The following is a 54,208-nucleotide window of genomic DNA, read 5'->3' as shown; positions in this document are numbered from 1 at the left end:
GAGCGTTGCGCGAAGCTCTCCGACGACATGGGCTCCGGCTCGATGACGGGTCTGCCGATCATCGAGACCAAGGCCAACGACGTCTCGGCGTTCATCCCGACCAACGTCATCTCGATCACCGACGGTCAGATCTTCCTGCAGTCCGACCTGTTCGCGGCCAACCAGCGTCCGGCGATCGACGTCGGTGTCTCGGTGTCCCGCGTGGGTGGTGCCGCGATGACCAAGGCGATGAAGTCGGTCACCGGCTCGCTCAAGGTCGACCTGGCGCAGTTCCGCGCGATGGAGGCGTTCGCGATGTTCGCGTCCGACCTCGACGCGGCGTCCCGTCAGCAGCTCGACCGCGGCCAGCGGCTGATGGCGCTGCTCAAGCAGCCCCAGTACTCGCCGTACCCGGTCGAGGAGATGACGGTCTCGCTGTGGCTGGGCACCTCCGGCAAGCTGGACAAGGTACCGACCGACGACGTGCTCCGCTTCGAGCACGAGTTCATCGACTACCTCCGCCGCTCCCACGAAGGCATCCTCGCCGGCATCCGTGAGTCGCTGAAGTTCGAGGACTCCACCGAGTCCGAGCTGAACGCGGCCTACGACTCGTTCCTCGCGCAGTTCGAGACCTCGGAAGGCGCGTCGATCAAGGCCGGCACCGAGACGCACGAGGCGCTCGAGGACGAGGAAGTCGAGCAGGAGCAGATCGTCAAGCAGAAGCGGGCGTGAGTCATGGCTCTCTCGCTGCGTGAGTACCGGGCGCGGATCAAGTCGACGGAGTCGATGAAGAAGATCACGCGCGCCATGGAGCTCATTGCTGCGTCCCGCATCATCAAGGCGCAGCAGCGGGCGCAGGCGGCGGCGCCGTACGCCCGTGAGCTGACCCGAGCGGTGTCGGCGGTGGCGACGTACTCCAACGTCGACCACCCGCTGACCACCGAGCCCGACGAGACCAAGCGGGCCGCGATCCTGATCGTGACCAGCGACCGCGGCCTGGCCGGCGCCTACTCCTCCAGCGTGCTGAAGGAGGCCGAGCGTCTCGCGCAGAAGCTGCGCGAGGAGGGCAAGGAAGTTGACACCTACATCACCGGCCGCAAGGGCGAGGCGTACTACAAGTTCCGCCAGCGCCCGGTCGTGCAGACGTGGACCGGCTTCTCCGACCAGCCGACGTACGACGTGGCGCACGACATCGGCGAGACCCTGATCGCGGCGTTCCTCAACGACGACGAGACCGTCGCGTCCGAGGGCTCGCCGCAGGGTGTCGACGAGGTGCACGTGGTGTACACGCGGTTCGTGTCGATGCTCTCGCAGGAGCCGGTGGCGACCCGCCTGCTCCCGCTGGAGGTCGTCGAGGGCGACGTCGAGCTGCCCCCGCTCTACGAGTTCGAGCCGTCTCCGGCCGAGGTGCTCGATGCACTGCTGCCGAAGTACGTCCAGAGCCGGATCTACTTCGCCCTGCTGCAGGCGGCCGCCTCGGAGCTGGCCGCGCGGCAGAAGGCGATGAAGTCCGCGACCGACAACGCCGACGAGCTCATCAAGAAGTACAAGCGAATCGCCAACCAGGCCCGTCAGGCCGGCATTACCCAGGAAATCAGCGAAATTGTTGGTGGCGTGAACGCGCTGGCCGACGCGACCGCCGGGAGTGAGTGAGAGACATGACTGCCACTGTTGAAGAGGGCACCGAGACCAAGGGCGGCGGCATCGGCCGGATCGCCCGCGTCATCGGCCCGGTTGTGGACATCGAGTTCCCGCCGGACGCGATGCCGGAGATCTACAACGCCCTGCACGTGACCTTCGAGCTGGCCGGTGAGTCGCACACGATCACGCTCGAGGTCGCCCAGCACATCGGCGACGGCATGGTCCGCGCCATCTCGATGAAGCCGACCGACGGCCTGGTGCGCGGCGCCACCGTCAGCGACACCGGAGAGTCGATCTCGGTGCCCGTGGGCGACGTGACGCTCGGCAAGGTGTTCAACACCACCGGCGACTGCCTCAACCTCGAAGAGGACGAGAAGCTCGAGATCAACGAGCGCTGGGGCATCCACCGCAAGGCACCGGCGTTCGACCAGCTCGAGTCGAAGACCCAGATGTTCGAGACCGGCATCAAGGTCATCGACCTGCTGACGCCGTACGTCCAGGGCGGCAAGATCGGCCTGTTCGGCGGCGCCGGCGTGGGCAAGACCGTGCTCATCCAGGAGATGATCGCGCGCGTCGCCAAGGACCACGGCGGTGTGTCGGTGTTCGCCGGCGTCGGCGAGCGCACCCGCGAGGGCAACGACCTGATCGCCGAGATGACCGAGGCCGGCGTTATCGGCCAGACCGCACTGGTGTTCGGCCAGATGGACGAGCCGCCGGGCACCCGGCTGCGGGTCGCGCTGTCCGCGCTGACGATGGCGGAGTACTTCCGCGACGTCCAGAAGCAGGACGTGCTGCTGTTCATCGACAACATCTTCCGGTTCACCCAGGCGGGTTCCGAGGTGTCGACGCTGCTCGGCCGGATGCCGTCCGCGGTGGGCTACCAGCCGAACCTCGCCGACGAGATGGGTCAGCTCCAGGAGCGGATCACCTCGACGCGTGGTCACTCGATCACCTCGATGCAGGCGATCTACGTGCCCGCCGACGACTACACGGACCCGGCGCCGGCGACCACGTTCGCGCACCTCGACGCGACCACTGAGCTGTCGCGTGAGATCGCGTCGCTCGGTATCTACCCGGCCGTGGACCCGCTGACCTCGACGTCGCGGATCCTGGACGCTCAGTACATCGGCCAGGCGCACTACGACTGCGCGATCCGGATCAAGCAGATCCTGCAGCGCAACAAGGAGCTCCAGGACATCATCGCGATCCTCGGTGTCGACGAGCTCTCCGAAGAGGACAAGATCATCGTGTCCCGGGCCCGCCGGATCCAGCGGTTCCTGTCGCAGAACACCTACGTGGCCAAGCAGTTCACCGGCATCGAGGGCTCGACGGTTCCCGTGTCGGAGACGATCGAGGCGTTCAACAAGATCGCCGAGGGCGAGTACGACCACGTCGCCGAGCAGGCGTTCTTCATGTGCGGCGGTCTGGACGACGTCGAGCGCAAGTGGGACGAGATCCAGAAGAGCCTCTGAGTGCCTGTGCCCGGCGGTACGACGTACCGCCGGGCCGCACTCGGCCACCGATGACGAGAGGAAGTAGTCGCCATGAGTGACTTGCTGCAGGTCGAGCTGGTGGCAGCCGACCGGCTGGTGTGGTCCGGCGAGGCCACGATGGTGATCGCCCGGACCACCGAGGGCGATGTCGGCATCCTGCCCGGCCACGCCCCGGTGCTGTCGCTGCTGGTCGACGGTGTCGTAGACGTCCGCACGCCGGAGAACGAGACCTGGGTTGCCGCTGTCGACGCGGGCTTCCTGTCGGTCGCCGGTGACCGGGTTTCGATCCTGTCCGAGCACGCCGAGATGTCGCACGAGATCGACCTCGAGCGCGCTCGCCACGACCTCGAGCGGGCGAAGGCTGCCGGCGAGAACGACGACGAGGCGGCCGAGGCCGTACGTCGCGCCGAGGCCCGGATCCGGGCCGTGGAGAAGGCTTCCTAGGAGGCTGCTGGGCCAGGCCGTCGAAGCGTGCGGCGTGAGACGCGTGGGCTCGGAAGGCGGACGAGGGAGGCGGGCCGGTGACCCGTCGACCGAGGACAACGCAGCGAGCGTGCGCGTATCGCGCCGCGCAGCCGACGGGATGGTTCAGCAGTCTCCCAAGACTGCCGACGTGTCGGTGCACGCCGACGCAAGTGATTCGCCTCCCTCCGGTTAGGGTGTGCACACAACCGACGAGCGGATTGTGTCTGGAGGCGATAGATGCCGGTCTGGCAGTGGTTGCTCGATGCTGCCGGCGTCGCGCTCCTCCTGGTGCTTCTATGGGGCATCGGGCTCATCGTTCGCCGTCGCCTGTTGTCCCGGAACCTCGGCACCTTCGAGCTCAGCTATCGGGCCCGGACGACCAAGCCCGGACGCGGCTGGGTTCTCGGGCTGGGGCGCTACTCCGGTGACCGGCTCGAGTGGTTCCGGATCTTCTCGCTGTCGCCGCGCCCGCGGCTGACCTGGGAGCGGACCGACCTCGCTTACGTCGGTCGCCGTGACCGGGAAGGCGCCGAGCAGGTCTCCCTGTACGCCGACCATGTCGTGGTCCGCTGTACCACCCTCGACGGCGACATGGAGATCGCGATGAGCCAGTCGTCGCTGATGGGCTTCCAGTCCTGGCTCGAGGCCGCGCCGCCCGGCCAGAGACTCGGCCAGTAGCCGGTCAAGCCGGGCCGCGCGGCAGGCAACCTCCGCGCATGGACTGGTGGCTGGTCACGGGTGGGGCTGATCCCACAGACCCGGTGACGCTGGTTGGCACAGGCGCTTGCTCCAAGGGTTGGAGAAACTTGGAGCAAGCTTGGAGACGAGCGGACACGTTCGGGACCAGGTCGACCAGGAGTACGACGGACCCGGTCAGGCCGTGGGGCACGGTGCTGGTATCCGGATTTGTACGTACAGCCTCGTACGTACAAATCCGGAAACTCGAGGCAGTGTGGGGAGTCGGCGGCTCCGCGCCGACCGCCGACACCGCGCCGAGACTGGGCGGCCAGATGCGAAGCCTCCCTGCGCACGCCAAACGTCACGCTACTTCCCGCGCGAAGCTAGCGTTCGCCGCCGGGGACCCACAGGATGTCGCCGCGCTCGCGGTTGGCGTGGCGGGCGAGAATGAACAGCAGGTCCGAGAGCCGGTTGAGGTACTTGATCGCGAGCACGTTCATGGTCTCGCCGTGCTCGGCGTACGCCGCCCAGGCCGACCGCTCGGCCCGGCGGCTGACGGTGCGCGCGACGTGCAGGGCGGCGGCGGCCGGCGTACCACCGCTGAGGATGAACGACCGCAGCTTCTCCAGGTTCTCGTTGTACTCGTCGCACCAGCCCTCGAGCCGGTCGATGTAGTCCTGCTCGACGCGCAGCGGCGGGAACTCCGGGTTCTCGACCACCGGGGTGGAGAAGTCGGCGCCGACGTCGAACAGGTCGTTCTGAATCCGAGTCAGCACCGCGACCACGTCGTCCTCGAGCCCGGGCGTCGCCAGCGCGACACCGATCTGTGCGTTGGCCTCGTCGACATCGGCGTACGCATGCAGGCGGAGGTCGTTCTTCGACGTCTCGCTCATGTCGCCGAGCCGGGTGGTTCCGGCGTCGCCGGTGCGGGTGTAGATGCGGGTGAGGTTGACCATGATCGGCAGCGTAGGCCCTGTCGATCAGACGGTCGTCCTCAGTCACCTGGCGAGAGGTTGCGTGCAGCCAATTTCTGAGCGAACAATGTCGACCCTGTTTGTCCGAAATCTGGCTTCTGGTACGAACCTGCGCATAAAATCTGGCGAAAGGGCAACCGTTCAGGCTAGACAGACGTCTGTGATAGTGACGACATCGTGACGCTGCGGAATCGGGTCCGCTGCGGACGACGCCGGTGGCGACGCCGGAGAAGCGAGGCGGGACGGATGGACATCTTCACCGATGGTCCGCGACTAATGCTCGCGGGTGAGTTCGATGTACGAAGCACCTTCCAGGTTCGCCAAGCCGTCTACCAACACCTGCAAACCCATGACGGCGACGTCGTCATCGACATGACCGATGTGACCAGCATCGACCTCACCGCGCTCAAGGTGCTTGCCGTCGCCACCCGGTACGCCGAGCGCACCGGCCACCACCTGACCCTGCGCGGCTGCGGCCCCGCGGTCCGCCGGATGCTCCACAAGTCGCACCTGATCCGTCTCGTCGACGTCGAGCGGACCCCAGCGACTGCCTAACCCAGATCTCCACCGACCCAGCCCGTCGATACGGGCTGGGTCGGCGCGTTTCTAGGGCGCGTAAGCGATCGCGAGCACCAGGCCGCCGAGGAACAGTCCCAGCGTGGAGCCGACCAGGGCCGCGGCTGCGGCCTGCCACAGCGGCTCCCAGGTCCGGACCGTGCGGCTCGACCGAGCGCACACCAGCGTCGCCATGGCGACCATGACCACGCTGACGATGAGCACTGACAGCGCGATGCTGTTCTCGGCGAACCAGTCGAACGTCCAGCCAAAGGTGTTTGTGAATGCCTCTCCAACGGTGAAGTTGGGGTCTATCAGCGCGGCAAACAGCAGGATCGCGAGGAGGCCACCGAGCCAGACGACCGTCGGCAGCGCGACCAGGACCAGAAGCAGTCCGAACGTCCAACGGAGTGGAGACCCGAGGGCGACCTCGGGGCGCGGCGGCCGCGGTGGGTGCGGCGGCATCGGGCCGTACGGGGGGAACGGTGGCTGGTGGGTCACGAGTCGTTTCTATCCCGGCACCCGCGGCTGCGTCCCGAGCACGCGACACTAGACGACACTTGGGTCTGTGCTTGAGTACTGGGATTCCGACGATCCGGCCGGCTCGCGCGAGCGGTTCACGCTGGCGGCGGAGCAGGCGACCGACCCGGCCCGTCGCCAGGCGCTGCTGACCCAGGTGGCGCGTGCTCACGGCCTGGACGGCGCCTTCGACAGCGGCCATCAGGTTCTCGACGAGCTGGGTGAGCTGAACGGGCTGGACACCGAGCCACGGGTCAGGCTCGCCCTCGAGCGCGGTCGTCTCCTTCGCTCCGCCGGTGACCCGGCCGGCTGCGCGCCGTACTTCCGCGAGGCGTACGACGCCGCGCTCACCACGGGCATGGCCGGCCTCGCCGCCGACGCCGCACACATGCTGGCCCTGGTGCTGCCGGACGAGGAGGAGACCTGGACCGAACGCGGGCTCCGGGCCGCCGCCGGCAGCTCCGACCCACTCGCGCTCAGCATGACCGGCGGGCTGCTCAACAACCGCGGCTGGGCGCTGGCCGACGCGGGCTCCTGGGCGGACGCCTACGCGCTGTTCGACCGGGCGGTCGAGGCGCGGTCACGCGTCGAGGGCCCGTCGGCGGCGTCCGCGCTGCATGTCGCGCGCTGGGCCAGGGCCCGTGCCACGCGCGCACTGGGACGCCATGACGAGGCCCTGGCCGAGCTGCGGGAGCTGGCCGCCACCGAGCTCGGGGCGGCCGACTCCTACGTGACCGAGGAGATCGCGGCCAACGAGTCGCGCCGGCGTGACTAGATCAGCTGAAGGGCGAGCATGAGCGCCATCGAGCCGATCACGTAGGTGATGCCGGCCGCGGTGAGGCCCTGCAGGAACGGCGACCAGGTGCGCACCGACGTACTCAGCCGGAGCAGGAGCAGTGACGCGGTGCCGATCATCAGGGCCACGCCCACGATTACCGCGAACTCCGGGCCCCAGTCGGCGGTGGCGCGCAGCATGCCGCCGATCCAGTCGCCCTCGAAGATCTCGTCGACCGTCACCGAGTCGACCATGGCCGCGACGATCAGCAGGAACATCACGATGATCGCGAGCACCAAGGCGACCAGTGCCGCGACCAGCACGACCGCGCCCACCGCGCTCAGGCACAGCGTCCAGATCAGCGGCCGCCAGAGCGTGGTCGGCTGGCGCGGAGGACGTGGCGGGTACGGCATCGGGGGTACCGGCGCGGGGCCGTAGTGCGGCATCGGGGCCTGTGGCGGCTGGGTCATGCCGCTTTCCTACCCTTCCGGCGACCGGTGCTGACTGAGCACGCGAACCTAAGTCTGGATCCACGGATGGCCGCCTGCTGCGCGCCACCATGCGGGCGCGCTGTCTGTGTTGGCGAAGACTCGACGGGCCTCCGGCCCGCCTTCGCTCCGCCGCCTTGCCATCACACCCGCCTGGCGACGCTCGCGACGCCGCCCATCCGTGGATCCAGACTAAGATGAGCGCGCGGCGGGTGTCGGATTAGCCACACCCGAGACAGGTTACCGGCGGGTCTCCGACGGCATAGTCTCGTGCCATGACGGTTCAGAAGGATCGGCCGTGGGTGATGCGGACGTACGCCGGCCACTCGACGGCTGCCGCGTCCAACGAGCTCTACCGCAAGAACCTCGCCAAGGGCCAGACCGGGCTCTCGGTGGCCTTCGACCTGCCCACCCAGACCGGGTACGACCCGGACTCCCCGCTCTCGCGTGGAGAGGTCGGCAAGGTCGGCGTACCGATCCCGCACCTGGGCGAGATGCGCAAGCTGTTCGACCAGATCCCGCTCACCGAGATGAACACCTCGATGACGATCAACGCCACCGCGATGTGGCTGCTGGCGATGTACCAGGTGGCCGCCGAGGAGCAGAACCCCGGCGTCGACCCGGTCGAGGTGGCCGCCCAGCTGGCCGGCACCACCCAGAACGACATCATCAAGGAGTACCTCTCCCGCGGGACCTACGTGTTCCCGCCGGAGCACTCGCTGCGGCTGATCAGCGACATGATCGCCTACACGGTCCACCAGATCCCGAAGTGGAACCCGATCAACATCTGCAGCTACCACCTCCAGGAGGCCGGCGCGACGCCGACCCAGGAGCTGGCCTACGCGCTGTGTACGGCGATCGCGGTGCTCGACCAGGTGAAGAACTCGGGGCAGGTCTCCGAGGACGACTTCGAGAAGGTCGTCGGCCGGATCTCCTTCTTCGTCAACGCCGGTGTCCGGTTCATCGAGGAGACGTGCAAGATGCGCGCCTTCGTCGAGCTGTGGGACGAGATCACGCGGGAGCGGTACGGCGTTCAAGACGCCAAGATGCGCCGGTTCCGGTACGGCGTCCAGGTCAACTCGCTCGGGTTGACCGAGGCGCAGCCCGAGAACAACGTGCAGCGGATCGTGCTGGAGATGCTCGGCGTGACCCTGTCCAAGAAGGCCCGCGCCCGCGCCGTACAGCTGCCGGCGTGGAACGAGGCGCTCGGCCTGCCCCGGCCGTGGGACCAGCAGTGGTCGCTGCGGCTGCAGCAGGTGCTGGCCTTCGAGTCCGACCTGCTGGAGTACGACGACATCTTCGACGGCTCGCACGTGATCGAGGCCAAGGTCGCCGAGCTGGTCGAGGGCGCCAAGGCCGAGATGGACCGGGTGCAGGCGCTCGGCGGGGCGATCGCCGCCGTCGAGTCCGGCTACATGAAGTCCGCGCTGGTGTCCGCGCACGCCGCGCGACGCGGCCGGATCGAGTCCGGCGAGGAGATCATCGTCGGCGTCAACAAGTACGAGACGACCGAGCCGTCGCCGCTGACCGCCAACCTCGATGACGCGATCATGACCGCGGACCCGAAGGCCGAGCAGTCGGCGATCGCGTCGGTCGAGGCCTGGAAGGCCGAGCGGGACGAGGCAGCCGTGAGCGAGGCGCTGGCCAGGCTGGCCGCCGACGCGAAGTCGACCACGAACCTGATGGAGGCCACGCTGGCCGCCGCGCGCGCCGGTGCCACCACGGGGGAGTGGGCCGGCACCCTGCGCGAGGTGTTCGGTGAGTTCCGCGCCCCGACCGGGGTGTCGGGCGCGGTCGGCGTTGCTGAGGCAGGGGCCGAGCTGACCGCCGTACGGGACCGGGTGAAGGCGACCGGCGACGAGCTGGGCGGCCGGCTCCGGCTGCTGGTCGGCAAGCCGGGCCTGGACGGTCACTCCAACGGCGCCGAGCAGGTCGCGGTCCGCGCCCGCGACGCGGGCTTCGAGGTGATCTACCAGGGCATCCGGCTGACGCCCGAGCAGATCGTGGCCGCCGCAGTGGCCGAGGACGTGCACTGCGTCGGGCTCTCGATCCTGTCCGGCTCGCACATGGAGCTGGTGCCGGCGGTCCTCGACGGCCTGAAGGCGGCCGGCGCGGGCGACGTACCCGTCATTGTCGGCGGCATCATCCCGGTGTCCGACGGCAAGGCGCTGCTCGACCGGGGAGTGGCCGCGGTCTACACGCCGAAGGACTTCGGGCTCACCGACATCATGGGCGGCATCGTCGACGTGATCCGGAAGGCGAACGACCTCCGCTGAGCAGGGCCGCGACGTACTCTCGATAGAGAGGGCTGCCGCGAGTCGGCAGGAGGTCGCCATGGTCCTGATTGGCATCGTGATCGGTGTCGTGCTCACACTCGCGCTGATGTACGCCTGGGGAAGTGTCCGCGTGGTCCGCCAGATCGAGCGCGGCGTGGTGTTCCGGCTGGGTCGGGTGCAGGAGCTGCCGCGGAAGCCGGGCCTGACCACGTTGGTGCCGGTCGTGGACCGGATCAAGCGGGTCAACGTCCAGGTGGTCACCATGCCGGTTCCCGCCCAGGACGGCATCACCCGTGACAACGTCACCGTGCGGGTCGACGCCGTCGTGTACTTCCGGGTCGTGGACCCGGTCAGGGCCGTGGTCGAGGTGCAGGACTATCTGACCGCCGTGTCCCAGGTCGCCCAGACCTCGCTGCGCTCGATCATCGGCAAGAGTGACCTGGACGACCTGCTCAGCGATCGCGAGCGGCTCAACCAAGGCCTGGAGGTCATGCTCGACAGCCCTGCTGCTGGGTGGGGGATCGACATCGACCGCGTCGAGATCAAGGATGTCGCGCTTCCAGAGTCGATGAAGCGCTCCATCGCGCGTCAGGCCGAGGCCGAGCGAGAACGGCGATCCCGCATCATCACCGCGGACGGCGAGCTGGCTGCATCCGAGAAGCTGGCCGAAGCGGCCCGCGTCATGAGCGCGGCGCCGGCATCGCTGCAGCTTCGCTTGCTGCAGACCTTCGTCGAGATAGCGGCGGAGAAGAACTCGACACTCGTGTTGCCGTTCCCAGTCGAGCTGCTTCGCTTCCTCGAGGCCAACACCGACCGGACGCCAGACCCCGACGACCCGGACAGCTGACCCTCGGGGGCGGCGCGACGCGACTCCACAACTCGGACGAAGGTTAGGCAACCCTAAAGTGGTCGTGTTACGGTCCGCGCCGTGGGCAAGAAGGGCAAGGGCAGGAAGCCGAAGAGCAAGTGCTGCGTGTCGAAGGACCGCTGCACGCGCTGCCCCATTCGCATGCTCAAGGAAGGCACGCTGCCTCCCGGCTACACCGTGAAGAAGCGGAAGCTGGTCAAGCTCGACAAGAAGGCTGCCAAGAAGCTCGCCAAGGCCGCCTGAACCTTCTGCCCACAAGCGGCGTCCCATCGACGAGGGCCCAACGGGGACCCGTTCGTCAGAAGGACAAATCATGAGGAAGCTCACCACCACACTCGCCTTGCTTGTCGCCGCCGCACCACTCGCCGGCGCCGTTCCGTCGTACGCCGCTGAGCCTTGGCACACGGTCGCCCGCGCCGACGTCACGGGTGACGGCCGCGCCGACAAGATCCTGCTTCGGAGGGTCGACGACAGTCGCTGTCAGGTCCGGGTGGTCGGCGCCGGGGGTCACGTGATGACCAAGACGCTCACCAATGACTTCGTATCGTGCACCTGGCACGGCGCTGCGCCGCTCGACAGCCGGCCGGGATCTGAGCTCAGCGTGCTCACCACGACGGGGGCGCACACGCAGTTCCACTCGGTGCTGACGGTGCGGGGTGGCAAGCTGCTCGGACAGCGGATGCCTGCTGCGTCCGACGGCCTCTGGGTGGTCGATGGCGCCGCGCTGTCGACGGCAGGTGTGCAGAAACTGCGCAATGGCCACCTGATGAGCCGGGTGGCGTTCTCCGACGACGGCGACACGTGGCACGGCAAGCGGACCGAGCTGGCCTACTCCAAGGCGAAGAACCGGTGGGTCGTGGTCAAGCGATCGTCGTACACCACCGACTCGGCCGGCGCGCACAAGACCGCGGGCTGGCACGTCCCTGGGCTGCCGCGCTGGGCGGGCTGACCTGCCGCAGAGCCGGCCGGGTATACGGTGAGAAAGCGGCCCTTCCCAGGTCGCTTTCGACCCGAAGGAGTGACCCGTGCCCGCCGCGAAGTTCGCCGAGCAGCTCAATGTCCAGATCGGCAATGAGCTGGCCGCCCACAACCAGTACCTTGCCTGCGCCGTCTACTACGACGCGCTGACGATGCCGCAGATGTCGGCGTTCTTCTACGCGCAGGCGCTCGAGGAGCGCGGCCACGCGATGATGATGGTGCAGTACCTCCTCGACACCGGCGCCGACGTGGTGATCCCGGGCGTCGACGCGCCGGTGGCGCAGTTCGAGGACGTCGTCGCGCCGGTGTCGCTGGCGCTGGACCAGGAGAAGCGGGTCACCGAGCAGGTCTACGAGCTCACCCGGATCGCCCGCTCCGAGCACGACTACGCCTCCGAGCAGTTCATGGGCTGGTTCATCAAGGAGCAGGTGGAGGAGGTCGCGACGATGAGCGACCTGCTGGCCGTGGTCACCCGCAACAAGGACGAGCTCGAGGACATCGAGGAGTACGTCGCACGCGAGCAGGGCAGCAGCAGCGACGACCCGACGGCGCCGCGACAGGCAGGCGCCTGACCGACCCCTGACCGACCCCGCAGCATCACGGGCTTGGTCACGATCCGGACACGACTGCCGGGAGCTATAGGCCGCGGCCGACCGGCGCTCCGTCTTGTTTGGCATGGGGGAGCAGACAACTGATGCATTGACCGCGGCCAGGTGGGACTCGGTAACCGAGGACGGGGGCAGCCGCTGGTTCGAACCGGTGCTGATCGCCATCCTGGGCGTGATCGTGGTGACCAGTTTCCTGGTCCCGGGAGGTGGCGGGGCCAAGGAGCCGGCCGCCTCGCCACCGGGCGACACGCCGTACAACGTCGTGGTTGCGGTCCTCGACGACCTGGACGACATCGACTGTGCCGACATGGACCAGTTCCTGCCGCGCAGTTCGCGGTGGCTGGTGGACCAGGGCCGCTGCTTCGAGGATGCCACCGCGGCCAGCCCGGTGTGCTGCCCGGCGCGGGCGATGCTGGCCACCGGCCAGCTGCCGCACAATAACGGCGTACGGCGGCAGATCGACGGCCACCGGCTGCGAGCCGAGGACACCGTGCAGGCGGATCTCAGCGCCGCGGGCGTGGACACCTACGGCCTCGGCAAGTTCCTCAACGGCCTTCCGTCCGAGGAGGTACAGACCGGGCGGTTCGACACCGGCTTCGCGCGCACCGAGTTCTGGGACACCACGCACTACCGGAACTTCAAGCTGATCGACCGCAACGGCCGGCGGCGCTCACCGGGTCCGAACGCCCACGTCACCGAGGTGACCGGCCGCTACCTGCGCGACTACCTGAGCGAGCGGGCCGCCGACGACCGGCCCTTCTACGCGTACGCCGGGTTCTTCGGGCCGCACAACCAGTGGCGAGGCAAGGACCACCGGGGAAGCCGGTTGCCGGTACCGACGGCCGCCAACGCCGACCGGCCGGTCCCTCCGTTCCGTCTCCACACCGAGGGCGACGCGCGCGACAAGCTCTTCCCTTTCCGCAAGCTCGCCGGAGACAGCTCGCAGCTGAAGACGCTCTACGAGGCGCGGGTCCGGGCGACGTACGACATCGACGACCAGCTGGCCGAGATGTTCGAGCAGATGGAGGGGAATGGCCTGATCGACAACACCGCCGTGATCTTCGTGAGCGACAACGGTTTCGCGCTGGGTGAGAACAACTGGGAGGGCAAGGCGGTGCCGTACCCGGCCTCGGTCGACGTGCCGATGCTGATGTACCTGCCGCCGGGCCTGGGCGAGCGCGGCATCGACCAGCGGCCGGTCGACCTGCTCGACGTCGCGCCGACCATCTACGACATCGTCGACGTCAAGCCCGACCACCTGCTCGACGGACACTCGCTGCTGGGCCGGCACGAGCGCAAGGCGCGGTTCCTGGAGTTCACCAACGAGGCGTCGGAGCTGGTGCTGAAGGAGTCGGGAAGGGCGCCGGTCTATGTCCCGAGCTGGGCGATGCTGCGGGTCGAGACACGGGCCCTGATCGCGTTCGACCTCGGTCAGGGAGAGGTCCGGTGGGAGTACTACGCCGACCCGGGGATGGAGCGGAACCTGATGTGGGACCGAGTCCCTCGCAGCGACCGTCCGGCGCCGGCGGTCGTGGCGCAGATGACGGCCGATCTGGAACGGCTGCGCACCTGTGCCGGTACGACGGAGTCGGGCGCCGCGAACCCGTGCCCCTGAGCCAGCTGTGCCCGATGCGGCAGACTCGTCAGCATGTCCCGCGTGATCGTGGTCGGCGCCGGTGTGGTCGGGCTGACCTGTGCCGTGCGGCTGCTGGAGGCCGGCCACCGGGTCGACGTACTCGCCCGCGACCTGCCGCTGGAGACGACCAGTGCCGTCGCGGCCGCGATCTGGTACCCGTACCGGGCGCTCCCGCAGGACCGGGTCACCGCCTGGTCTGCGACGTCGTACGCCGCGTTCGCGGCGCTGGCCGCCACGTCGCCGGACGCGGGCGTGGCGATGGTCGAGGGGACCGAGGTGTTCAAGGAGCGGACGGCCGATCCCTGGTGGGTGGCGGCGGTGCCGAAGCTGGCCCGCGTGACGCGGCTGCCGGACGGCTTCGTCGACGGCTGGACGTTCGCGACACCGGTGATCGAGATGCCGGTCTACCTCGGCTGGCTGCGCGGCCGGCTCGACGAGCTCGGCGGCACCCTCACCCGGCTGAACCTCCGCGAGCTGCCTGACCTGTCCGACACCGGGGCCGACCTGGTCGTGAACGCCGCCGGGCTCGGCGCGCGGCTGCTGGCCAGCGACCCGAGCGTGGTGCCGGTGCGCGGCCAGGTGCTGTATGTCGAGCAGATCGGCCTGGACCGGTGGTGGCTGGAGCCGACGGGCCCGACGTACGTCATTCCGCGCTCGCGCGACATCGTGGTCGGCGGCACCAATGTCGAGGGCGAGTGGAGCCGGACGCCGTCACCTGAGGTCGCGGACGGGATCCTGGAGCGGGCGCGGCTCTTGGTGCCTTCGCTCGGCGAGGCGCGCGTGCTGCGGCACAAGGTGGGTCTCCGGCCGGTGCGCCCCGCCGTACGGCTGGAGCGTGCGGGCGATGTCGTGCACTGCTACGGCCACGGTGGCGCCGGGGTCACGCTGTCGTGGGGGTGCGCCGACGAGGTCGTGGCGCTGGCTCAGGAATCCGAGCGGGCGTCCTTGTAGCGCTGGTCGCGGCGCCGGGTCAGCACGAACGCCACCGCCCCGCCAGCTATTAGCACCGTCACCGTAACGACGGCCGCGAGCCCGTCACTGCCTGCCTGTTGCGTGACCATGCCGGCGGCTCCCGCGAGCACGACCACCGCCGTCCCCAGCGCCAACCGGAACATCATCTCCTCGAGGAACAGCCGCGACAGCGATGGCGTCGCCCCTGGCGCCGGCACCGCTGGTTGAGGAGGTTGCTGATTGTCGATCGGCAGTGCGTTGACCACCGCGTCGACCTCGATCACGCCGTAGATGTGCGGGAACGTCTCTTCGCCGCCCGGTACGGCGGGCTCCTCCACCACCGGCGCGTCCAGCCGCTCGGTGTCGATCACCAGCAGCACCAGCGGCTCCTCGACGTCGGCGTAGAAGTTCTTGCGCACCGTCTGCCACTGGTCGGCGCGGGAGGCGTGGATGAACCCCTCCTCGGCCAGCGTCCGCCCCAGGGTCGACACGGCGTACCGGCCGTCCTCCTGGGCCGCCTGCCAGTCCGACTCGAGCGCTATGTGGAAGATCCGCATCGCTTCATCCTCTCGCACTCGCCCGACAGGCTTCGGGCCGTTTCACTCGTACCCAGTCGCCGCCACCAGCATCTCGACAAAGTGACGCCAGTCGAGTGCTGGCACTGGCTGACCAGCGTTTGCGTAATGCTGCGGGATCGACTCGATCACCGCAGCGAGGGCTTCGAGGAACCTCGGAAGCGTCGGGTTTCCCATGCGTCGGGATTGGCCGCTAGATCGTCCAACATCTTCGATACGACCTGCGCAGCCTGCTCGCGGGTCGTGACGGCATCGAACTCAACATCCGCCGGACGGCCGGCCTCCCACGCCATGGATCAACTCCTTAGAAGAGTCGGGCCTCGGCGTCGTCGAGGCCGCGGAGGGCGTCGTAGTCGACGACGGCGCAGGCAATGCCGCGGTCGGTGGCCAGGACGCGGGCTTGGGGCTTGATCTCCTGGGCGGCGAAGATGCCGCGGACCGGGCCCTTGGCGGTGAGCAGGGGCTCGCGGTTGAGCAGCTCAAGGTAGCGGGTGAGCTGTTCGACCCCGTCGATCTCGCCGCGGCGCTTGATCTCAACGGCAACCGATGCGCCTTCGCCGTCGCGGCACATCAGGTCGACCGGGCCGATGGCGGTGGGGTACTCGCGGCGTACCAGGGTCAGGCCGGGGGACAGGGTGGCGGGGTGCTCGGCGAGCAGCTCCTGGAGGTGCTTCTCGACGCCGTCCTTCTGCAGGCCGGGGTCGATGCCGAGGTCGTGGGAGGAGTCGTGGTGGATCTCCTCGATCAGGATCCGCAGCGTGTCGTCGGTCTTGGACGTGACGGTCCACTCGGCGAGGCCGTCGTCGTTCTTGCCTTCGCGCACCGTGCACGGCGGCGACATCCAGTTGAGCGGCTTGTAGGAGCCGCCGTCGCTGTGGATCAGCACCGAGCCGTCGCCTTTGAGCATGATCACGCGGGTCGCCATCGGTAGGTGGGCGGAGAGCCGCCCGGCGTAGTCGACCTGGCAGCGGGCTACGACGAGTCTCACCCGGGCGAATCTACAGTGAGCCCCTGACGATCCTGCAGAACGACGTGCGCCCGGCCGAGCCTTCCGACCTGCCGCTGCTGGGTGGGGTCGAGGCGGCCGCCGACCAGCTCTTCATCGACCGCTTCCAGCCGGAGACCTGGGACCAGCCGGCCACGGGCGAGTGGCGGGCGGCGCAGCCGGGCTTCCTGCTGGTGGCCGGACGACCGCCGGTCGGCATCGCGAACGTGCTCGTCGAGGTCGGCTCGGCTCACCTCGAGATGCTGGCGGTGCACCCCGACCACGGCCGCCGCGGGATCGGTACGGCGCTGCTCGAGGCCTGCTGTGCCGCGGCGGCGGCCGGCGGTCACGAGGAGTTGACGCTGACCACGTTCGCGAACGTTCCCTGGAACGCGCCGTACTATCTGCGGCTCGGGTTCGCGGTCGTGGAGGAGCCGACCGGCGTCTTGGCCCGCCATCTCGAGCACGAACAACTCCTGGAGAGGTACGACGCCCGCGTGGGCATGGTGCGCCGGCTGGGGCGATAACCGGGAAACTCCGAACGCACGCCGGTCCGTCGTGCGATAGTTCGGCCGGTCCACACCCCCGAGCCCGAGGAGTTCCAGCATGCTTCGCTACCGTCCCCGCTTCGCCGACGTCGCAGCCACCCTGGCACTCGTCATCGCCACCGGGGGAACCTCGTACGCCGCACTCGTCGTGACCTCCGCGAACATCAAGGACGAGACGATCCAGTCGCGCGACGTGCGCAACGGCACCCTCCAGTTGGCCGACATCAACGACAGCGCCGAGGTGAAGCTGCAGGGCAAGGTCGGCCCGAGAGGACCGGCCGGCCCGCAGGGTCTGCCCGGTCAGCAGGGAGAGCCGGGTCAGCAGGGCGTGCCGGGTCAGCAGGGAGAGCCCGGCCAGCAGGGAGAGCCCGGCCAGCAGGGCGTCCCGGGTACGAACGGAATCAGTGGGCTGGAGTACAAGTCCGTTCAGGTCAGTGGCACGGCTGCGGGATCGCTGACGGCGGAGGCAGCGTGCCCGGCCGGGAAACGGGTCATCGGAGGAGGCTTCTCGACCAACTCCGGGTCGATGATCTCCGGAAGCCGCGACAGCCAGCCCATGGTCTATCCGCCCGATGTCTCCCCTGACTTCCCCAACGGCGCCGAGGTGTGGCATGTCTCGGCCGCGATCGCCAACCGCAACGGCAGCGATCTCTCGACGCCGTGGCATCTCACTGCGTGGGCGGCCTGCGCGTACGCGCTCTGAGGTACGACGCACGGGTCGGCATGGTCCGCCGGCTGGTCGCCGACCTCGGGTAGCGTCCCCGCCATGGTCGACGTACACGCATCGGCGGTCTGTGCCGCGTCGCGGGAGCAGGCGTTCGCGTACATCGCGGACTATCGCCACGTCGGGACCTGGCTGTACGGCGTGAAGAGGTTCGTGCCGGTCGGCGACCTCGACTACGGCCTGGACTCGGTGTTCGACGCCGCGCTGACGATCGGTGCGCCGATCAAGACTCGCGTCAAGGTGGTCGAGTTCACCGAGGGCGAGCAGTTCGCGTTCGACTCGATCAAGGGCTTCGTCTGCTCGTCGACGTGGCGGTTCGAGTCGGTCGACGCGACCAGCACCCGAGTGAGCGCCGACATCTCCTACACGCTGCCCGGCGGGATCGCCAGCAAGGCGCTCGGGAAGGCGATCGAGCCGTTCGTCGGGATAGCGGTCAAGCACTCCGTGGGCGCGCTGCAGCGCGAGATCGAGGCCACCGCCGGCCGCTGAGAGCGTGACTGGACCCACAGTCCGAGGCCGCCCGGATCATGGCATGATCCCGGGCATGACCAGCGAGCAGCGTGAATTCGGCACCATCGGCGTGATCGGCCTCGGCACCATGGGTGCCGGAATCGCCGAGGTCTTCGCCCGCAACGGCGTCACCGTCATCGGCGTAGAGCTGAACGACGAGGCCGTGGAGCGGGGCCGCCAGCACCTCGAGCACTCCACCGGCCGAGCGGTCGCGCGCGGCAAGCTGACCGAGGACGAGCAGAAGGCGCTGCTCGACCGGATCTCGTTCGCCACCGACCTGAAGGCGCTCGCCGACGCTGAGCTGGTCGTAGAGGCGGTCGTGGAGTCGCTGGAGACCAAGAAGGAGCTGTTCGCCCAGCTCGACGAGATCGTCTCGCCGGAGACGGTGCTCGCCACCAACACCTCCTCGCTGTCGGTCACCGAGATCTCGACCGCCAACTCGCGGCCTGGCCGCGTGGTCGGCGTCCACTTCTTCAACCCGGCGCCGGTGCAGAAGTTCGTCGAGATCATCCGCACCGTGGTCACCGAGCCCGAGGTCCTGGACACCACCAAGGCGCTGGTCGAGAAGATCGGCAAGAGCCCGGTGGTCTGCGGCGATAAGGCCGGCTTCATCGCCAACACGCTGCTGTTCGGCTACCTCAACCACGCGGTGGCGATGTACGAAGGCAAGTACGCCAGCCGCGAGGACATCGACGCGGCGATGCGGTTCGGCTGTGGCTACCCGATGGGCCCGCTGGCGCTGCTCGACCTGATCGGCCTGGACACGGCGTACGAGATCCTCGACACGATGTACAAGCAGGGTCGCGACCGGCTGCACGCGCCCGCCCCGATCCTCAAGCAGATGGTCACCGCGGGCCTGCTCGGCCGCAAGACCGGCGCCGGCTTCTATACCTACGAGGGCCCGGACACCTCCGCTGTCGTAGACGACGCCCACACCCCGTCGGCCGACGACGCCCCGCAGTTCAAGCACGACATCAAGCAGGTCGGCGTGGTCGGCACCGGCACCATGGCGTCCGGCATCGTCGAGGTCTTCGCCAAGGCCGGGTACGACGTGCTGTACGTCGGCCGCTCGCAGGACAAGGTCGACGGGGTCAAGGCGACGATCGAGCGCTCGCTGGACAAGGCGATCCAGCGCGGCAAGCTGGAGGAGTCGGCCAAGGCCGAGGTGCTCGGCCGGCTGACCGGCACCACCAAGCTCGACGACCTGAAGTCGGTCGACATCGTGGTCGAGGCGATCGCCGAGGACCTCGGGATCAAGACCACTCTGTTCGAGAACCTCGACGAGATCTGCAAGCCTGGCGCGATCCTGGCCACCACGACGTCGAGCTTGCCGATCATCTCCTGCGCCAAGGCGACCAGCCGGCCGCAGGACGTCATCGGCATGCACTTCTTCAACCCGGCGCCGGTGATGAAGCTGGTCGAGGTGGTGACCACGGTCAGCACCTCCGACGACGTGGCCGAGACCGTCCGCGCGCTGTGCGCCAAGGTCGGCAAGCACGCCGTGTCCTGTAGCGACCGGGCCGGGTTCATCGTCAACGCGCTGCTGTTCCCGTACCTCAACGACGCGGTCAAGATGCTGGAGGCGCACTACGCGACCGCCGACGACATCGACACCGCGATGAAGCTGGGCTGTGCGCTGCCGATGGGCCCGTTCGAGCTGCTCGACGTGGTCGGTAACGACGTCTCGCTGGCGATCCAGAAGGAGCTCTACCTGGAGTTCCGCGAGCCCGGCTTCGCTCCCGCCCCGCTGCTGGAGCACCTGGTCACCGCCGGCTACCTCGGCCGCAAGACCAAGCGCGGCTTCCGCGACTACTCCCACCGCTGACCCGGCCCGTCTTCACTCCTGGCACCGCCGCCAGCGGGGTCTGAACTGTCCGGTTATGACCTGCTGGTAGGCCTAGCGGTACGCCGCTGACAGGTGCAGGATCGGGTCCTATCCGCCCACGAAGCGGCAGGGAAGTCCCGGTGAGGGAGACAGGCCGGGCCTCAGGTAGGGAGAAAAATGAAGACGAGCAGACTCGCGCGCAACCGCCTGCGCGCCGCGGTCGCCGTACCAGCACTCGCTCTCGTCGCCGCCGGTCTGGCGTCGACGGGCGCGTCCGGGGGTACGACGGCGAAGCCGGACCCGGCCCCGGCCGACAAGGCAGCCAGCGCAGCCGGTGACGACTACTACATCAACTACGTCGCCCCGCGCGCCGAGAAGGCCTTCGACGTCGACGTCCGGCTGAGCAAGAACGGCGCGAAGAACAAGGCCATCCTCAAGGACGCCCTCGACGAGGCTGCGGCGTACGACGCCAAGCACGCCGCCGGCAACCCGAAGGCGGCGCGTCAGCTCGCCCGCACCGAGGCCAAGGCGATCCGGACCGGGCTCAGCCCGCAGGAGCTGAACAGCAAGGCCGCCGGTAAGAAGAAGGGCCCGCAGGTCGCCAAGCTGCTCACCATCCTGGTCGAGTTCAACGAGGCCGCCAACGACGACTTCTCCGGCACCCAGGTCCCGGAGTTCTGGGGCTCTGAGGGCTGCAAGCCCGGCGCGGCCAGCCTGAACGGGCCGTTGCACAACGAGCTCCCCGACCCGGCGGACTTCGACCAGAAGGACAACAACTCGATGTGGGTGCCGGACTTCTCTCCGCGCCACTTCGACAAGATGCTGTTCACCAAGAAGGGCATCACCGAGCGGGTCCGCAAGGACCTGCGCGGGCCCGACGGCAGGCGCGGCATCGACATCTCCGGCTACACGATGAAGAACATGTTCGAGGAGATGTCGAAGGGCGCCTACACCGTCTCCGGCAAGACCACGCCGTGGGTCGAGGTGCCGCACTCCGAGGCCTGGTACGGCGCGACCACCTGCTTCCAGGACGAGGAAGGCAACTGGACGTACGGCGCGGTCCAGGACATGCAGGGCCACCCGGACAACGATCTCGGCCCCGGCCAGCTGCCGATCGACGCCGTGGCCGCGCTCGCTGAGGCCGAGCCGGACTTCCCATGGGCCGACTACGACGTCGAGGACCAGGGCGACGTCGACGGTGACGGCAACCTGCTCGAACCGGACGGCGTGATCGACCACGTCGTACTCGTGCACGCCGGCGCGGACAAGTCCAGCGGCGGTGGTGCCGAGGGCACCTACTCGATCTGGGCCCACTCCTCGGCGGTAGCCGGGGGCGCTCCGATCCCGGGCACCGACCTGCGGCTGTCCAACTACATCGTGCAGCCGGAGGACTCCGGCGTCGGCGTCTTCGCCCACGAGTACGGCCACGACCTCGGCCTCCCGGACCTCTACGACACCTCCGGTGCCGGGGACTCCGACGTCGACTTCTGGGACCTGATGTCCTCGGGCTCGCACTCGGGACCGATCTTCCAGTCGATGCCGACCCACATGGGTCTGTGGGACAAGTGGGTGCTGGGCTGGGCCGACCCGCTGGAGATCGAGCCTGGCGACGACGTACAGACGGCTGTGGTGGGCCAGACCTCGCGGCCGCCCGCGGGCACCGAGGACGGGCTCAAGGTCAACCTGCCGGAGAAGGTGATCAGTCTCGCCGAGCCGCACAGCGGCGCGAACATGTGGTACTCCAGCGCCGACCAGGACTGGGCCGACGTCAAGCTCAGCCGGACCGTCGAGGTGCCTGACGCCGCCGACGCGAAGTTCTGGATGTGGAACAACTACGTCATCGAGGCGGACTGGGACTACGGGTTCGTCGAGGTCTCGACCGACGGCGGCACCACCTGGACCGAGCAGAAGGTGTACGACGAGACCGGCACGCTGGTCTCGACCGACGACGACTACCCCGACCCGAACGGGCGGCTGGCCGACTACGGCGGCAAGAAGTACGGCCTCACCGGCGACACCCACGGCTGGCGGCACGACTACGTCGACCTGAGCGGGTTCGCAGGCCAGACCATCCAGCTGCGGCTGCGGCAGGCGACCGACGCCGGGTTCTTGGAGCGGGGCTGGTTCGGCGACGACTTCTCGGTCACCGGCGGTGGCGCGACCACCTGGACCGACGACGTCGAAGGCGCCGACAACAACGGCTGGACACAGACCGGCGGCACCTGGACCAACACGTCCGGCGCCGGCTGGGTCAAGCACTCCGGTACCGAGGTCAAGCAGCAGTACTACCTGGTCGAATGGCGCAACTACAACGGCTTCGACAAGGGCCTGCAGTACGCCTACGACACGACGTACTCGGAGACCGGCGCGCCGGCGACCAACGGCGCCTGGAAGGTCGAGAAGATCAAGTACAACGCGCCGGGCATGCTCGTGTGGTACCGCGACACGACGTTCGGCAACGTCAACCACGTGGCCAACAACGCCCAGTCGACGGTGCTCCCGAGCGCCGGCGCCAAGGGCGGGCTGCTGATCGTGGACAGCCACTTCGACCCGCTGCGCCGCAGTGGGGCGAACGCCGCCCTCGACCCGACGACGCTGAAGAACCTGCCGTCGCGGCCGCAGTCGTCGAACGCGGCGTTCGGCTTGGTCGACACCAAGCGGTTCAAGGAGTGCCAGCCGAAGCCGGACTTCACCGAGGAGTGCAACACCTTCGATCCGCAGGCTCCGGTGAAGACGTTCCGCGACACCCGGACCTGGTACCCGGGCATCGAGATCCGGGGAACCAGCCTGTTCTTCCGTGACATCGACGCCTCCACAGTGGTGCCGTCGAGGGGGAACGAGCAGTACTCGACCCGGGTAGTCGACGCCGATGGCACCCCGCTGCCGGAGTTCTACGGGACCGACATCGGGATCGGCATCCTCGGCACCGGCAACCCGAGTGACGACGGCGTCGCCTTCAACACCGTGATCTGGGTGGTGAAGGCGCTGCAGGGCAACAAGGCGGCGCGGATCAGCGTCGTACCGCCGACCCCCTAGTCGCTGACCGGGCACATTTGGTTTGTCGTAACGCGTCGACCGGGCACTTGTGGCGAGATGACCTCGCCACAAGTGCCCGGTCGGCGCGATTTGTGAACCATTAGTGCCCGGTCAGCGTTAGGAGCGGCCATTAGCAGGTCTGGCTGGCGGCGATGTTGAAGCAGAACTTGGACTGCAGCGTGGTCCCGTTGCTGGCGTAGATCGACTCGGTGATCTTCGCGTAGCGGATGGCCAGCTGCTCGTGGGTGTCGCCGGCGTTGCCCGACTTGGCCGTGTTCGTGCTGGCGAAGGTGACCTCCTCGAGCTCCCACTGCTGGAACCTGGTCGTGGTGCCTGCGTGGTAGAGCACCACGGTCAGCTTCGGTACGTGGGCTCCGGTCGCAGTGGTGCGCAGGATCGCCGGCGAGACCGCGTGCGCGTCGAGCGCGACCTGCGCCTCCGCGAACGTCGCCTTGGCACCGCCTGCCGGCACGTGTGCGCCGATCGAGAAGGAGCGGATGGGCAGGATCACCGTGCTGAAGCCGGAGAGCCGGAGGCTGCCGGCCCGCTGGCTCGCCGGGATGGCGGCAGCTCCGGGGGCGCTGGGGGCGTCGGCGCTCCCGGCCGGCGTGGGCCGGAGCAGCCAGGCGGACAGGGCGAGTGCTGCGCAGAGGGTGAGGACCGCGGCCCGGTTCGGGCGGCGGAGGGTGGTGGGTGACATCGGTACTCCTAGGAGAGGGGGCGACCAGTCCGACCTGGTCAGCACCGAGTCTGGATCGCTCGGAGCCCGGTTCGTCGCCGTTTCGACCGATCCCGGGGCGTGGCCGAGAATAGGTGCATGTCGCAGAAGATCCGTGCCAACTCCGTCCTGCCCGCCCGCCGGGAGCCGCTGACGCTCGAGACCGCCGACGGCCTCAAGCTGGTCGCGGAGCTGGCGGTGCCCGCCGAGCAGGCGCCGGTGGCCACGCTGATCTGTCTGCACCCGCTGCCCACGCACGGCGGCATGATGGACAGCCACGTCTTCCGCAAGGCGGCGTTCCGGCTGCCGGCGCTCGCTGGGATCGCGGTGCTCCGCTACAACTCGCGCGGCACGTGGAGCGAGCAGGGCACCAGCGAGGGCGCGTTCGACAACGCCCGCGGGGAGCGGTTCGACGTGGCCGCCGCGATCGAGTACGCCGAGTTCCACGACCTGCCCAACATCTGGCTGGTCGGCTGGTCCTTCGGCACCGACGTCGCGCTGATGCACGGCCTGGACCCGGGCGTGCAGGGCGCGATCCTGCTGTCGCCGCCGCTGCGCTTCTCGGAGCCGTCGCATCTGGCCGCCTGGGCCGAGGCCGGCAAGCCGGTGACCGCGCTGGTGCCGGAGTTCGACGACTACCTGCGGCCGGCGGAGGCCGCCGAGCGGTTCGCGGCCGTTCCGCAGGCCGAGGTGGTGCCGATGGCCGGCTCCAAGCATCTGTGGGTCGGCGATGCCGAGCGGGTCCTGGACGAGGTGGTACGCCGGGTTGCCCCGTCGGTCGCCGTACCTCTGCCGCGGGAGTGGGACGGCCCGATGGAGACCGCCGACACCTCGGCGTACAACGCCCACAACCTGTCCGCCTACAAGGACGTCCCGGTCCCCAAGCCGATTCAGGAATAGTTGCGCCCGACTGCAACGCGATCGGGCTCGCCGACGTCAGTTCTGCATGGATGTGGCGGTGGGGGCGATGACGGCCGGTGAGCTGAGCTTCGACGAATGGGTGTCGGCGCGGGTGCCGGCGCTGATCCGGTTCGCGTACCTGGTGACCGGCAGCCAGCACGCCGCGGAGGACGCGGTGCAGACCGCGCTCACCTCGGCGTGCGAGCGCTGGTCGCGGATCCAGCGCGCCGACGACCCGGATGCCTACGTGCGCCGGATGGTCGTCAACGCCCACGTGTCGTGGTGGCGCCGGTTCGGCCGGCGCGAGTCGGCGGTGCCGGAGGTGCGAGTGCTGTCGGCGGCGGCCGACCCGGCCGTCCGGATCGCCGAGGACGACGCGGTGTGGCGGGTCTGTGCGGGACTCGGCAGGACTCAGCGGGCGGCGATCGTGCTGCGCTTCTTCGAGGACCTGGAGTACGCCGAGATCGCGCGGATCCTGGGCTGCGCGGAGGCGACCGCCCGCTCCCATGTGCATCGGGCGCTGGCCGCGATGCGCACCGAGCTTGAGGCAGAGGAGGCTGATCATGCGTGAGGAGAAGGTGGAGCAGATGGTTCGGGAGAGTCTGGAGCGGCACGCTCACGAGGCGGATGTCGATGTACCGGTGGCCGATCGGGCCCGAGCCGCCGCGGGGCGGACGCCCAGCGCCGGCCGGCTGCTGCTCGTGGCCGCCGCGGTGGCCGCGATCGCGGTCGGAGGGGTCGCGATCGCGCAGACGGGCGGCGGAGATGGTGGCGGGCCTGCCCAGCCGACGAAGTCGAACGCACCGGTCGCGGTCGACGTGCCCGCCGACTGGCGTACGGAGGCCTGGCGCGGCGTCGAGGTGAAGGTCCCGCCGACCTGGGGCTGGGGTGGAGCGCCGGTCGAGGACGGCACCCTGCTGGACTGTGGCATCGGCTCCGCTCGCGCCGCCAGTGACCTCGGCCGGCCGTCGGCGGCGTACGTCGGGCGGCCGGTGTACCTGACCGACGCCTGCACCACGATCGACGCTGCCAATCGGCCGGCGCCGGCAGCGCCGTACGTCTGGCTGGGCGCGCCGCTGGAGCCCGGCACGGTCAAGCTCAGCGGCTACACCGAGGAGACGGTCGAGGTGGGCGGCACAACCGTGACCGTCGCGACCGACGATGCCGAGCTCCGCGCCCAGATCCTGGGCAGTGCCCGGCCGATTCCGGCCGATGCCGCCTGTGCGCCCGAGTTGGACGCGCCGCCGACGGCCTCCGGCGTCGGCGACGAAGGCCTGGGTCCGCCGCTCGGGATGACGGTCTGCACCTATCGCGAGGACGATGGCCGGTTGCGGCTGGCAACGACAGCGGAGTTCGACGCCGAGGCCACCGAGCGGCTGCTCCGAGCGGTCCACCGGGCTCCGCACGCTCGCTGCACCGCACCGCGTGACTCGGGTGAGGTGGCGGTGATCGAGGCCCGGGGTGAGGACAAGTTCGGAGCCGCAGGCAGCGTGAACACCCAGCGGCTGGTCGTCCATCTCGGTGGTGAGTGCCCCCAGGTCAACCAGGGCGAGGGGTGGCCGGACAAGAAGCTGACCCGGGCGATCGTCCAGGAGTGGACGGTCGGCGCGGTGCCGGTGACGTTGCACGGCCCGGCGGACGAGACCGGCGAGTTCGCCGGCTTGTTCATCGGCATCCTCGGCTGAGGGCCGCGCCAGGCCCGGGAGTCAGGCTCGGGCCTGGCGCGCCCGGTAGGCGGCGACGGCGGCGCGGTTGCTGCACGTCGTACTGCAGAACATGCGCGAGCGGTTGCGAGACAGGTCGAGGACGACGCCGTCGCAGTCGTCGTCCGCGCAGATCCCGAACCGCGACATCTCGTCGGCGCGGATCACGTCGATCATCGCCATCGCGGTCTCGACCAGGATCCGGGTCGCGAACGGCTGATCCACCTCGACCGCATGGATGTGCCAGTCCCACTGGTCGTGACGCACCAGCTGGGGGACCGCGCGCGACTCGGCCAGCATCCGGTTGACCAGCTCCACCGCCCCGTCGCGGTCGGCGGTGAGCAGCGCGCGCAGCCGTGGCCGGAGCGCGCGCACGGCCTCGAGCTCGGCGGCGTCGCGGTCATGCCGGCCGGTGTACTGGAACTCGTCGAAGTACGAGTCCAGCTGCTCGACGGTCTCCAGGGTGTCCGGTTCGTCGAAGGAGTTCACCAGGGCGACAGCAGCCTGCAGCGAGGTCTCAGTGTCATTAGTGAAAAGCACATTGACAGATTACACACATCCAACTACCGTCATGTGTCATGGCGACGATGACAGATGACACGGTGAACCTCTCCCGCCAGCGCATCGGCGCTGGGCTGGCGTTCGCGCTGGCGTCTGCCATCTCGTTCGGGCTGTCCGGCTCGCTGGCCCGCGGCCTGATGGACGCCGGGTGGACGCCGGCCGCGGCCGTGACCATGAGAGTGCTGGTCGCCGCAGCGGTCCTGGCGATCCCGGCCGTCATCGCGCTGCGCGGCCGCTGGGGGCTGCTGCGCCAGAACGCGCGGATGGTGACGGTGTACGGCGTCGCCGCGGTGGCGGGCGCCCAGCTGTGCTACTTCAACGCGGTCGTGCACATGGAGGTCGGCATCGCCCTGCTGATCGAGTACACCGCGCCGGTCGCGGTGATCTGCTGGCTGTGGGCGCGACACGGCCAGCGTCCCGGGCGGCTGACGGTGCTGGGCGCGGTGATCGCGGCGGCCGGGCTGGTCCTCGTGCTCGACCTGATGTCCGGAGCCGCCCTCAACCCGGTCGGCGTGCTGTGGGCGCTCGGAGCGATGGTCGGCGCGGCGACGTACTTCATCCTGTCGGCCGACGAGTCCACCGGGCTGCCGCCGATCGTGCTCGCCGCTGGTGGGCTGGCGGTCGGCGCCGTCACGCTGCTGCTGGCCGGCTGGGTCGGCATCCTGCCGCTCGCCGCGTCCACCGCCGACGTGGAGTACGCCGTCGGCACCGTCCCGTGGTGGCTACCGGTGCTCGCCCTCGGCGTGGTGACCGCGGCCCTCGCCTACGTCACCGGCATCGAGGCCGGCCGCCGGCTGGGCTCCCGGCTGGCCTCCTTCGTGGCGCTGCTGGAGGTCGTGGCCGCACTCGTCGCAGCCTGGCTGCTGCTCGGCGAGCTGCCGCGGGTGGTGCAGCTGCTCGGCGGCGTGCTGATCCTGGTGGGCGTGGTCGCCGTCAAGCTCGGCGAGCCCCGTGAGGCCCCTCTCCCTGTCGTCACCGGCACCTGACCTGAGCAGAAGGGCTGATCGCATGAGCAAGGTCATCGTGGACGTGAGCCCGTCGCTGGACGGCTACCTTGCTGGCGAGGAGGTCAGCGTCGAGCGACCGTTCGGGACCGCCGGGCATCGCCTGCACCGCTGGCTGGGCTTCGAAGGGGCGACCCCGGCCGAGGCCGATCACGAGGCGGCCGCAGCGATGTTCGTGACTGCCGGCGCGGTGGTCCTCGGCCGCCGGATGTTCGAGGTCGGCATCGGAACGTGGGGCGCGGACGGCGCCTTCGGCAGGCCCTGCTTCGTGGCGACCCACCGGCCGCACGAGAACGTCGACCGCGGCCCGACGTCGTTCGAGTTCGTCACCGACGGTGTGCCGGAGACCGTGGCCAAGGCGCGGGCGGCGGCCGGCGGCAAGGACGTGATCGTGGTGGGCGGCGCGTCGGTCGTCCAGCAGTGCCTGGCCGCGGGCCTGGTCGATGAGATGCGGCTGCACGTCGTACCCGTGCTTCTCGGCGCCGGCACACCGCTGTTCGCCGATTCGAGTGCCGCGCCGGTCGAGCTGGAGCAGACCGGAGTCGTGGCGACCGCCGAGGCCGTGCACGTGACCTACCGGGTCACCCGCTAACGAGCGTCCTGCCGTCGGATGAAGATCTCCCGGGTCAGCATCAGCACCCCGGCCGCGGTCGGCACCGCCATCAGCGCACCGACGAAGCCGAGCAGCGAGGCGCCGATGAGGGCCGCGATCACGGTCACCGAGCCGGGGACGTTGACCGAGCGGGCCATCACCTTCGGGTAGATCACGTAGTTCTCGACCTGCTGGTAGGCCAGGTAGAAGATGAAGCAGGCGATGGCCGTGCCGGGGCTGACGGTCAGGCCGATCAGGGAGACGATCACCATCGCGATCGTCGCGCCGACCATCGGGATCAGCGACAGCAGCGCGACCACGACCGAGAGCGCCACGGCGTACTCGCCCAGGCCCACGATGAACAGGAAGATCAGCGAGGTGAAGCCGGCGCACATCGCCACCACGAACGCGCCCGAGACGTAGCCGCCGACGCTGCGGATCACCTGGTCGCCGAGGCTGCTCACGCGCTCGCGGCGCGAGGCCGGGGCCAGCCGGTAGATGGCCTGTTTGGTCGCCGGCAGCGAGGCCAGGAAGTAGAGCATCAGCACGATCACGATGAAGGCGTTGGCCAGCGCGGAGAGTACGGCGATGCCGACGCCGACGGCGCCACCGAAGATCTTGCTGGCGAAGTCGCCGTCCTGGACGTACTCGCGCACCTTGTCGATGACGTCGTACCGCTCGTCGAGCTCCTTGATCTGCTGGTTGTTGGCCAGCTGGTCGAGCCACCCGGGGGCGTTCTCGGTCAGCAGCGCGACCTGGTCGCTGACCACCGGCACGATCGCCGCGACGAACAGCGTGATCCCGAGCAGCACCACGACGATCACGCCGAGCACGGACCAGGAGCGCGCCAGGCCGCGGCGCATGAAGAACTCCACCACCGGGTTCAGCCCGGCCGCGAGGAACATCGCCACCACGATCAGAATCAGGATCGATCCGACCGCGAGGATCTGCTGCCCGAGCCACCACGCGACCAGCGCGCCGAGGCCACCGAAGAAGCCGATGTAGAACGCCGAGTGGCGCTGCAGCGGCTCGCCCGGCTTGCCGAGGGGGTACGCCGCTAGCTGCTCGGCCGCCTCGTCGGCGGCGTCCTCAGCGCGCGCCGCCGCCGATGCCGCGCGGGCCGCGGCGTCGTCGGCCTTGGCCGCGCCCTCGGCGGCGTCCTCGGCTGCGTCGACCATCCGGTGGGATCAGGCCTCGTCGCCGAAGCCGGCCACCACGTTGCGCAGCGCACCGAGCTGGGAGGCGATGGCGTCGCGGCGACGGCTGAGCTGGTCGACCTCGGTGCGCAGCGTGGCGAGCTCGCGCTCGGCCTCCTCCTGCCCGGTGGCCGTGGCGGCCTCGGCCTGGGTGTGGGCGGCCTGGACGATCTGCTCGGCCTCGCGGCGCGCGCGGGCCAGCTGCGCCTCGGACTCGCTCTGCGCCTGCTGGCGGTGGGTGGTGGCCTGTGCGATCGCCTCCTGCGCCCGCTGCTCGGCGGCCGATGCCCGCTGCTCGGCCTCCTCGACCAGGCGCTTGGTCTCCGTGGTGGCGCTGGCGTGGTGCTCGGCGGCCTCGCGGGCCAGCCGCTCCTTCTCGACCGCGAGCGTACGACGGGCTTCGGCGACCTCGCGGTCGGCGGCGGCACGCAGCTTCTCGGCATCGCGCATGGTGGTGGTGCGCAGGTCGTTGGTCTCGTTCTGCGCGGCCAGGCGCAGCGCGTCGGTCTCCCGCTTGGCGGTGGCGACCGCGTCGGCCGCCTCGGCCAGGGCGAGCTTGCGCTCCTGCTCGGCGTCCTCGAGGATCCGGCCGCGGCTGTCCTCGAGCTCCTTGCTCTGCACGATCCGCATGTCCTCGGCCTCGCGCGCGGCGGCGGCGCGGATCGCCTTGGCGTCCTTGGTGGCCTGCTCGCGGATCTCGGCTGCCTCCCGGGCGGCTTCGTGGCGGACGTCGCCGGCCTCCTCCTCGGCGAGCCGGAGCATCTCGCTGGCGCGCCCACCGAGCCCGGTGTACGACGGAGTGTCGACCTCGGCGAGCTGGGCCTTGGACCTCTTGAGCTCCGCCTCGAGCTCGATCACCCGAGCTTCGGAGGAGGTGAGGCTGGTGCTGAGCCCGGACTTCTCGGCGGCGAACTGACGCAGGCGGGCGTCGACGGCCTCACGCTCGTAGCCGCCCTTGCGGACGACGGGGAACGAGGGGAGGGCCTGGACGGGCGGGAGCGGCGGCCGCGCGGTCGTGGAGGACGACCCCGACGTGCGGGCTTCTTTGTGGGCGGCGAGCACCTGGGTTGCCTGGTCGTCGACCGCAGCCTCCGGCTCTTCGTCGAAGATGGACAGGCCCTTGTCACTCATGACGTGCGTACCTCTTCCTGCTCAGGTGTGCCCCCCGGGATGGTAGGGCCCATACTTCCCGATCCCGAGCAAAGAACACACCCCGGGCCCGGACATCGGCCGGAACTGCATAGTCGGCCCATGCGGGTGTCCGCTTTGCGGTGGTGTCGGCGGGTCTGTACCGACGTGGTGACTCGGGTGGCGGTGTTGTGCGGAGCATTCTGACGCACGGCCGAGGGTTGTGCGCAGGCGGCACGCCCGAGAGTGGCGGTCCCGGCCAAAGAGCAGATCAAAGGCCAGGTCAGATGGCGGGTCACATGGGCAGGCCAAATGACAGCAGCCGGCCGGTGGCGTGGTGCCACGGCCGGCTGCTGCGTCGTACTCCCGGTGTCCTAGCCCGGATCCACCGATAGCCACCTACCGAGCGCCTCCATGCGGGCGCGCTGGCTGCGTTGGCGAAGACTCGACGGGCCTCCGGCCCGCCTTCGCTCCGCCGCCTTGCCATCACACCCGCCTGGCGACGCTCGCTACGGCGCCTATCGGTGGATCCGGGCTCAGATGCCTCGGAAGCGGTTGATCGCGTCGAGGTGCTGGTCGCGGAGCTCCTGGTTGCGCACGCCCAGGCCCTCCTCGGGGGCCAGGCAGAGCACGCCGACCTTGCCCTGGTGCAGGTTGTGGTGGACGTCCAGCGCGGCCTGACCGGTGTCCTCCAGCCGGTAGGTCCTCGACAGGGTGGGGTGGATCTTGCCCTGTGCGATCAGCCGGTTGGCCTCCCACGACTCGCGGTAGTTGGCGAAGTGCGAGGAGATGATCCGCTTGAGGTTCATCCACAGGTAGCGGTTGTCGTACTCGTGCATGTAGCCCGAGGTGGACGCGCAGGTGGTGATCGTGCCGCCCTTGCGGGTCACGAAGACCGAGGCGCCGAAGGTCTCCCGGCCCGGGTGCTCGAAGACGATGTCGATGTCCTCGCCGCCGGTGAGCTCGCGGATCGCCTTGCCGAGGCGCAGCCACTCCTTGGGGTTCTGCTGGGTGCCCTCCTCGTTCCAGAACTTGAAGTCCATCTCGGAGCGGTTGATGACCTTGTCGGCGCCCATGCTGCGCACGATCTTGGCCTTCTCCTCGTTGGAGACAACGCAGATCGGGTTCGCGCCGCCGTTGAGCGCGTACTGGGTGGCGAAGCCGCCGAGACCGCCGGAGGCCCCCCAGATCAGCACGTTGTCGCCCTGCTTCATGTTGCCGCCGTTCGCCGAGACCAGCTGGCGGTAGGCGGTGCAGTTCACCAGGCCGGGGGAGGCGGCCTCCTCCCAGGTGAGGTGCTCGGGCTTGGGCATCAGCTGGTTGGCCTTGACCATCGCGACGTCCGCGAGGCCGCCGAAGTTGGTCTCGAAGCCCCAGATCCGCTGCGACGGGTCGAGCATCGTGTCGTTGTGGCCGTCGGGAGCCTCCAGCTCCACCGACAGGCAGTGCGCGACGACGCGGTCGCCGGGCTTCCACTTGGTGACACCCGCGCCGACGGCGAGGACGACGCCGGACAGGTCCGAGCCGACGATGTGGTAGTCGAGGTTGTGCCGCGCGCCGAGGTCGGACTCGCGGCCGTAGCGCTCGAGGAAGCCGAACGTCGAGACCGGCTCGAAGATCGAGGTCCAGACGGTGTTGTAGTTGATCGCCGAGGCCATCACCGCCACGAACGCCTCGCCCGGGCCGAGCTCGGGCAGCGGTACGTCGTCGACGTGCAGCGACTTGCGCGGGTCCTTCTCCTTCGAGGGCATGCCCTCGAACATGTCGACCTCGTCCTTGTGGACGGTCATCGCCCGGTAGGACTCGGGGAGCTCCAGGCTGGCGAAGTCGTCCTTGCCGGTGTCGTCGGCGAGGATCGCGTCGAGGATGTTCTGCACGGGTTGGCTCCCTCAGGCTTGGGTGTCAGGTGGAACGCGCCGAAGATTACCGGCCGGTAACGGTGGCGCGGAACAGATGTGTGTGAACTCTCAGTGCTTGTCAGTGGGGGTCAGTGGGGGCGTCGGCGGCCGGTTCGACCAGCTCGACCAGGACGCCACCGGCGTCCTTAGGGTGCACGAAGTTGATCCGGGAGTTGGAGGTGCCGCGCCGCGGTGCGTCGTACAGCAGGCGTACCCCGCGCTCGCGCAGCACCGCGGAGACCGCCTCCACGTCCACCACCCGGTAGGCCAGCTGCTGCAGGCCCGGCCCCGAGCGGTCCAGGAACTTCGCGATCGTGGACCCCTCGTTCAGCGGCGCGAGCAGCTGGATGCAGGAGCCGGAGTCGCCGACCGCGAGCATCGCCTCCCGGACGCCCTGCTCCTCGTTGGTCTCGTCATGGGCGACCCGCATGCCGAAGGTGTCGCGGTAGAACGCGATCGCTTCGTCCAGGTCGGGTACGGCGATGCCGACGTGGTCGATCGCGGTGAAGAGGTGCTCGGGAAGGTCCAGCGGTGCGGTCATGCCGCACATCGTCGTACGTCGGAGAGCGAGGCGCGACCCGGTGTGAGCATTCCGACACCGGGCCGCGCCGATTCCCGGCCTCGGGCGGGCTCCTAGGACCACATCCCTAGTCCGGGAGCCGGCCGAGGCTCCCCTCAGCAGAACATCCGGCGCAGTTCGCCAGGTATCGGCCGATCGGACAGACATCGGACCAGGCCGGGTGGTTCTGAGGGTCACCAGTGTCCCGGGAGCAATCGGACACCTGGTGTGACCTACCCGGCACCCGGGCGCTCTCCCCACGGCCGCGCGAGGTGGGTATCGTCGCCAGTATCCGAACCCGCACGCCAGGAGGAACCCCATGTCATCGAACACCGGCGGATCAGTCATCGTTGCCGGGGCGCGTACCCCGGTCGGCCGCCTCCTGGGTGGGCTCAAGGACCTGTCGGCCGCCGACCTCGGCGGGGTCGCGATCAAGGGCGCTCTGGCGAAGGCCGGCGTGGCCGGCGACCAGGTCGACTACGTGATCATGGGCCAGGTCATCCAGGCCGGCGCCGGCCAGATCACCGCCCGCCAGGCCGCGGTCAAGGCCGGCATCCCGATGAGCATCCCGTCGATCACGATCAACAAGGTCTGTCTGTCCGGCATCAACGCGATCGCGCTGGCCGACCAGCTGATCCGCGCCGGCGAGCACGACATCGTCATCGCCGGCGGCATGGAGTCGATGACCCAGGCCCCGCACCTGCTGCCGAAGTCCCGTGAGGGCTTCAAGTACGGCGACACCAAGCTGGTCGACTCGATGGCGTACGACGCGCTCTACGACCAGTTCACCGACCAGGCGATGATCAACCTCACCGAGAGCTGCAACGTCGCCAGCGCCAACCTCTCCCGCGAGGAGCAGGACGCGTTCTCGGCCCAGTCCCACCAGCGCGCGGCACTGGCCTGGAAGAACGGCGTGTTCGACGACGAGGTGGTCCCTGTGACTATTTCTTCCCGCAAGGGCGACGTCGTGGTCGCGCAGGACGAGGGCATTCGCGGCGACACCACCGTCGAGTCGCTGGCCGGCCTCCGCCCGGTCGCCAAGGACGGCACCATCACCGCCGGCTCGGCGTCCCAGATCTCCGACGGCGCCTGCGCGGTCGTGGTGATGAGCAAGGCCAAGGCCGAGGAGCTCGGCCTGGAGTGGCTCGCCGAGATCGGCGCCTCCGGCCAGGTCGCCGGCCCCGACTCGACGCTGCAGCTGCAGCCGGCCAACGCGATCGCGAAGGCTGCCGAGAAGGAGGGCATCGCGGTCTCCGACATCGACCTGTTCGAGCTCAACGAGGCGTTCGCGGCCGTCGGCATCGAGTCCGCTCGCCAGCTCGGCGCCTCCGAGGACAAGGTCAACGTCAATGGCGGCGCGATCGCGATCGGCCACCCGGTCGGCATGTCCGGCGCCCGGATCGTGCTGCACCTCGCGCTCGAGCTCAAGCGGCGCGGCGGCGGCACCGGCGCGGCCGCGCTGTGCGGCGGTGGCGGTCAGGGCGACGCGCTGATCATCCGCGTCCCCAAGGCCTGACACAGAGCTAGGGATCGACTTGACCGACGTGGCTGACCGGTCGCCGCGACCGGCCCGGGCAGCTCCGTCGGTACCCGACCTCGTTGCCCGCGCCCGCGACGGTGATCCGCGGGCGGTGGCGCGGCTGATCTCGATGGTCGAGGACGCCTCGCCGCTGCTGCGCGAGGTGATGACGTCGCTGGTCGGCCACGCCGGGCGCGCGCACGTCGTCGGCGTGACCGGTTCGCCGGGCGTCGGCAAGTCGACGTTCACGTCCGCGCTGGTCAGCGAGCTCCGCAGGGCCGGCCGGCGCGTCGGCGTACTCGCGGTGGACCCGTCCTCGCCGTTCTCCGGCGGGGCGCTGCTCGGCGACCGGGTCCGGATGTCCGAGCACGCGCTCGACGCCGGCGTCTATATCCGCTCGATGGCCTCTCGCGGACACCTGGGCGGGTTGTCCTGGTCGACGCCGCAGGCGCTGCGGGTGCTGGACGCCGCCGGCTGCGACGTGGTCCTGGTGGAGACCGTCGGCGTCGGTCAGAGCGAGGTGGAGATCGCGGGCCTGGCCGACACCACGCTGGTGCTGCTCGCGCCCGGCCTCGGCGACGGCATCCAAGCGGCCAAGGCGGGGATCCTCGAGATCGGCGACGTGTACGTCGTCAACAAGGCCGACCGCGACGGTGCCGACGACGTACGCCGCGATCTCCGCGGCATGCTCCGGCTCGCTGAGCGGGCCGACGGGGCCTGGCGGCCGCCGATCCTGAAGACCGTGGCCCAGAACGGCGACGGGGTCGCCGAGGCAGCCGCCGAGATCGACGGCCACCGGGCCTGGCTGGAGGAGTCCGGCAAGCTGGCGGCGCGTCGTACCCGACGGGCGCGGGACGAGGTCGAGGCGATCGCGGTGACCGCGCTCCGCGAGCGCTGGGGCGATGTGCACGCCCGCAGCGAGCTGGATGCGCTGGCCGCCCGGGTCGTTGCCGGCGAGCTCGACCCGTACGCCGCTGCCGACGAGCTGCTTGCCGAGTTCGCCTAGTCCCTAGTTCACCGACACGTGATCTCGCGCTCGGCGCGCTGGTCGGACGAGTGTCGGTGCCGGCTGCTAGCGTCGTAACAGGCTTAAGGGACGGCGCATCGGGAGATTTCGGTCAAGAGGGATGTTCGTGCGCCTGCCATTCGTCGTACCGTCGAGATGTTGAGTTGTTGCGCGTGCCGGTCCGCCATGTCCGCACGGCCGCTGGAAAGGTAGAAGTCATGGACACGAAGAAGCTCCTGATTATCGTCGGCGTGCTCTTCGTCGGGTTCTGGATGTTCACGGACCCCACTGGGTTGGCAGACCTGACCAAGTCCGGCGGCGGCAACGGCTGGGATCTGATCCAGGAAGCGTTCGAGAACGTCATCGACTTCATCAACGAACTCGTCTAACAGGCCGAGCCGGAGGAGGGCGCCGTGGCGCTGCTGAGCGGTCTCACCGACCCCAACATCAAGCGACACCTGCTCCGTGACGAGGGCGAGGTCATCGTCGACGAGGTGCGCCACCACTGGGTGGTGTTCGCTCTCCCCGTGCTGGAGATGCTCGTCGCGCTGATCCTGATCCTGGTGGTGCCGTTCACCCGGGTCGACCTGGCCTGGTTCCCGTTCGTGCTCGGAATCGCGGTGCTGATGCACGCCGGCTGGAAGGCGCTGACCCAGCACATGGACCGCTTCGTGATCACCAACATGCGGGTGTTCCGGGTCAACGGCGTCTTCTCCCAGAAGCTGGCCACGATGCCGCTGATCCGAATCCTCGACATCAGCGTGATCAAGCCGTGGCACGGTCGGATCCTGGGCTTCGGCCACTTCACCTTCGAGTCCGCCGCCCAGGAGCAGGGCCTGCGCGACATCCGGTACATCGGCCGGCCCGACGAGCGCGACCTGACCATCCAGCGAGTCGTACAGCGGTCCGGCCTCCGCGGCCGTACGCCGAACTAGCCGCCGCCAGTGACACTCCCGTTCGACCCGATCGACGAGGCTGCCCGGCAGTGGGGGGAGCGCTGGGACCGGGTTCCCGCGATGCACGCGGTCACCTCGCTGATGCGGGTCCAGCAGCTGGTGATCGGCCGGCTGGACGCGATCCTCAAGCCGCACGGCCTGACCTTCGCCCGCTACGAGGCACTGGTGCTGCTCGTCTTCTCCTCCCGCGGATCGCTGCCGCTCGGCAAGATGGGGGAGCGGCTGCAGGTGCACCCGACCTCGGTCACCTCGATCGTGCAGCGGCTGACCGCGGCCGGATTGGTACGGCGCGTACCCCACCCCGAGGACGGCCGCACGGTGCTCGCCGAGATCACCGACGCCGGCCGTGAGCTGGTCGAGCGGGCGACCGCGGACCTGGTCGCCGCCGACTTCGCCCTCGGCGCACTCGAGGACGAGCAGCTGACCGGCATCTCCGAGCTGCTCCGCCCGGTCCGCCAGGCCGCAGGCGACTTCTAGGGCATGTCCCTGGGGTCGCTATCGTTCGGCAGCATGAGACTCAGGCAGCTGGCAGCGACCGCGGCTGCGGCACTCGTCGTACTCTTTGCCGCGGCGCCGGGCCAGGCCGCCGCCGACCCGATCGAGCTCGGCGGTACGCCGGTCCCGGGCGGCACCGGCAGCACCGACGCGGCGAAGCCGACCGAGCTCACCGCCGGCGTCTGGATCGACGAGCTGGGCTCGGACGTCGCCTCTGGGACCCACTACTACGAGTACACCCGCGCCTCAGAGGGCGAGGAGACCAGCACCGTCCTCGTCGGCGCGATGACGGCGGGCCTGCCCGATCTCAGTGACTCCATCAGCCTGTCGGTCACCACCGCCGACGACGCGTCCTGCGCGGACGGCAACGCTGACCGCGGTGCCGGCGTGTGGCCGTTCGGCACGTCGGTGTTCGTGGGCTCGAGCGACGCTGAGAGCTGGGAGGGCGAGTGCACCGTGGCGCGCACGCTCCGGATCAAGGTCACCCACAACGGCACCGGTGACCAGTCCGTCCCGGTCGCGATCAAGATCGTCGAAGAGGCCCGGGTCAAGACGGCGGTCGCCGACATGCCACCCGGGGTGAAGGCGGAGACTCCGGTGCCGACCCCGAAGGTGTCGGGTGAGACCGAGCCGCTGGCCGGAGCGACCTCGCTGGCCGACGCTCCGGAGCTGACGACCGGGAGCTTCACCACCACCCTCCTCGAAGGCGGCGCGCAGGTCTGGAAGGTGCCGCTCGACTGGGGCCAGGACCTCATCGCGCGGGCCCACATCCCGACCGTGCAGGCCGAGGACGAGACCCTTTCGGTCTACGGGCCTAACGTCGAGCTGTCCTTCCTCAGCCCGATGGGCGCCACTATCGCGAGCCCCTACGAAGACGCGGTGGGCGACGGGACCGTGTCCGACGAGGAGCCGGTCGAGCTGATCAACGCGACCGGCCCAGTCCGGCTCCAGCCCCGGTACGACAGCGAGACCGCCGGCACTACGACACCGGGCGACTTCTACGTGGTGCTGGGTGCCGAGACCCTCACCGACCTCGAACGAGACCCGCGCGAGCTGCCGGTGACCCTCGACGTCGAGATCCGCGGCGACGGCGAGCCAGCACCGGAGTACTTCAAGGAGCCGCCGTTCCTGGTCGGGCCGGACACCCGCAGCGACGTGGTGTCGGGGTCCGGGATCTCCAAGGCCGAGCAGGACGCCCTGGACGCCAAGCGGACCCAGAAGATCATCGCCGCCACCGCCCTCGCGCTGGTCGGGCTGGTCGCCACTGGTGGCGGACTGACCCTGCTCCGCCGCCGTTAGCCGGTCAGATCGAGAGCAGGACCAGGACGGCGGCGACCAGGCAGGCGAGGCCGAACGCGATCAGAAGTACGCCGGGCAGCGGCGACCTGCGCCGAGCTATGGCCTCCGCGCCTGGAAGCGCGGGCCGTGCCGCGGTCTCCGGACGGGTGCCGGACGGGCGGTTGCGCTGGCTCGGCCAGCTGGCGTCGACCGCGGCGGTGGCGGCGTCGCCGTTCGGGGTGAGCGTGGTCTGCGCGGTCGACGACGCGGCGGAGGAGGCGCTGGTGACCGTCGGCATCGAGAACGGCTGGGTCGGAAACTGGGCGACCGGCCCGTCCTCGAAGTGGTCGCGCACCGACACCTCCTCATCGGGTGCCGGGGGGATCGCGGTGAGCCGGAGGGCGGCGAGCTCCTGACGTAGCTGGGACGCGGAGGCGGGTCGGGCGGTCACCTCCTCGCGGGTGGCCCGGCCGAGCAGCTCGACCAGGCCGTCGTGCGCCGCGTCGCCGGTCAGCTCGGGCAGGGTCGGCTCGCCGGCGTTCGCCGGCGGCCGCTGGCCGGTGAGCATCTCCAGGCCGACCAGGCCCAGGGCGTAGAGGTCCTGGCGCGGGTCCGGGTCGGCACCGTGCCACTGCTCGGGCGCCATGTAGCCGGGGCTGCCGATCACCATCGAGGCGTGCGTCATCCGCGGCTCGTCGAGTGGGACGGCGATGCCGAAGTCGGTCACCCGCAGATGCGGTACGCCGCGGCGGGTGGGCTCCAGCAGCAGGTTGGCGGGCTTGATGTCGCGGTGCACGATCCCGGCCGCGTGCACCGCCTCCAGCGCCTGCAGCGCCTGGTCGAGCAGCATCCCGATCCAGCGCACCGGCAGCGCGCCGTACTCGCTCATCAGCGTGGCCACCGAGCCGCCGCGCACCAGCGGCATCGTGAACAGCACCCGGTCGTCCATGCCGGCCCATGACTGCGGCGTGACGACGTGCGGGTGGTCGATCCGCATCGACTGCTCGCGCACGAACCTCAGCAGCGTGGCGGCGTCGGACTGGCGCAGGATCTTGGCCGCCTTGACCTGTTCGTCGGCGCGGTCGTGGATGCGCCAGACGGTGCCCATGCCGCCGACAGCGACGGGGTCGAGGAGCTCGTAGCGGCCTGCGAAGACTTCACCCACGAGGGTGCACTCTACGGCCTCGCCAGTCGCGGTCAGCCGAGGTCTGCGGCCTCACGGGCGTCGAGCAGCTCGTCCCAGTGCTCGGCGGCCCAGGCACAGAGATCGTTGAGCGGCTCGATCATGCTGCGGCCCAGCGGGGTGAGCTCGTAGGTCACCTGTGGCGACCTTCCGGCACCCACGTTGCGGGATACCAGGCCGTCGCGCTGCAGCCGGCGCAGCGACGTGGTCAGCGACTTCGCTGTGATGCCGTGCAGTGGCACCCTCAGCTCGGAGAAGCGGCGCGGCCCGCCCTCCAGGCAGCGCACGATCATCGCGCCCCACTTGTCGCCCACCCGCACGGGGTTCAGCGTCGACGGGCACAGCTCGTCGAACAGGTCCGGCGGCAGCGGAGTCGGCATGCCCGTGACGGTAGCCGGTTTCCGGTTGGAAACCACGCGGCTGGCTAGCGTCCCGCATCGAGCCACTGACACGGGTCGGGGCCGGTGAGGAAGGGACAGCAATGGGCAACGTCGTGATCTTCGGAGCAGGTGGCCAGGCGGGTTCGGCGGCGGCGGCCGAGGCGCGCCGCCGCGGTCATGCGGTGACTGCGGTGGTGCGCGATCCAGGACAGTACGCCGCCCTCGGCGAGACCGGGGTCGCGCTGGTCGCCGGCGACGTCACCGATGCGGACAGCGTGGCAGCGGTCGCGGCCGGGCACGACGCTGCGATCGTGGCGGTGTACGACGGCGCTGCCCCGGCCGACGAGTTCTTCCGTCGTGCAGGGCAGAGCCTGGACAACGGCCTGACCAGAGCGGGTGTGACGCGCGTGGTCGTGGTCGGCCTCGCGTCCATCCTGCCGACTGCCGACGGTGTGCCGCTGATGGACACCGACGGCTACCCGACGGCGTACCGCTCGTTCTTCCTTGCCCACGCCGGGTTGCTCGAGGTCCTCGGGGAGTCCGCGTTGGACTGGGTGGCGGTCAGTCCGGCTGGGGACTTCGGCGGGGAGCGGACGGGCGCCTATCGGGTGGCGAGTGCGGACGCCACGAGCCGGGTCAGCTATGCCGACCTCGGGATCGCCCTGCTGGACGAGATCGACTCGCCGGCACACCACCGCACCCACGTCGGGGTGGAGTCGTGACTGTTCAGGTGGTGAGCTCCAGCGTCTGACCGGTGAGCGAGGCGGCGCCGCTGCTGGCCAGGTACATCACGACCGAGGCGACCTCTTCGAGGGTGCCGGCGCCCTGCAGCCGCGAGCGGGTGAGCAGCGGGCCGGAGCTGCGGTCGATCTGCACTCGGAGCTGGGTCTGCCGCGGCACCTGTACGCCGGAGCTCAGCGAGTTGACGCGGACGCCGTGCCGGCCCCAGGTGGTGCCGATCCGCTGGGTGAGGGCGGCGTACTCGCCGCTGGAGGCGGTCGAGCCGTGGGTCAGGTCGAACCACTGGCGCACGATCGGGGTGTTGATCACCGAGCCGCCACCACGGACCCGGCTCTCACCGAGGCGGTAGCGCAGCCGGGTGGCGAGCGAGAACGGGCCGATCAGTCCTAGGCGCGCGGCGTGCGCGATGAACTCGCGGTCGTGGGCCTCCGATGCCGGCAGCCGGACGCCCGCGGCGTTGACCAGGATGTCGACGGCCTTGATCCGCTCTGCGGTCTCGATGATGGCGTCGCGGTCGTTGAGCCGGAGCTGGAAGTAGGAGAAGCGGGAGAGATCGGCGTCGTAGAAAGAGGTGAGGTACTGGGTGCCGGTGATGGTTACGTGCGCGCCGGCATCGGCAAAGGTATGTGCCACGGTCAGACCCAATCCGCGGGTCCCCCCAGTGACGACGACACGACGTCCGGAGAAGTCGTACGTCGGCTCACCCATTTGCTCTCCCCTCCACGCCAGACGCGGGGCATTCTGTCATGGAATGTATCGGTCCCGAAAAATATGTCTCACCTGCGCAACCCCAGGAATGGCCACCAGTCTCGACTGTCTACACGAGTCGCGTCTCACGAATCGAGAAGGTCGTTCAATCTGTGAACACGGCAGGGCGGCCGCCGTGCTCCCGCTGGGCCCGATCAGGAAAGATGGCCCCCATGACGCAGCAACCGTTCTCCCGACCAGGTGCCATCGACCTGTCCGCACTCAAGCGCCCCGCGCCGCCGGCCGGCGGCCCGGCTGGAGTGGCTGGGGCAGCCGCCGGTGCTGCCGGAGCTGCCGGAGCGGCCGGAGCGGCCGGCACGGCGACGGGTACGCCGGGCGCGGGCGGCCCGTCGGCAGGCGGTTCTGCGTACGCCGTCAAGGTCGACGAGCAGAACTTCCAGGCCGTGCTCGAGTCGTCGCGGACCGCGTCGGTGCTGCTGGTGTTCTACTCCCCGTCGCGGATGCCGGAGAGTGCCCAGCTCGCCGCCGACATCGAGACCCTGTCGGCTGAGTTCGACGGCCGCTTCCTGGCTGCGCTGGTCGACATCGACGCCGCGCCCACCATCGCGCAGGCGATGCAGATCCCGTCGATCCCGCTGGTGGTGCTGCTGCTCGACGGCCGGCCGATGCCGCTGCTCCAGGACGTGCTGCCGATCGAGGAGCTGCGGGCGACGCTGACCCAGCTCATGCAGCAGGTGACCGCCCAGGGCGTCGCCGGCCGGCACCAGCCCCGCTCGGGCGCGCCTCAGGACGAGAACGGCGAGGACGGCGAGCCCGCCGCCGACCCTCGGTACGCCGCGGCCCAGGACGCGCTCGGCGAGGGTGACATCGACGGCGCGGTCGCGGAGTACCAGAAGCTGATCGACGCGAACCCGGCCGACGCCGAGGCCGCGGCCGGGCTGGCGATGGCCAAGCTGCTGCAGCGGACCCAGGGCGTGGACCTCAACGCCGCCCGCGCCGCCGCTGCCGAGCGGCCCGACGATGTCAACGCACAGATCATGGTGGCCGACCTGGACCTGCTCGGTGGCCATGTGGAGGACGCCTTCCACCGCCTGGTCGAGCTGGTACGGCGCACGACCGGCGACGAGCGCAACGCTGCCCGCGAGCACCTGATCGCGCTCTTCGGCGCCGTCGGCAACGACGACCCGCGCGTCCTCAAAGCCCGCCAGAACCTCGCCTCCGCGCTCTTCTGAGCTAGTCGGAGCCATGGTCCGTCGCCGTCACAGCACTTAAGCCCGACGAGGAACGCCAGCGCTATCCAGGCCCACCCGGAACTGCCAGCGCTCACCGACATATCTCGGTTGGTCCTTCGGGGGTCTGGGGAGGTCAGGGGTAGGTGAGCGCGAGGTGCCCCCTACCTGAGCGACGGGGCGGACGAACACATCGGGCGGCGTCAAGCGGCTTGGCCGCGGCGCCCGCCGCGGCGCGGGACCACCGCCGACGTATCCGGGCGACGCGCCGCCGCAGCGCCCGATGCGTTCGTCCGTCGCGGCGCGCCCGGCTGGCCGCGACCTCCCACCCGGGTAGCTCAGCCCAGCGGCCTGGCGCTCGAAGCACTCACGCCGACAACCGCTAGGCCGCCGAGCTGAGCGCGTCGACGACCGCGCGGACGGCGGGGGAGTCGGCCATGCTGCGCCGGTGCAGCACCGTGATCTCGCGGGTCGGCACCGGATCGTAGATCGTGAGTGCGACCACGCCGTCCGGACCGTCCGGCAGCGCGGCCCGGCCCAGGCGCGGGATCAGCGCGATGCCGAGGCCGGCCCGCACCAGCGCGAGGTGCGAGTCGAACTCCATCGACTGATGGGCAATGAGGGGCAGCCGGCCGGTGCCGTCGTACATCCGCGAGAGCCACTGCCGGCAGATCGTGCCTTCGAACGTCGCGATCCAGCCCTCGTCGACCAGGTCCTTCGGCGTCACCCGGCCGCGGCCGGCCAACCGGTGGCCGGCCGGCACGATCACGTCCGCGACGTCGTGCGCGATCACCGCCGAGGCGAGGTGCTCGGGGATGGAGAGCGCGACGTCGCCCCAGCTGTGTACGAGGCCGAGGTCGACCTGGCCTGAGGCCACCAGGTCGATGGTGTCCCAGGGCTCCCGCTCGGACAGCGACAGCGCGAGGTCCGGGTGCCTCGCCAGCAGGTCGCGGACCGCCGGTGCGACCAGCCCGCGCATCGCGGTGGAGAACGACGCCATCCGAAGGTGGCCGGTGACCCGGCCGGCGTCGCGGTGCAGCAGCGCCTCGATCTGCTCCATGTCGGCCAGCAGTCGAACGCCGCTGTCGACCAGCCGGCGGCCCTGCTCAGTGAGCATCACGCCACGGCCGACCCGCTCCAGCAGGGGTACGCCGGCCTGCCGCTCCAGCCGCTTCACCTGCTGGGAGACCGCACTCGGGGTGAACCCGAGCGCGTCGGCCGCCCGAACCACCGAGCCATGAGTGTCGACGGCGCGCAGCGAGATCAGTGAGGTGAGATCGAGCATGTAGCGATGCTACATGGATTGGTGCAGATTAATTCGCTGGTCCTTCATGATCGCGCCGCCGACACTGGATGACGTGACCGTCCGCCACTCACTGCTCGCTGCGCTCGTCGCCACCATCTGGGGCTTCAACTTCGTCGTCATCGACTGGGGGATGGACGGCGTACCGCCGCTGCTGTTCCTCGCCATCCGGTTCACGGCCGTGATCTTCCCCGCCGTGTTCCTGGTACGGCGCCCGGACGCACCGTGGCGGACCATCCTCGCCATCGGCGCGTTCATGTCGCTCGGCCAGTTCGGCCTGCTCTACGTCTCCATGCACGTCGGCATGCCGCCGGGGCTGGCCGCCCTGGTCCTTCAGGCGCAGGTCATCTTCACCATCGCGATCGCCGCGGGCTGGCTGAAGGAGGTGCCCACCGCGCCGCAGATCGCCGGCGTGCTGCTCGGCTCGGCGGGCCTCGCGGTGGTCGCGGCCGGTCGCGGCGGTCACGTCACCGTCCTGGCGCTGGTGCTGTGCCTGTCGGCGGCCCTGTCGTGGGGTGTCGGCAACGTGCTGTCCCGGTCCGCCGGCATCGCGGGTGGACTCTCGCTGACCGTGTGGTCGGCGCTCGTCGTACCGCTGCCGCTGTTCGCGCTCTCGCTGCTGCTCGACGGCCCGGCTGCGGTCGGCTCGGCGCTGGCCGGGTTCGGCTGGGACTCGGCGATCTCCACGCTCTACACCGCGGTGCTGGCCTCGCTGGTGGGCTACGGCATCTTCAACTCACTGCTGGCCCGCTACCCGTCCTCCGCGGTGGTGCCGTGGATCCTGCTGGCGCCGGTCGTGGCCATGGCATCTGCCTGGTGGCTGCTCGACCAGCGGCCGAACCTGGCCGAGACCGCGGGTGGCGCGATGCTGCTGGCCGGCGTACTGGTGGCACTGCGCCCGCAGGCTCAGGCTAGGCCGAAGATCCGCAGTGCGAGCGTGGAGAGCGCGGCCTCGAGCTCCTCCGCGGGCGGCCGCGGGTCCTCGAACATCCAGTCGTAGATCACCCCGTTGACCGCGCCGACCAGCGCGATGGCGAGATGCCGGAAGTCCTGCGGAGGCATCTCGCCGCGCGCGACCGCGGCATTCCCCTCCTCCTCGATCACCGCGACGATTGCCTCCCGGAACTCCCGGCGGCGGAGCTCGGCGGCCGGGCTGACACCGACCACCTCGACGAACGCGATCCGGCCGCGGCGCGGGTCGGTGATGATCGTGTGCAGGTAGGCCCGCAGCGCGTCGACCAGCCGCACGTCGATCGACTCCTCGGCGGTTGTCAGCGCCTCCAGCGCCTTGCCGAGGCCGAGCTGCACCCCTTGCTCGTGTACGGCGAGCAGCACGGCTTCCTTGTTGGGAAACTCTTGGTAGAAGTGCCGGGTCGACACCTTCGCCGTCGAGCAGAGCCGCTCGATCGAGGTCCCTTGGTACCCCTCCGAGCCGAACAGCGCGAGGCCGGCGTCGAGCAGCCGCTCGCGGCGGGCGTCCTTCCACTCCTGGACCGATCGGCCCGAGTAGCGGCGCTCGTTCCCCTCGGCCATCTCACTCCCTTGTGTGGCACTACCAATGGATAGCTCTTGTCATGGGTGTGCTCCGATGCCTATCGTATCCAAGCGAAAATCGGAGTTTTCACACAGTTCGGTGCATGCCGGCCGGTCTCGGGCGGCCGCGCGAAGCGGGCCCGTGCTCGAGGGTCCTCTCAGGGGGTAAGGGGCACCAGCCCGGTCTGGTAGGCGATGACCACCGCCTGGGTCCGGTCCCTGGCTCCGAGCTTGGCCAGCAACCGGGCGACGTGGGTGCGCACCGTCTCCACCCCGACCACCAGGCTCGCGGCGATCTCGGCGTTCGACAGCCCCTGGGCAACCAGCGCCAGCACCTCGGTCTCGCGGGCGGTCAGCTCCGGACCGGCGTACGACGTCGGCGCCCGCACGTGGGCCGCCGCCAGCGACCGGACCGTCTCCGGGAACAGCAGTGAGTCGCCCGCCGCCACCGCCCGCACCGCGGCGGCGATCTCGTCGCCCGAGGCCCGCTTGAGCAGGAACGCCGCCGCGCCGGCGGCCAGCGCCGCGAAGACGTTCTCGTCGGACCCGAACGTGGTCAGCACCAGCACCTTCGGCGGCGTCGGCAGGCCGAGCACCAGGGAGGTGGCGCGCAGCCCGTCGACGCCCGGCATCTGGATGTCCATGCAGACCAGGTCGGGTCGCAGCGCCCGCGTCTGGGAGACCGCAGTCGCACCGTCGGCGGCCTCGCCGACCACCTCGATGTCCGCCTCGGCGTCGAGGATCCCGCGCAGGCCGTGCCGCACCAGCGGCTCGTCGTCGGCGAGCAGAACCCGCACCCGGTCGGTCACGGCGTGCTCCCAGCCACGCCCAGCGGCAGCCGGGCCTGGAGCACCCACTCGGTGTCGATCGACTGGGCGACCAGCTCGCCGTCTAGGATCGCGACCTGCTCCCGCAGCCCGTCCAGCCCACGCCCGGCGCGGTCCGGGGACCGGCGCCGGTCGATCGGGTTGCGCACCTCCAGCCGGAGCCCGCCGAGCGAACGGTCGACGGTGAGCACGACCGGACCGGCCACGCCGTGCTTGGCCGCGTTGGTCAGGCCCTCGGCACAGACTCGGTACGCCATGTGCGAGACGAGCGCGGGCACCTCTCCGACCTCGCCGGTGCTGGCGTCCAGCGACATGCCCAGCGAGCGGTGAGCAGCCACCAGATCCGGCAACTCGGGTAGCCCTGGCCCCGGTGAGCGTGGCGCGAGACCGTCACGCAGCACGCCGAGCGCGTGGTCGAGCTCGTCGACCGCGGCCGACGCGAGGGCGGCGATCGCCGCCATCGACTCGTCGGCACGGTCCGGGTCGCGCGCCAGCTGGCGGCGGCCAGCCTCGGCCTGGAGCGAGATCGCGCTCAGGGCGTGGCCGACGCCGTCGTGCAGGTCGCGGGAGAGTCGGCGGTACTCCAGCTCCTGCCGGAGCCGCGCCTCCGCGACCGCGAGCCGGTCGGTGCCGAGCGGGCCGAGCAGCAGTGGAGCGGCCCAGCGGGCGGCGACTCCCGCGAACCACGCGCCGATGGCCACCGCGACCAGGAGGCCGAACGGGACCAGCACAAGCAGGAACCACTCGACGGGTGAGCCCGGCTGCGGCGGACCCGGGTCGAGCTGCGGCCGGGACCCGGTGGCGAGCATGAGGGTCGCGGTGACCCCGATCGCCACCAGCACCAGGCCCAGCCCGAGCAGGAAGCCCACTGCCTGGTGCAGCACGCACCAGAGCACGGTGCGCCACCGGTGCTCCCAGCGCATCGGGGTCGGTACGACGACCCCGTCGGCGCCGAGCAGCGTCTGCGCCGCCGCGACCTGGAGCTCGCGCAGGCCGGGCAGGAGGCCAACCAGCCCGACCGCCAGCAGCGTCAGCACCATCAGCAGCGGCTGGCCGGGTGCGCCGTCCGGGACGGCCACCGACACCACGCCGAGGACCAGAGTGGCGTTGGCGACCAGGATCGCGCCGCCGATCAGCAGGAACACCGTCCTGCGCAGGATCCAGCGACCGGTCATGGGCCAAGGATGACGGGTGCCCGCGGCCTGGACATCCCCCGTGCGGGTGAGACGTGGGCGGCGCAGGGTGGCCGGGTCCCGGCGAGGTAGGTCGCAGTCAGCACCGACAGCCCGGCTCCCCAGACGATGAAGCTGACGTAGACCAGCACGAACACCCACGCGTGCAGGCCCGGGTCGTAGAGGCTGTCGAGGCCGAGCGCGACCCGGGTGAATCCGACCACGGCCATCGCGCCGACCGGGACCAGCATCACCGATCCGACGCTTCCGACGAAACCTAGGGCCAGCCGGGCGAAGCGATGCCGGACCGGCACCGCCATCGCGATGGCCGCGGCGATGGCCACCGCCGACAGGATCGAGGTGTCGCCGAACCCGGGTGACCAGAACGAGACGTCGTCGAAGATGTGTGGGTCCCGCAGCCCGGCGTCCGAGCCCAGACCCCAAGCGGTCTTGAGTACGGCGTACGGCAGCGGCGCGAGGATCGCGAACGCCGCCGCGACCCGCAGCAGCCGGCGCCGGAGCGGCGCGGGCGCGGGCCCGGAGCGGCCGCAGCTGCGGCACCGTTGCCGCCCGAAACGGCGGTCCGCCCGCACCTGGCCGACCATGCCGCCGCCGGCGAGCAGCGCCACGATCAGCACGCCGGTGCCGAACCAGTCGGGCTCCAGGTCGAAGTGTGCGGGACCGCCGGTGATCTTGCCGCCGAGCCAGATGATCGCCATCAGCAGCGTCCACGGCGCTCGCATCAACGCCGGAGCCAACATCAGCGCGGCCGCCACGAGGCCCGCTGACATGAGCCAGCGGTGCCGCTCAGTGGAAGTCGGCCGAGGGACGAGCCCCACGCCCACGCCGAGCAGGCAGCCGGCTGCCGCCAGCCACCACGACGGCGTCCACAGACCTTCTACGGTCTCGATCCCTCGCACCGCCTGGACGGTCGTCAGGACACCTGCGAGTGCCGTCGTACCAAGAAGGCCCCTGCGCTCATTGCTCACCATGGCCCGATGCTCGTCGCGACCGGGCCGGTGCTGCGTCACCCGTCCGGGGGATCACCAGGGCTGCGCGGGTGAACTACTCCCCGGACTGGGTATACGTCGGGCCGTTGCCGCCGAGGCTGGCCAGCGCGGCCCGCACCCGGCGTGCGGTGAAGTCGGCGCAGCGCTCCTCGACCTGCTCCGGCGTACAGAACTCGGCGGCCCGGATCTCGCGCTCCTGGCGAACCATGTCGTCCAGCAGGTCGCCGTCGTGCCGGCCGCCGTCGAAGACCAGGCAGATTGCGTCGTCCCAGCCGCCCCACGGCGGCAGCCAGTCGGTCAGTAGCAGCGGCCCGGCCGGGATGGTCAGCCCGAGCTCCTCGCTGACCTCGCGGGAGACGGCGACCTGTGGCGACTCGCCGACCTCGACCACGCCGCCCGGCAGGTCCCAGTCGTCCTTGTAGGTCAGCCGGCACAGCAGCACCCGGTCCTCCGGGCCGCGCACCAGCATCTGCGAGATCGCTCGCTTGCGGGGCAGGAACGAGTTGAGCAGCGCCCGAAAGCCGTCGGGCTGGGAGTGCGGTACGTCGCCGGCCAGCCGCGCGAACAGGATCTGGTCGGCGTCGCCGCCCGGGCCTGGTACGCCGCGCAGCACGCCCTCGCGGCGGAGCCCGCTCCAGGTCGCGATCCGCTGTCCGGTCTCGTCGCCGACCGGCACCAGCGCCTCCACCCGGACGTGGTCGGCCAGCGCCTTCTCGACCTCCTGGCTGACCGCCTCCAGCGCGACCAGCCAGCCTTGGTCCTGCAGCGTCGCCGACCAGGTGATGAGGGCCACGCCCTCGTCGCGGGTGGTCACGGTCGGCCGCTGGTCGCTCACGCCCGAAACCCTATCTGGCGGCCCTGCCGTCAGGCCTTGCGGAACCAGATGGTGCCGAGCGGCGGGATCACGATGTCGGCGTACGCCGGCAGGCCGGCGTGGTTGACGCCCTTCCCGTCGTGCGCTGTGGCGTCGATTGTGCCGAGGTTGCCGACGCCGCTGCCGGTGTAGGACTCGGCATCGGTGTTGACCAGCTCCTGCCAGCTGCCGGCTGCGGGCAAGCCGAGCCGGTAGCCCTCGTGGGGGAGCGCGGCGAAGTTGGCGACGCAGACCAGGTCGGGGGCGCCGGGCGCTCGACGGACGAAGGCGAACACGTTGCGGTCCGCGTCGTCGGCGTCGATCCAGGCGAAGCCGGCCGGATCGTTGTCGCGGGCCCAGAGCGCGGGGGTGTCGACGTACGCGTAGTTGAGGTCGCGCACCAGCGCGTGTACGCCGCGGTGCTCGGGGTGGTCGAGCAGCCACCAGTCCAGCTCGCGCGCCTCGGCCCACTCGGCGTCCTGGCCGAGCTCGCTGCCCATGAACAGTAGCTGCTTGCCGGGGTGCGCCCACATGAAGGCCAGGAACGCGCGCAGGTTGGCCAGCTTGCGCCAGCGGTCGCCCGGCATCTTGCGCAGCAGCGAGCCCTTGCCGTGCACGACCTCGTCGTGGCTGATCGGGAGCACGTAGTTCTCGGTGTAGGCGTAGACGATCGAGAACGTCATCCGGTCGTGGTGGTAGCTGCGGTGCACCGGGTCGTTCTGCAGGTAGCCGAGCGAGTCGTGCATCCAGCCCATGTTCCACTTGAAGCCGAAGCCGAGCCCGCCCTCGCTGGTCGAGCGGGTGACGCCCTCCCACGACGTCGACTCCTCCGCGATCGTCATCGCGCCGGGGACCCGCTTGTAGATGGTGCCGTTGAGCTCCTGCAGGAAGTGCACGGCCTCGAGGTTCTCCCTGCCGCCGTGGACGTTGGGGGTCCACTCACCGGGCTCCCGGGAGTAGTCGAGGTAGAGCATGCTGGCCACGGCGTCCACGCGCAGCCCGTCGACGTGGAACTCCTCCAGCCAGTAGAGCGCGTTGGCGACCAGGAAGTTGCGCACCTCCGGCCGGCCGAACGCGAACACGTAGGTGCCCCAGTCGGGGTGCTCGCCGAGGCTCGGGTCGGGGTGCTCGTAGAGCGGGGTCCCGTCGAAGCGGGCGAGCGCGAAGTCGTCCTTGGGGAAGTGCGCCGGCACCCAGTCGACGATCACGCCGATCCCGGCCTGGTGCAGCCGGTCGACCAGCCGCCGGAAGCCGTCCGGGTCGCCGAAGCGCGCGGTAGGTGCGTAGTACGACGTCACCTGGTAGCCCCAGCTGCCGCCGTACGGATGCTCCATGACCGGCAGCAGCTCGACGTGGGTGAAGCCGAGGTCGGTGACGTAGGGGATCAGCTGGTCGGCGAGCTGGTCGTAGTTGAGGACCGCGCCGCCGTTGCCGTTGGAGGCCTTGCGCCAGGAGCCGGGGTGCAGCTCGTAGATCGACATCGGTCGCTCGACCGGCTGCTGGGCCGCGCGCTCGCTCATCCACTCGTCGTCGTTCCAGGTGTACGCCGAGTCGAAGACCACGCTCGAGGTCAGCGGCGGCACCTCGGTGTGGAACGCGAGAGGGTCGGCCTTCTCCCGCCAGGTGTCGTCGGCGCCCAGGACCAGGAACTTGTAGCGGCTGCCGACCGGGGCGTCCGGCACGAAAAGCTCCCACACCCCGCTCACGCCGAGCTGGCGCATCGGGTGCTCGCGGCCGTCCCAGTTGTTGAAGTCGCCCTTGATCCGCACGCCCTTCGCGTGCGGCGCCCAGACCGCGAACGAGGTTCCGGTCACGCCGTCGTAGCGGCGTACGTGGGCCCCGAGCACCTTCCACAGCTCCTCGTGGCGGCCCTCATTGACCAGATGCAGGTCGGTCTCGCCGAGGGTGGGCAGGAAGCGGTACGGGTCGTCGACGGTGTGGGCGGTGCCGTTGTAGGTGACCTGCAGCCGGTAGTCCGGCACCTGCTTGGCCGGGAGTACGCCGACCCAGACGCCGTCGTGCTCGTGGGCAAGCTCGGTCCGGATCCCGCTGTGGAACACAGCGACCGTCTTCGCGAGCGGCTTATAGGCCCGGACGGTGACGCCGCCGTCGTGGGGATGAGGTCCGAGGATGGAGTGTGGATGGCCATGCTCACCGCGCACGAGCAGGTCGAACTCGGCCGGGTCGACGGGAGCGGGTTCCGCCTGGACTGGCTTGGGCAAGCCGTGAACCTCCTCGTTTCGTCCCCCTTCGTCCACAGTAGTGGCGCGCCTGCCGTGACTGGGAGCGGGCCGCGCACGTTGTCTTGGCTATGAGGATGCGGAGCCCACTGGTCGGCGCCGTCACGGCGCTTCTCGTCGCCCTGCCCCTGGGATCGCCGGCAGTCGCCGACGATCCGCTCCAGGCGGGCTGGCTGGATCCGGTGATCGAGATCCTGCCGCCGCGGCCGGTGCCGCACACGCCCTACACCGGCTCGATCTGTCCGGACGGCGCGCCGTCGTGCATCGACGCCACCATTGTCGAGATGCAGCGGCGGCTCGATCGCGACGCGGCCGCCTGCGACCACGACGCGATCTTCGGGCTGGCCTACCTGCGGGTGACTGAGGATGTGCGGACGGCGGTCAACGCGGGCTGGTTCGACGACGAGGTCTGGCTCGGTCAGGTGGACGCGGTCTTCGCGGATCTCTACTTCGACGCGATGGACGCCTGGCATCGCGGCGACACGGCGTCGGTGCCGACGGCGTGGCGGATCGCGCTCCAAGCGGCCGACGACCGGTCGATGACCGGTATGGGCAACTTCCTGCTCGCGATGAACGCCCACGTCAACCGCGACTTCTCCTACGTCCTCGCCGAGGTCGGGCTGAGCGGCGCTTCGGGCGCGAGCCACAAGCCCGATCACAACGCCTACAACCCGCGACTCGACGCGCTGATGGACCCGGTCTTCGCCGAGGAGGCGGCCCGCTTCGACCCGGCGTTCGACGACTTCAGCGTTCTTGGTGTCGACGCCGCCGCGGCCGGCACGATCATGCGCGGCTGGCGCGAGATGGTCTGGCGCAACGCCGAGAACCTGGTGCTGGCCCGGACGCCGATCGACCGGCTGCTCGCCAAGCGCGCGATCGAGGAGTACGCCGCCACCCAGGCGCGGCTGATCCGGGTGGCGTTCGCGTCGCCGTCGTCGGCGGCCCGCGACCAGTGGTGCGCCGACCACGGCTGACCTGGCTCAGAGCAGCCCGGCGAGCCGGTAGAGCACCAGCGAGCCCGCGACGGCGACGTTGAGGCTCGAGCCGTAGCCCACCATCGGGATCTCGACGGCGGTGTCGACCAGTTCGAGGGCCTCGGGCGGAATCCCGGTCCGCTCGTGGCCTAGCACCATCACCGTCCGCCGCCGGGCGGCCGGTAGGTCGCCGAGCCTGGTGGACTCGTCGGTGAGCTCCACGCCGACGATCGTCGAGGTCGCTCGCTGCGCGGCCAGCCAGGACTCAACGTCCCGACCTGTCCAATGCACGCAGGCCGGCTTGGGCAGGGTGTTGCCCTCGGCGAGTGCTTCCTGGATCCAGGGCAGCCGGGGGACCGCGATGCAGGCGCCGACGGCGTCGCACGTGCGGATCAGGGTGCCAAGGTTGACGCCGTACTTGGGCCAGAGCGGAGCGGCGACCAGATGGTCCCAGCAGCGGTGGTGGCGGCGCCGGCGCTGCTGCTTGAGCTCGCGCGGGCTGCGGATCCTGGGCGCGCTCACCAGGTCGCGGGGTGGAGTCCTTCGGGGTGGATCTGACGGGAGAGTGTCATGAAGGCGGCGCTTCGCGGCGCACCGTGAGCCATCGACAGGCCTCGTGGTCGAGGCGAGGTGACTCCGATGCTACGCGAAGCGCCGCCCTGGCGCTGCCTCAGTCGAACTCGCTGATCCGTAGGTCGTGCGGCGAGGGCGCGCCGGTGCCGGTCTCGACGAGGGCCTTCATGCTCATCAGGTAGGTCGCCCACTTGGTGCTGCAGTGGTGCATGAACTCCACCGGCTCTCGCCATCCCTCGTGCTTGAACATCACGATCGTGAAGCCGCCCTCGATCTGGTTGAGGTCCCAGATCACCTTGGTGCCGATCCACTCCTCGGGGCCGTCCACGACCTTCCAGAGCACCCGCTTGTCCGCCTCCAGCTCGAGCACTTCCATGTCGAAGCCACCCGGCGGGAACCGGAACTCCAGCTTGCCGCCGACTGTGCTCTCGCCCTTCGTGTCCTCGGTCCACCACGCGGCGAGGCCGTCCCGGGTGGCGATGGCGGCGTACACGTCCTTGGGCTCCGCCTTGACCCCGACCCTGTGCAAGATGTCCACCATTTCTCTTCCCTCTCTCGGAGTCTTCCCATTAGGCAACCAGTCGGTTGCATGTTGTGTCCGACTCTAGTACCGGCGCTTTCGTGATGCAAGCGGTACGGAGTTACGATGGGCGCATGCTCGGCAAGACGTACGACGCGCAGGTGTGCTCGGCGGCACGGGCGCTCGAGCTGGTCGGCGAGCGCTGGAGCCTGCTGATCGTGCGCGACGCGCTGTTCGCCGGCTCGACCCGCTTCAACGACTTCAGCCGGCTCGGCATCGCCACCAACATCCTGGCCAGCCGACTCGACGGGTTCGTCGAGGCCGGGATCATGGAGCGCCGCCCGTACTCCGACAACGCCGAG

60 protein-coding genes (2 of these 60 only partly in view) are annotated in these 54,208 nt (G+C 69.9%); 35 read left to right on the top strand and 25 right to left on the bottom strand.

What is annotated here, in order from left to right; translation table 11 throughout:
• The 5 genes from atpA to DDV73_RS12755 form a co-directional block, all read left to right on the top strand.
• A protein-coding gene (atpA, locus tag DDV73_RS12775) for a F0F1 ATP synthase subunit alpha (protein ID WP_109507637.1) crosses the window boundary here: on the top strand, nucleotides 1-711 show its 3' portion. Its footprint begins 933 nt before the window's first position; the window shows 711 of its 1,644 coding nt (coding positions 934-1,644); the start codon falls outside the window, past its left edge; the stop codon is at nucleotides 709-711.
• A gap of 3 nt (nucleotides 712-714) precedes the next feature.
• Complete coding sequence (locus tag DDV73_RS12770) at nucleotides 715-1,632, top strand: F0F1 ATP synthase subunit gamma (protein WP_109507636.1); 918 nt, start codon at nucleotides 715-717, stop codon at nucleotides 1,630-1,632.
• Nucleotides 1,633-1,637: 5 nt separating this feature from the next.
• The gene (gene atpD / locus DDV73_RS12765) at nucleotides 1,638-3,092 is read left to right on the top strand and encodes a F0F1 ATP synthase subunit beta (protein WP_109507635.1); all 1,455 of its coding nucleotides are present in this window, start codon (nucleotides 1,638-1,640) and stop codon (nucleotides 3,090-3,092) included.
• A gap of 72 nt (nucleotides 3,093-3,164) precedes the next feature.
• The gene (locus tag DDV73_RS12760) at nucleotides 3,165-3,557 is read left to right on the top strand and encodes a F0F1 ATP synthase subunit epsilon (RefSeq protein ID WP_109507634.1); all 393 of its coding nucleotides are present in this window, start codon (nucleotides 3,165-3,167) and stop codon (nucleotides 3,555-3,557) included.
• Nucleotides 3,558-3,815: 258 nt separating this feature from the next.
• Nucleotides 3,816-4,256 carry a DUF2550 domain-containing protein gene (locus tag DDV73_RS12755; RefSeq protein WP_109507633.1) on the top strand — a complete coding sequence of 147 codons (441 nt, stop codon included), beginning with the start codon at nucleotides 3,816-3,818 and terminating at the stop codon, nucleotides 4,254-4,256.
• A 383-nt stretch (nucleotides 4,257-4,639) separates the two neighbouring features.
• On the opposite strand, the gene DDV73_RS12750 is transcribed toward DDV73_RS12755, so the two are convergent.
• Nucleotides 4,640-5,212 carry a cob(I)yrinic acid a,c-diamide adenosyltransferase gene (locus DDV73_RS12750; RefSeq protein WP_109507632.1) on the bottom strand — a complete coding sequence of 191 codons (573 nt, stop codon included), beginning with the start codon at nucleotides 5,210-5,212 and terminating at the stop codon, nucleotides 4,640-4,642.
• Nucleotides 5,213-5,476: 264 nt separating this feature from the next.
• On the opposite strand from DDV73_RS12750, the gene DDV73_RS12745 reads away from it, so the two are divergent.
• Nucleotides 5,477-5,785, top strand: a complete 309-nt coding sequence (locus DDV73_RS12745; RefSeq protein WP_109507631.1) for an STAS domain-containing protein — start codon at nucleotides 5,477-5,479, stop codon at nucleotides 5,783-5,785.
• 51 nt (nucleotides 5,786-5,836) lie between these two features.
• Here DDV73_RS12745 and DDV73_RS12740 read toward each other — a convergent pair whose 3' ends face one another.
• Nucleotides 5,837-6,286, bottom strand: a complete 450-nt coding sequence (locus DDV73_RS12740) for a hypothetical protein (RefSeq protein WP_109507630.1) — start codon at nucleotides 6,284-6,286, stop codon at nucleotides 5,837-5,839.
• Between the two features lie 67 nt (nucleotides 6,287-6,353).
• On the opposite strand from DDV73_RS12740, the gene DDV73_RS12735 reads away from it, so the two are divergent.
• Nucleotides 6,354-7,079 (top strand): hypothetical protein, encoded by a 726-nt coding sequence (locus DDV73_RS12735; protein ID WP_109507629.1) that lies wholly within the window; start codon nucleotides 6,354-6,356, stop codon nucleotides 7,077-7,079.
• Here the strand turns inward: DDV73_RS12735 and DDV73_RS12730 are convergent.
• Complete coding sequence (locus DDV73_RS12730) at nucleotides 7,076-7,549, bottom strand: hypothetical protein (RefSeq protein WP_109507628.1); 474 nt, start codon at nucleotides 7,547-7,549, stop codon at nucleotides 7,076-7,078. The two genes, DDV73_RS12735 and DDV73_RS12730, sit on opposite strands and share 4 nt — an antisense overlap.
• 293 nt (nucleotides 7,550-7,842) lie before the next feature.
• Between DDV73_RS12730 and DDV73_RS12725 the strand changes: the two genes are divergently transcribed.
• The 7 genes from DDV73_RS12725 (at nucleotide 7,843) to DDV73_RS12695 (ending at nucleotide 14,884) form a co-directional block, all read left to right on the top strand.
• Nucleotides 7,843-9,843: a protein meaA gene (locus DDV73_RS12725; RefSeq protein ID WP_109507627.1), complete on the top strand. Its 2,001-nt coding sequence runs from the start codon at nucleotides 7,843-7,845 to the stop codon at nucleotides 9,841-9,843.
• Nucleotides 9,844-9,901: 58 nt separating this feature from the next.
• The gene (locus DDV73_RS12720) at nucleotides 9,902-10,690 is read left to right on the top strand and encodes a slipin family protein (protein WP_109507626.1); all 789 of its coding nucleotides are present in this window, start codon (nucleotides 9,902-9,904) and stop codon (nucleotides 10,688-10,690) included.
• Between the two features lie 81 nt (nucleotides 10,691-10,771).
• Nucleotides 10,772-10,954 carry a hypothetical protein gene (locus DDV73_RS12715; RefSeq protein WP_109507625.1) on the top strand — a complete coding sequence of 61 codons (183 nt, stop codon included), beginning with the start codon at nucleotides 10,772-10,774 and terminating at the stop codon, nucleotides 10,952-10,954.
• Between the two features lie 70 nt (nucleotides 10,955-11,024).
• Nucleotides 11,025-11,660: a hypothetical protein gene (locus tag DDV73_RS12710; protein ID WP_109507624.1), complete on the top strand. Its 636-nt coding sequence runs from the start codon at nucleotides 11,025-11,027 to the stop codon at nucleotides 11,658-11,660.
• Nucleotides 11,661-11,736: 76 nt separating this feature from the next.
• On the top strand, nucleotides 11,737-12,261 hold the full coding sequence (locus DDV73_RS12705) for a ferritin (protein ID WP_109507623.1): 525 nt from the start codon (nucleotides 11,737-11,739) through the stop codon (nucleotides 12,259-12,261).
• Between the two features lie 187 nt (nucleotides 12,262-12,448).
• Nucleotides 12,449-13,912: a sulfatase-like hydrolase/transferase gene (locus tag DDV73_RS12700; RefSeq protein WP_161962374.1), complete on the top strand. Its 1,464-nt coding sequence runs from the start codon at nucleotides 12,449-12,451 to the stop codon at nucleotides 13,910-13,912.
• A 33-nt stretch (nucleotides 13,913-13,945) separates the two neighbouring features.
• Nucleotides 13,946-14,884 carry an FAD-dependent oxidoreductase gene (locus DDV73_RS12695; protein WP_109507621.1) on the top strand — a complete coding sequence of 313 codons (939 nt, stop codon included), beginning with the start codon at nucleotides 13,946-13,948 and terminating at the stop codon, nucleotides 14,882-14,884.
• Here the strand turns inward: DDV73_RS12695 and DDV73_RS12690 are convergent.
• From DDV73_RS12690 to nucS, 4 genes are read right to left on the bottom strand one after another with little or no spacing between them, the layout of a single operon-like run.
• Nucleotides 14,857-15,441 carry a DUF952 domain-containing protein gene (locus DDV73_RS12690; protein WP_109507620.1) on the bottom strand — a complete coding sequence of 195 codons (585 nt, stop codon included), beginning with the start codon at nucleotides 15,439-15,441 and terminating at the stop codon, nucleotides 14,857-14,859. The genes DDV73_RS12695 and DDV73_RS12690 overlap by 28 nt on opposite strands.
• A gap of 42 nt (nucleotides 15,442-15,483) precedes the next feature.
• A complete protein-coding gene (locus DDV73_RS29725) occupies nucleotides 15,484-15,636 on the bottom strand; it encodes a DUF7660 family protein (protein WP_420818475.1) in 153 nt (50 codons plus the stop codon).
• Nucleotides 15,588-15,752, bottom strand: coding sequence for a hypothetical protein (locus DDV73_RS27945; RefSeq protein ID WP_154402751.1), 165 nt, complete (start codon nucleotides 15,750-15,752; stop codon nucleotides 15,588-15,590). The genes DDV73_RS29725 and DDV73_RS27945 overlap by 49 nt, the downstream gene beginning before the upstream one ends.
• Nucleotides 15,753-15,763: 11 nt before the next feature.
• Entirely contained in the window at nucleotides 15,764-16,447 is a 684-nt protein-coding gene (gene nucS, locus DDV73_RS12685) for an endonuclease NucS (protein WP_109507619.1), read from the bottom strand.
• A gap of 44 nt (nucleotides 16,448-16,491) precedes the next feature.
• Between nucS and DDV73_RS12680 the strand changes: the two genes are divergently transcribed.
• The 5 genes from DDV73_RS12680 (at nucleotide 16,492) to DDV73_RS12660 (ending at nucleotide 23,087) form a co-directional block, all read left to right on the top strand.
• Complete coding sequence (locus tag DDV73_RS12680; protein ID WP_109507618.1) at nucleotides 16,492-16,971, top strand: GNAT family N-acetyltransferase; 480 nt, start codon at nucleotides 16,492-16,494, stop codon at nucleotides 16,969-16,971.
• Between the two features lie 79 nt (nucleotides 16,972-17,050).
• On the top strand, nucleotides 17,051-17,695 hold the full coding sequence (locus tag DDV73_RS12675; RefSeq protein WP_109507617.1) for a hypothetical protein: 645 nt from the start codon (nucleotides 17,051-17,053) through the stop codon (nucleotides 17,693-17,695).
• A gap of 63 nt (nucleotides 17,696-17,758) precedes the next feature.
• Nucleotides 17,759-18,205: an SRPBCC family protein gene (locus DDV73_RS12670; RefSeq protein ID WP_109507616.1), complete on the top strand. Its 447-nt coding sequence runs from the start codon at nucleotides 17,759-17,761 to the stop codon at nucleotides 18,203-18,205.
• Nucleotides 18,206-18,260: 55 nt separating this feature from the next.
• Nucleotides 18,261-20,051: a 3-hydroxyacyl-CoA dehydrogenase family protein gene (locus DDV73_RS12665; protein WP_170126025.1), complete on the top strand. Its 1,791-nt coding sequence runs from the start codon at nucleotides 18,261-18,263 to the stop codon at nucleotides 20,049-20,051.
• A 177-nt stretch (nucleotides 20,052-20,228) separates the two neighbouring features.
• Nucleotides 20,229-23,087 carry an immune inhibitor A domain-containing protein gene (locus DDV73_RS12660; RefSeq protein WP_109507614.1) on the top strand — a complete coding sequence of 953 codons (2,859 nt, stop codon included), beginning with the start codon at nucleotides 20,229-20,231 and terminating at the stop codon, nucleotides 23,085-23,087.
• A gap of 130 nt (nucleotides 23,088-23,217) precedes the next feature.
• On the opposite strand, the gene DDV73_RS12655 is transcribed toward DDV73_RS12660, so the two are convergent.
• Nucleotides 23,218-23,787, bottom strand: coding sequence for a type VI secretion system tube protein Hcp (locus DDV73_RS12655; protein WP_109507613.1), 570 nt, complete (start codon nucleotides 23,785-23,787; stop codon nucleotides 23,218-23,220).
• 117 nt (nucleotides 23,788-23,904) lie between these two features.
• Here DDV73_RS12655 and DDV73_RS12650 point away from each other — a divergent pair, with 117 nt between their 5' ends.
• The 3 genes from DDV73_RS12650 to DDV73_RS12640 all read left to right on the top strand — a co-directional run bounded on the left by DDV73_RS12650 (nucleotide 23,905) and on the right by DDV73_RS12640 (nucleotide 26,390).
• Nucleotides 23,905-24,705: an alpha/beta hydrolase gene (locus DDV73_RS12650; protein WP_109507612.1), complete on the top strand. Its 801-nt coding sequence runs from the start codon at nucleotides 23,905-23,907 to the stop codon at nucleotides 24,703-24,705.
• A gap of 67 nt (nucleotides 24,706-24,772) precedes the next feature.
• Nucleotides 24,773-25,276: a SigE family RNA polymerase sigma factor gene (locus DDV73_RS12645; protein ID WP_206050847.1), complete on the top strand. Its 504-nt coding sequence runs from the start codon at nucleotides 24,773-24,775 to the stop codon at nucleotides 25,274-25,276.
• Nucleotides 25,269-26,390, top strand: a complete 1,122-nt coding sequence (locus tag DDV73_RS12640; RefSeq protein ID WP_109507610.1) for a hypothetical protein — start codon at nucleotides 25,269-25,271, stop codon at nucleotides 26,388-26,390. The genes DDV73_RS12645 and DDV73_RS12640 overlap by 8 nt, the downstream gene beginning before the upstream one ends.
• A gap of 21 nt (nucleotides 26,391-26,411) precedes the next feature.
• On the opposite strand, the gene DDV73_RS12635 is transcribed toward DDV73_RS12640, so the two are convergent.
• Complete coding sequence (locus tag DDV73_RS12635) at nucleotides 26,412-26,948, bottom strand: CGNR zinc finger domain-containing protein (protein ID WP_109507609.1); 537 nt, start codon at nucleotides 26,946-26,948, stop codon at nucleotides 26,412-26,414.
• A gap of 38 nt (nucleotides 26,949-26,986) precedes the next feature.
• Here DDV73_RS12635 and DDV73_RS12630 point away from each other — a divergent pair, with 38 nt between their 5' ends.
• The gene (locus DDV73_RS12630; RefSeq protein ID WP_109507608.1) at nucleotides 26,987-27,955 is read left to right on the top strand and encodes an EamA family transporter; all 969 of its coding nucleotides are present in this window, start codon (nucleotides 26,987-26,989) and stop codon (nucleotides 27,953-27,955) included.
• Nucleotides 27,956-27,977: 22 nt separating this feature from the next.
• Complete coding sequence (locus DDV73_RS12625) at nucleotides 27,978-28,565, top strand: dihydrofolate reductase family protein (protein WP_109507607.1); 588 nt, start codon at nucleotides 27,978-27,980, stop codon at nucleotides 28,563-28,565.
• Here DDV73_RS12625 and DDV73_RS12620 read toward each other — a convergent pair.
• The 4 genes from DDV73_RS12620 to mce all read right to left on the bottom strand — a co-directional run bounded on the left by DDV73_RS12620 (nucleotide 28,562) and on the right by mce (nucleotide 33,328).
• Nucleotides 28,562-29,743, bottom strand: coding sequence for an AI-2E family transporter (locus tag DDV73_RS12620; protein ID WP_109507606.1), 1,182 nt, complete (start codon nucleotides 29,741-29,743; stop codon nucleotides 28,562-28,564). The two genes, DDV73_RS12625 and DDV73_RS12620, sit on opposite strands and share 4 nt — an antisense overlap.
• 9 nt (nucleotides 29,744-29,752) lie before the next feature.
• Nucleotides 29,753-30,892: a coiled-coil domain-containing protein gene (locus DDV73_RS12615; protein ID WP_109507605.1), complete on the bottom strand. Its 1,140-nt coding sequence runs from the start codon at nucleotides 30,890-30,892 to the stop codon at nucleotides 29,753-29,755.
• A 533-nt stretch (nucleotides 30,893-31,425) separates the two neighbouring features.
• Entirely contained in the window at nucleotides 31,426-32,766 is a 1,341-nt protein-coding gene (ccrA, locus tag DDV73_RS12610) for a crotonyl-CoA carboxylase/reductase (protein WP_109507604.1), read from the bottom strand.
• A gap of 100 nt (nucleotides 32,767-32,866) precedes the next feature.
• Nucleotides 32,867-33,328 (bottom strand): methylmalonyl-CoA epimerase, encoded by a 462-nt coding sequence (mce, locus tag DDV73_RS12605; RefSeq protein ID WP_109507603.1) that lies wholly within the window; start codon nucleotides 33,326-33,328, stop codon nucleotides 32,867-32,869.
• A gap of 337 nt (nucleotides 33,329-33,665) precedes the next feature.
• Between mce and DDV73_RS12600 the strand changes: the two genes are divergently transcribed.
• The 6 genes from DDV73_RS12600 to DDV73_RS12580 all read left to right on the top strand — a co-directional run bounded on the left by DDV73_RS12600 (nucleotide 33,666) and on the right by DDV73_RS12580 (nucleotide 38,621).
• Entirely contained in the window at nucleotides 33,666-34,862 is a 1,197-nt protein-coding gene (locus DDV73_RS12600) for an acetyl-CoA C-acetyltransferase (protein ID WP_109507602.1), read from the top strand.
• A gap of 19 nt (nucleotides 34,863-34,881) precedes the next feature.
• Nucleotides 34,882-35,871 (top strand): methylmalonyl Co-A mutase-associated GTPase MeaB, encoded by a 990-nt coding sequence (gene meaB, locus DDV73_RS12595; RefSeq protein WP_240617264.1) that lies wholly within the window; start codon nucleotides 34,882-34,884, stop codon nucleotides 35,869-35,871.
• 218 nt (nucleotides 35,872-36,089) lie between these two features.
• Entirely contained in the window at nucleotides 36,090-36,260 is a 171-nt protein-coding gene (locus DDV73_RS27940; protein WP_154402750.1) for a hypothetical protein, read from the top strand.
• A 24-nt stretch (nucleotides 36,261-36,284) separates the two neighbouring features.
• Nucleotides 36,285-36,806: a PH domain-containing protein gene (locus DDV73_RS12590; RefSeq protein ID WP_109507601.1), complete on the top strand. Its 522-nt coding sequence runs from the start codon at nucleotides 36,285-36,287 to the stop codon at nucleotides 36,804-36,806.
• A 9-nt stretch (nucleotides 36,807-36,815) separates the two neighbouring features.
• Entirely contained in the window at nucleotides 36,816-37,304 is a 489-nt protein-coding gene (locus DDV73_RS12585; RefSeq protein ID WP_109507600.1) for a MarR family winged helix-turn-helix transcriptional regulator, read from the top strand.
• A gap of 33 nt (nucleotides 37,305-37,337) precedes the next feature.
• Entirely contained in the window at nucleotides 37,338-38,621 is a 1,284-nt protein-coding gene (locus DDV73_RS12580; RefSeq protein ID WP_109507599.1) for a hypothetical protein, read from the top strand.
• 4 nt (nucleotides 38,622-38,625) lie between these two features.
• Here DDV73_RS12580 and DDV73_RS12575 read toward each other — a convergent pair whose 3' ends face one another.
• Both DDV73_RS12575 and DDV73_RS12570 read right to left on the bottom strand, forming a co-directional pair.
• Nucleotides 38,626-39,765, bottom strand: a complete 1,140-nt coding sequence (locus DDV73_RS12575) for a serine/threonine-protein kinase (RefSeq protein WP_109507598.1) — start codon at nucleotides 39,763-39,765, stop codon at nucleotides 38,626-38,628.
• 32 nt (nucleotides 39,766-39,797) lie between these two features.
• A complete protein-coding gene (locus DDV73_RS12570) occupies nucleotides 39,798-40,163 on the bottom strand; it encodes a winged helix-turn-helix transcriptional regulator (RefSeq protein ID WP_109507597.1) in 366 nt (121 codons plus the stop codon).
• A 101-nt stretch (nucleotides 40,164-40,264) separates the two neighbouring features.
• Here DDV73_RS12570 and DDV73_RS12565 point away from each other — a divergent pair, with 101 nt between their 5' ends.
• The gene (locus DDV73_RS12565; protein WP_109507596.1) at nucleotides 40,265-40,885 is read left to right on the top strand and encodes an NAD(P)-dependent oxidoreductase; all 621 of its coding nucleotides are present in this window, start codon (nucleotides 40,265-40,267) and stop codon (nucleotides 40,883-40,885) included.
• A gap of 4 nt (nucleotides 40,886-40,889) precedes the next feature.
• On the opposite strand, the gene DDV73_RS12560 is transcribed toward DDV73_RS12565, so the two are convergent.
• Entirely contained in the window at nucleotides 40,890-41,612 is a 723-nt protein-coding gene (locus DDV73_RS12560) for an SDR family NAD(P)-dependent oxidoreductase (protein WP_109507595.1), read from the bottom strand.
• A gap of 212 nt (nucleotides 41,613-41,824) precedes the next feature.
• Here DDV73_RS12560 and DDV73_RS12555 point away from each other — a divergent pair, with 212 nt between their 5' ends.
• Nucleotides 41,825-42,844 carry a co-chaperone YbbN gene (locus DDV73_RS12555; RefSeq protein WP_109507594.1) on the top strand — a complete coding sequence of 340 codons (1,020 nt, stop codon included), beginning with the start codon at nucleotides 41,825-41,827 and terminating at the stop codon, nucleotides 42,842-42,844.
• A gap of 379 nt (nucleotides 42,845-43,223) precedes the next feature.
• Here DDV73_RS12555 and DDV73_RS12550 read toward each other — a convergent pair whose 3' ends face one another.
• Entirely contained in the window at nucleotides 43,224-44,126 is a 903-nt protein-coding gene (locus DDV73_RS12550; protein WP_109507593.1) for a LysR family transcriptional regulator, read from the bottom strand.
• A 73-nt stretch (nucleotides 44,127-44,199) separates the two neighbouring features.
• Here DDV73_RS12550 and DDV73_RS12545 point away from each other — a divergent pair, with 73 nt between their 5' ends.
• Nucleotides 44,200-45,144 (top strand): EamA family transporter, encoded by a 945-nt coding sequence (locus DDV73_RS12545; RefSeq protein WP_109507659.1) that lies wholly within the window; start codon nucleotides 44,200-44,202, stop codon nucleotides 45,142-45,144.
• Here the strand turns inward: DDV73_RS12545 and DDV73_RS12540 are convergent.
• From DDV73_RS12540 to glgB, 6 genes are all read right to left on the bottom strand, one after another.
• Nucleotides 45,051-45,677: a TetR/AcrR family transcriptional regulator gene (locus DDV73_RS12540; protein ID WP_109507592.1), complete on the bottom strand. Its 627-nt coding sequence runs from the start codon at nucleotides 45,675-45,677 to the stop codon at nucleotides 45,051-45,053. The two genes, DDV73_RS12545 and DDV73_RS12540, sit on opposite strands and share 94 nt — an antisense overlap.
• A gap of 158 nt (nucleotides 45,678-45,835) precedes the next feature.
• A complete protein-coding gene (locus tag DDV73_RS12535) occupies nucleotides 45,836-46,486 on the bottom strand; it encodes a response regulator transcription factor (RefSeq protein ID WP_109507591.1) in 651 nt (216 codons plus the stop codon).
• On the bottom strand, nucleotides 46,483-47,679 hold the full coding sequence (locus DDV73_RS28725) for a sensor histidine kinase (protein ID WP_109507590.1): 1,197 nt from the start codon (nucleotides 47,677-47,679) through the stop codon (nucleotides 46,483-46,485). Before DDV73_RS28725 ends, DDV73_RS12535 begins: the two co-directional genes overlap by 4 nt.
• Nucleotides 47,676-48,467, bottom strand: a complete 792-nt coding sequence (locus DDV73_RS12525; RefSeq protein ID WP_109507589.1) for a hypothetical protein — start codon at nucleotides 48,465-48,467, stop codon at nucleotides 47,676-47,678. The genes DDV73_RS28725 and DDV73_RS12525 overlap by 4 nt, the downstream gene beginning before the upstream one ends.
• Before the next feature lie 274 nt (nucleotides 48,468-48,741).
• Complete coding sequence (locus DDV73_RS12520) at nucleotides 48,742-49,521, bottom strand: NUDIX domain-containing protein (RefSeq protein ID WP_109507588.1); 780 nt, start codon at nucleotides 49,519-49,521, stop codon at nucleotides 48,742-48,744.
• A 29-nt stretch (nucleotides 49,522-49,550) separates the two neighbouring features.
• Nucleotides 49,551-51,761, bottom strand: coding sequence for a 1,4-alpha-glucan branching protein GlgB (gene glgB / locus DDV73_RS12515; protein ID WP_206050841.1), 2,211 nt, complete (start codon nucleotides 51,759-51,761; stop codon nucleotides 49,551-49,553).
• 95 nt (nucleotides 51,762-51,856) lie between these two features.
• On the opposite strand from glgB, the gene DDV73_RS12510 reads away from it, so the two are divergent.
• Nucleotides 51,857-52,753: a DUF5995 family protein gene (locus DDV73_RS12510; protein WP_109507586.1), complete on the top strand. Its 897-nt coding sequence runs from the start codon at nucleotides 51,857-51,859 to the stop codon at nucleotides 52,751-52,753.
• A gap of 6 nt (nucleotides 52,754-52,759) precedes the next feature.
• On the opposite strand, the gene DDV73_RS12505 is transcribed toward DDV73_RS12510, so the two are convergent.
• Nucleotides 52,760-53,275 carry a TrmH family RNA methyltransferase gene (locus DDV73_RS12505; RefSeq protein ID WP_109507585.1) on the bottom strand — a complete coding sequence of 172 codons (516 nt, stop codon included), beginning with the start codon at nucleotides 53,273-53,275 and terminating at the stop codon, nucleotides 52,760-52,762.
• Nucleotides 53,276-53,423: 148 nt separating this feature from the next.
• Entirely contained in the window at nucleotides 53,424-53,867 is a 444-nt protein-coding gene (locus DDV73_RS12500) for an SRPBCC family protein (protein ID WP_109507584.1), read from the bottom strand.
• A gap of 113 nt (nucleotides 53,868-53,980) precedes the next feature.
• Here DDV73_RS12500 and DDV73_RS12495 point away from each other — a divergent pair, with 113 nt between their 5' ends.
• On the top strand, nucleotides 53,981-54,208 hold the start of the coding sequence (locus DDV73_RS12495; protein ID WP_109507583.1) for a winged helix-turn-helix transcriptional regulator. The gene runs 258 nt beyond the window's last position; the window shows 228 of its 486 coding nt (coding positions 1-228); the start codon lies at nucleotides 53,981-53,983; the stop codon falls past the right edge of the window.

The sequence above is a fragment of the Nocardioides speluncae genome (assembly GCF_003121585.1).
GTDB classification, from domain to species: domain Bacteria; phylum Actinomycetota; class Actinomycetes; order Propionibacteriales; family Nocardioidaceae; genus Nocardioides; species Nocardioides speluncae.
Note: the sequence above shows the minus strand (reverse complement) of the source record. Positions and strands in the feature narration are given on the sequence as shown.

What these genes read in the sequence shown, in the direction of transcription:
- DDV73_RS29725 (WP_420818475.1), bottom strand. Translation starts at nt 15,636, where the DNA reads ATGGGAAACCCGACGCTTCCGAGGTTCCTCGAAGCCCTCGCTGCGGTG.
- DDV73_RS12675 (WP_109507617.1), top strand. Translation starts at nt 17,051, where the DNA reads ATGCTTCGCTACCGTCCCCGCTTCGCCGACGTCGCAGCCACCCTGGCA.
- DDV73_RS12660 (WP_109507614.1), top strand. Translation starts at nt 20,229, where the DNA reads ATGAAGACGAGCAGACTCGCGCGCAACCGCCTGCGCGCCGCGGTCGCC.
- DDV73_RS12725 (WP_109507627.1), top strand. Translation starts at nt 7,843, where the DNA reads ATGACGGTTCAGAAGGATCGGCCGTGGGTGATGCGGACGTACGCCGGC.
- DDV73_RS12720 (WP_109507626.1), top strand. Translation starts at nt 9,902, where the DNA reads ATGGTCCTGATTGGCATCGTGATCGGTGTCGTGCTCACACTCGCGCTG.
- DDV73_RS12540 (WP_109507592.1), bottom strand. Translation starts at nt 45,677, where the DNA reads ATGGCCGAGGGGAACGAGCGCCGCTACTCGGGCCGATCGGTCCAGGAG.
- atpD (WP_109507635.1), top strand. Translation starts at nt 1,638, where the DNA reads ATGACTGCCACTGTTGAAGAGGGCACCGAGACCAAGGGCGGCGGCATC.
- DDV73_RS12750 (WP_109507632.1), bottom strand. Translation starts at nt 5,212, where the DNA reads ATGGTCAACCTCACCCGCATCTACACCCGCACCGGCGACGCCGGAACC.
- DDV73_RS12565 (WP_109507596.1), top strand. Translation starts at nt 40,265, where the DNA reads ATGGGCAACGTCGTGATCTTCGGAGCAGGTGGCCAGGCGGGTTCGGCG.
- DDV73_RS12570 (WP_109507597.1), bottom strand. Translation starts at nt 40,163, where the DNA reads ATGCCGACTCCGCTGCCGCCGGACCTGTTCGACGAGCTGTGCCCGTCG.
- DDV73_RS12755 (WP_109507633.1), top strand. Translation starts at nt 3,816, where the DNA reads ATGCCGGTCTGGCAGTGGTTGCTCGATGCTGCCGGCGTCGCGCTCCTC.
- DDV73_RS12555 (WP_109507594.1), top strand. Translation starts at nt 41,825, where the DNA reads ATGACGCAGCAACCGTTCTCCCGACCAGGTGCCATCGACCTGTCCGCA.
- DDV73_RS12655 (WP_109507613.1), bottom strand. Translation starts at nt 23,787, where the DNA reads ATGTCACCCACCACCCTCCGCCGCCCGAACCGGGCCGCGGTCCTCACC.
- DDV73_RS12745 (WP_109507631.1), top strand. Translation starts at nt 5,477, where the DNA reads ATGGACATCTTCACCGATGGTCCGCGACTAATGCTCGCGGGTGAGTTC.
- DDV73_RS12665 (WP_170126025.1), top strand. Translation starts at nt 18,261, where the DNA reads ATGACCAGCGAGCAGCGTGAATTCGGCACCATCGGCGTGATCGGCCTC.
- DDV73_RS12690 (WP_109507620.1), bottom strand. Translation starts at nt 15,441, where the DNA reads ATGCGGATCTTCCACATAGCGCTCGAGTCGGACTGGCAGGCGGCCCAG.
- DDV73_RS12630 (WP_109507608.1), top strand. Translation starts at nt 26,987, where the DNA reads ATGGCGACGATGACAGATGACACGGTGAACCTCTCCCGCCAGCGCATC.
- DDV73_RS12625 (WP_109507607.1), top strand. Translation starts at nt 27,978, where the DNA reads ATGAGCAAGGTCATCGTGGACGTGAGCCCGTCGCTGGACGGCTACCTT.
- DDV73_RS28725 (WP_109507590.1), bottom strand. Translation starts at nt 47,679, where the DNA reads ATGACCGGTCGCTGGATCCTGCGCAGGACGGTGTTCCTGCTGATCGGC.
- DDV73_RS27940 (WP_154402750.1), top strand. Translation starts at nt 36,090, where the DNA reads ATGGACACGAAGAAGCTCCTGATTATCGTCGGCGTGCTCTTCGTCGGG.
- DDV73_RS27945 (WP_154402751.1), bottom strand. Translation starts at nt 15,752, where the DNA reads ATGGCGTGGGAGGCCGGCCGTCCGGCGGATGTTGAGTTCGATGCCGTC.
- DDV73_RS12600 (WP_109507602.1), top strand. Translation starts at nt 33,666, where the DNA reads ATGTCATCGAACACCGGCGGATCAGTCATCGTTGCCGGGGCGCGTACC.
- mce (WP_109507603.1), bottom strand. Translation starts at nt 33,328, where the DNA reads ATGACCGCACCGCTGGACCTTCCCGAGCACCTCTTCACCGCGATCGAC.
- DDV73_RS12500 (WP_109507584.1), bottom strand. Translation starts at nt 53,867, where the DNA reads ATGGTGGACATCTTGCACAGGGTCGGGGTCAAGGCGGAGCCCAAGGAC.
- DDV73_RS12650 (WP_109507612.1), top strand. Translation starts at nt 23,905, where the DNA reads ATGTCGCAGAAGATCCGTGCCAACTCCGTCCTGCCCGCCCGCCGGGAG.
- DDV73_RS12760 (WP_109507634.1), top strand. Translation starts at nt 3,165, where the DNA reads ATGAGTGACTTGCTGCAGGTCGAGCTGGTGGCAGCCGACCGGCTGGTG.
- DDV73_RS12670 (WP_109507616.1), top strand. Translation starts at nt 17,759, where the DNA reads ATGGTCGACGTACACGCATCGGCGGTCTGTGCCGCGTCGCGGGAGCAG.
- DDV73_RS12525 (WP_109507589.1), bottom strand. Translation starts at nt 48,467, where the DNA reads ATGTCAGCGGGCCTCGTGGCGGCCGCGCTGATGTTGGCTCCGGCGTTG.
- DDV73_RS12550 (WP_109507593.1), bottom strand. Translation starts at nt 44,126, where the DNA reads ATGCTCGATCTCACCTCACTGATCTCGCTGCGCGCCGTCGACACTCAT.
- DDV73_RS12730 (WP_109507628.1), bottom strand. Translation starts at nt 7,549, where the DNA reads ATGACCCAGCCGCCACAGGCCCCGATGCCGCACTACGGCCCCGCGCCG.
- DDV73_RS12645 (WP_206050847.1), top strand. Translation starts at nt 24,773, where the DNA reads ATGACGGCCGGTGAGCTGAGCTTCGACGAATGGGTGTCGGCGCGGGTG.
- DDV73_RS12510 (WP_109507586.1), top strand. Translation starts at nt 51,857, where the DNA reads ATGCGGAGCCCACTGGTCGGCGCCGTCACGGCGCTTCTCGTCGCCCTG.
- DDV73_RS12710 (WP_109507624.1), top strand. Translation starts at nt 11,025, where the DNA reads ATGAGGAAGCTCACCACCACACTCGCCTTGCTTGTCGCCGCCGCACCA.
- DDV73_RS12580 (WP_109507599.1), top strand. Translation starts at nt 37,338, where the DNA reads ATGAGACTCAGGCAGCTGGCAGCGACCGCGGCTGCGGCACTCGTCGTA.
- DDV73_RS12560 (WP_109507595.1), bottom strand. Translation starts at nt 41,612, where the DNA reads ATGGGTGAGCCGACGTACGACTTCTCCGGACGTCGTGTCGTCGTCACT.
- DDV73_RS12620 (WP_109507606.1), bottom strand. Translation starts at nt 29,743, where the DNA reads ATGGTCGACGCAGCCGAGGACGCCGCCGAGGGCGCGGCCAAGGCCGAC.
- DDV73_RS12615 (WP_109507605.1), bottom strand. Translation starts at nt 30,892, where the DNA reads ATGAGTGACAAGGGCCTGTCCATCTTCGACGAAGAGCCGGAGGCTGCG.
- DDV73_RS12695 (WP_109507621.1), top strand. Translation starts at nt 13,946, where the DNA reads ATGTCCCGCGTGATCGTGGTCGGCGCCGGTGTGGTCGGGCTGACCTGT.
- DDV73_RS12640 (WP_109507610.1), top strand. Translation starts at nt 25,269, where the DNA reads ATGCGTGAGGAGAAGGTGGAGCAGATGGTTCGGGAGAGTCTGGAGCGG.
- DDV73_RS12770 (WP_109507636.1), top strand. Translation starts at nt 715, where the DNA reads ATGGCTCTCTCGCTGCGTGAGTACCGGGCGCGGATCAAGTCGACGGAG.